Here is a 55,027-nt window from a genome sequence, read left to right on the forward strand (position 1 = left end):
CTTGGAACTATTGCTAGAACAGCCAAGTCGGAAGCCTCATCCCACGCAATGTGAGCGACCAAGCATAGATCGGCCCTGTGGCCATTCGTCACGATCACTCGAAGATCGGAAGAAGCGGCCGAAACGACCTCCGGAGCCAAAAAATCTGAAGGGGTGGTGCTATGCGCTCTAATGCGACGCCGAGAGTTCTGAAACGCTCTCACCCCTTCAGTTATTACATGCGCAGCCGTTACTATGAGCGCGCGAGAACCTTCAGATCGTACAAAAAACCCAGAACCGATCTGGGTCGGTTCACCCTGCTGATTCAGGCAAATAATCGCGACGACTACGTCGCGGGCCTCGTCAGGGAACTCCTCAAACTGGTTCCACTCGAAGCCAAACAGCGGCGGCTCGGCATCGCTCATATCCCCCCTCCATTCAGCGAAACTAAAAGTATATCACCCCCGCCCGCGATAGGTCGGCACGCCCTGGTCCGGCAGCCACAGCCCCTCGGGCGGCGCGCCGGTCTGCCAGAAGACGTCGATCGGGATGCCGCCGCGCGGATACCAGTACCCGCCGATCCTCAGCCATTTGGGCTCAAGCAGGTCGGCCAGCTTGCGGCCGATGGCGACGGTGCAGTCCTCGTGGAAAGCGCCGTGATTGCGGAAACTGGTCAGATACAGTTTCAGGCTCTTGGACTCGACCAGCCAGTCGCCCGGCGCGTAGTCGATGACGATGTGGGCGAAATCAGGCTGGCCCGTCACCGGGCACAGGCTGGTGAACTCCGGCGCCGTGAACCGGGCCAGATACAGCGTGTCCGCATGCGGGTTCGGCACCCGCTCCAGCACCGCCGTCTCTGGACTGGTCGGAGCGGCGGTCTGGGCGCCAAGCTGGCTGAGGTTGTCAGTGTAGTGGGTCATGCCGGGCATTTAGGCGCTTGCCGCTCAGATGAAAATCCTCCCCCATCGGGGGAGGGGGACCGCGGAGCGGTGGAGGGGGCCGGCCGCGTATGCGGTCCGTGACGCAAATGACCTACGCACCTAAGAAAACCGTGGCTCGCGCCCGCGACCTGCGCCGCACGATGACCCTGCCGGAAGTCCTCCTGTGGCAACAGATCAGAGGGTGCCGGCTCGACGGCATTCGCTTTCGTCGCCAGCACCCCATCGGTCCGTACATTCTGGATTTCTTTTGCGAGGACGCCCGACTTGCGGTCGAGGTGGACGGCGAAAGCCATTCCCAGGCGGAGGCGGTGGAGCACGACAACCGGCGGACAGAATGGCTCAACGCACGCGGCATTTCCGTCGTCCGTATTCCGGCGCGGGATGTGCTGAGCGAACTGGCTGCTGTGGTGGACCATATTCAGCGGCAGGTGCGCGATCAGCCCCCTCCACCGCTACGCGGTCCCCCTCCCCCGGCGGGGGAGGATTGAGGCCACCCAACCATCCTAGTTCCGCACGGCTTCTCCCGCCCTTTCAACGTTTTCGCAGCGACCAGCGTCAATCGACCGACCCTACGTCCGAACCATCGTATAATGGCCGGTTTTCACCCGCCGTCGCCGCCTTCCCGCTTTCACCCCGCCTCCGACCCGAGATTAGACGAATTAGACTCATTTTTTCGCGTCACCGTCTGAAATCCCCGCGATTGCCTTCCCCGGCGACAGCCCGCTAAGCGTAGCGAAAGAAAACCAAAGGAGACGCCCGTGGCCATTCCCGCTTCGCTGCAAAAAGGTCTGATCCTGCCGATCATTTCGGCGCCGATGTTTCTGGTGTCCGGACCGGATCTGGTGGTCGAGGCCTGCAATGCGGGCGTGATCGGCACCTTCCCGTCGCTGAACCAGCGCACGACCGAGGGCTATCGCGACTGGATTCACGAGATCAAGGGCCGGCTGAAGCCCGAGGCCGCCGCCTTCGGCGTCAATCACATCGTTCATCCGACCAACCCCCGGCTGATGGCCGACATGATGGTGTCGGTCGAGGAGAAGGTGCCGCTGATCATCACCTCCCTGGGGGCCGTGCGCGACGTGGTCGATGCGGTCCACGGCTATGGCGGTCAGGTCTTCCACGATATCGCCAATATTCGCCATGCGCGAAAGGCGGCCGAGGCGGGCGTCGATGGTCTGATCCTGGTGGCCAACGGCGCGGGCGGCCATGCGGGCATCATCAACCCCTTCGCCCTGGTCAATGAGGTCCGCAGCTTCTTCAAGGGCACCATCATCCTGTCGGGCGCGCTCTCGACGGGTCAGGACGTGGCGGCGGCGATGATGCTGGGCGCCGACTTCGCCTATATGGGCACCCGCTTCATCAACACGACCGAGGCCATGGCCGCCGACGCCTACAAGCAGATGGTCATCGACAGCGGCGCCACCGACATCGTCCACACCCCGGCCGTTTCCGGCATCCCCGCCAACTTCATGACCAAGTCGCTGATCGAAAACGGCATCGACCCCAAGACCTTGCCCGAGCACAAGCTGGACATGGGCAACGAGGCCAAAGCCTGGAAAACCGTCTGGTCCGCCGGCCAGGGCGCGGGCGCCATCCACGACGTCCCGCCGACCGCCGAACTGGTCGCGCGCCTGCGACAAGAGTTCGCTCAGGCCACGGAGGAATTCGCCATCAAGGTCGGAGCACGCTAAAGGCGGCGCCAATCCGCAGCTCGCGCGTTGGAGCCCCCATGATCCGCACGACCATCCTCGCCGCCCTGTCCGTTTCCGCGCTCGCCGTCGCCCTGCCGGCCGCCGCCCAGTCCGGCTCGCCGGCCGCGCGCGACGCCTGGTCGTTCGAACTGGGCGCAGGCACGGACAACCGCTCCAAGGATGCGTCCAAGTCCGGCAACGACGGCTACGCGTTCGGCTCGGCGACCTGGGAAAGCGCGGACGGCCTGTTCTACGCCGGCCCCGGCTTTGAGACGATCCAGGCGGGCGGATCGAACGTCGAGGCCGAGTTCGTGGTCGGCTATCAGCCCGAAGCCTTCGGCTATCGCTTCGATTTCCACGTCGTCTACAAGAACCGCCTCGACGCCGAAGCCGGCTATGATCAGGACGCCTGGGAGATCACCGGCAACGCCAGTCGCTCGATCGGCCCGGCCAGCGCACGACTGCAGGTCCAGTATTCGCCCGACGCCGCCGGCTCGACCGACAGCTTCACCTGGGTCGAGGGCCGCCTGGGCTGGGACTTCACGCCCCAGCTGAACGGCACGGTCGCCGTCGGTCGCCGCGAACAGAACGGCGCGCCCGACTACACCGGCTGGAACGCCGGCGTGACCTACGCCCTCACCAATGCCCTGGACCTGGACTTGCGCTACTACGACACCGACGCCCACACCTTCGGCGAACAATATGAGGACGCCCTGGTCGCCAAGGTCGCCTACGCCTTCTGACCGGGGGTCAGCCCAAGGCCTGATCCAGATCCGCGATCAAGTCCTCGACGTTCTCCACCCCGACCGACAGCCGGATCAGGTTGTCGGTCACGCCGCCCGCCTCGCGGACCTCCTTGGGCACGCTGGCGTGGGTCATGATCGCCGGGTGGTTCACCAAGCTTTCCACCCCGCCTAGCGACTCGGCCAGGGTGAAGACTTGAACCCGCTCAAGGACGCGCTTGGTGCGCTCCAGATCGCCCTCCAGGATCACCGTCACCATCCCGCCGAACCCGCCGCTCATCTGGCGCGCCGCCAAGTCGTGCTGGGGGTGGGCGATCAGGCCGGGATAGATCACCTTGGCGATCCCCGCGCGCGTCTCAAGCCAGCGCGCGATGGTCAGCGCGTTCTCGCAATGCGCCTTCATCCGCAGCGCCAAGGTCTTCAGTCCCCGGTTGGCCAGGAAGGCGTCGAACGGCCCCATGATCCCGCCGACCGAGTTCTGCAGGAACTTGATCCGGGTCGCAAGATCGGGATCGGCCGTCACCAGCACCCCGCCGATGATGTCCGAATGGCCGTTCAGGTATTTGGTCGCCGAGTGCATGACCACGTCCGCCCCCAGGCTCAGCGGCTGCTGGCAGAACGGGGTGGCGAAGGTGTTGTCCACGACCAGCAGCAACCCATGCGCCTTGGCCACCTTCGACAAGGCGGCGATGTCAGCCAGCTTCATCAGGGGATTGGTGGGCGTCTCGACCCACAGCATCTTGGTCTTCGGGGTGATGGCCGCCTCGACCGCCGCGATGTCGCTCAGGTCCACATAGGCGAAGTCCAGCCCCATCGTCCGCCGACGCACCCGCTCGAACAGCCGCCACGAGCCGCCGTACAGGTCGTCGCCCGTGACGATGTGATCGCCCGCATCCAGCAACTCCAGCGCCGTCGAAGTCGCCGCCATGCCCGAGCCGAAGCCGAACCCGTGCGTGCCGCCCTCCAGGTCCGCGATACAGGCCTCGAACGCTTCGCGCGTCGGGTTCTTGCCGCGTGCGTATTCGTATCCCTTGTTCACGCCAGGGCTTTCCTGGGCGTAGGTCGAGGTGGCGTAGATCGGCGTCATCACCGCACCCGTCGTCGGATCAGGATGTTGGCCGGAATGGATGGCGCGGGTCGAGAAGCCCTGGCTGTTCTTCTTGTCGCTCATGGACTTACCGGTTCAGGCTGAGGTGGTTGATCAGGTCGGTGCGGGTGATCAGGCCGACGAACCGCTCGCCGTCCAGCACGATGGCCACCCGGTCGCGGTCGAACACTGGGATCAGGGCGTCGAGCGGCTCAATGACCTGAAGCGTGTCCAGATCGCGCGTCATGGCCGAGGCCACCGGCTTGGCGAACCGTTCCTTTCGCGTGATCTCGTCGGTGTTCATGATGCGGATCAGGTCGCTTTCATCCAGGATCCCGACCAGCCGGCCATCTTCGATGATCGGCAATTGCGAGACGTCGGCGCCCTTCATCCGCTTGAAGGCGGTGTCCAGGGTGTCGCCCGGCCCGGCGACCACGACGTCGCCCTTCTCGTATTTGCGGTTGATCAAGTCCGACAGGTCGCCGTGCAGCTCGCGCTCGCCCAGGCCCTGATCGGCCAGCCAGGCGTCGTTATAGACCTTGGACAGATATTTGGCCCCGGTGTCGCAGACGAAGGTGACGCAGGTCTTCGCTTCCGTCTGCTCGCGGCACCAGCGCAGGGCCGTAGCGATCAGCGTGCCCGAGGACGATCCGGCCAGAATGCCTTCCTTCAGCAGCAGCTCGCGCGCCGTGGCGATCGCCTCGGCGTCGGGGATCGAATAGGCCTTGTCGATCAGGCTCATGTCCGCCGTGTCGGGCACGAAGTTCTGACCGATTCCCTCGACGGTGTAGCTGCCTTCCGGTCCCGGCACGCCGTCGTTGACGATGCCGGCCAGGGTCGAGCCGACCGGATCGGCCAGGATGATCTGGGCCTTCGAGCCGACGCTCTTCAGAAACTGCGCCGTGCCGGTGATCGTGCCGCCCGAGCCGATGCCGGCGACGAATGCGTCGATGTCGCCGCCCGTCTGCTGCCAGATTTCGGGGCCTGTCGTTTTCACATGAGCCTCGGCGTTGGCGGCGTTGGCGAACTGATTGACGTAGAAGCCGCCGGGAATGCCCTGGGCCAGTCTCTCGGCCATGTCGGTGTAGTATTCCGGGTGACCATGCGGCACGTCCGAACGCGTCAGACGAACATCGGCGCCCATCGCCCTGAGATGCTGGATCTTTTCCTTGGACATCTTGTCCGGGATGACCAGAAGCACCTTATATCCCCTGGCCCGACCGACCAGCGTCAGCGCCAGGCCGGTATTGCCCGCCGTCGCCTCCACAATGGTTCCGCCCTCCTTCAGGAAGCCTTCGCGCTCGGCGGCGTCCAGCATCGAGATGGCGATCCGGTCCTTGATCGAACCGCCGGGGTTCTGGGACTCCAGCTTCAGCAGCAGGCGGCACGGGCCGGTGTCGATCTTCGTCACCTCCACCATCGGCGTCTTGCCGATCAGATCCAGCGGCGACGAGACGGTCGCGCTCAGGGCGGGGGCGGTCAGGGACATCGAAAACTCCATTCGGGGCCGGCGGAAGCTGAAGCCCCGCCTTCACGCGGTCAACTCACGCAAGATTTGACCCCTCAAGATTTACTCAAGGGCGCGGTTCCGCGCTACGAAAGACATAATGACCAAATCATCCAAGAGGCCGCCCGCCGGTCTCCCCGACAAAGACACCCTCGTCGCCTATTTGCGCGAGGCCGGATCGGCCGAGAAGACCGACATCGCGCGCCATTTCGGCCTGAAGGGCGGCGACCGCCGGGCCCTGCGCGAAATGATCCGCGAACTGGAAGCCGAAGGGCGACTGGGCAAACGCGGTCGCAAGGGCTTTTCCGAAGCCGGCGCCCTGCCCCCCGTCGGCGTCGCCGATGTGATCGAACGCGACGGCGACGGCGAACTGTATGTGCGCCTGGTCGAGGCCAGTCCCGACGCCCCGCGCGCCCTGCTGATGCCCGACAAGTCCAAGGCCGCCCCTGGCCTGGGCGATCGCGTGCTGGTGAAGTTCCAGCGCGGCGCCGAGGGTTGGGAAGCCCGGCTGATCAAGAAGCTGGACGTGGGGACCAACCGCGTCCTGGGCGTCATCCGCAAGTCGGCGCGCGAAACCCGCGTCGAGCCGGTCGATCGCCGCTCCAAGGACGTGCTGCTGGTGCCCCAGGCCCAGTCCGGCGACCTGCGTGACGGCGACCTGGTTCTGGCCGCCGTTGAGAAAGGCGACCAACGCTATGGTCCCAAGCGCGGCAAGATCCTGGAGCACATCGGCAAGGAGGATGATCCCCGCGCCGCCTCCCTGATCGCCATCCATGCCCACGGCGTCCCGACCGGCTTTTCCGAAGCGGTCGAACGCGAGGCCGAGGATCAGGCCCTGCCGACGCTGAAGGGGCGCGAGGACCTGCGCGAGGTGCCCTTCATCACCATCGACCCCGCCGATGCGCGCGACCACGACGACGCCGTCTATGCGGCGCGCGATGAGGATCCGAAGAATGAGGGCGGCTGGATAGTCTGGGTCGCCATCGCCGACGTCGCCGCCTATGTCCGCCCCGGCAGCCAGTTGGACCGCGAGGCGCGCGACAAGGGCAATTCGACCTATTTCCCCGATCGGGTCGAGCCGATGCTGCCGGAAGTGCTTTCGAACGGCCTGTGCAGCCTGAAGGAGGGTGAGAACCGCGCCTGTCTGGCCGTGCGGATGGTCTTCGACAAGGACGGCCGCAAGACCGGCCACAGGTTCGTGCGCGGTTTGATGCGGTCGCACGCCAAGCTCAGCTACGAACAGGCGCAGGTCGCCATTGACGGACAACCGGACGACACCACGGGCCCGATTATGGAGGCCATCCTCTATCCGCTGTGGAACGCCTATCACGCCATGCTGAAGGGCCGGCTGAAGCGCAGCCCGCTGCAGATCGAATCGGCCGAACGCCGCATCCGCATGGCTCCGGATGGGGGCATCGCCTCCATCGAAAAGCGCGCCTCGCTGGAGGCGCATCGGCTGATCGAAGAGATGATGATCCAGGCCAACGTCTGCGCCGCCGAAACGCTGGAGCAGAAGAGGACGCCGCTGATCTACCGCGTCCACGACGCGCCCAGCCAGGAGAAGATCTTCAACCTGGCCGACTTCCTGTCGACCATCGGCAAGCCCTGGAACAAGGGCGAGCCCGGCACGACCAAGCGGTTCAACAAGCTGCTGGACGAGACGCGCGACACCGAACACGCCGATGTCGTCAACGAGGTGGTCCTGCGCAGCCAGATGCAGGCGATCTACTCTCCGGAGAACATCGGCCACTTCGGCCTGAACCTGGATCGCTACGCCCACTTCACCTCGCCGATCCGGCGCTATTCCGACCTGATCGTCCACCGCGGACTGATCCGGGCGCTGAATCTGGGCAAGAATGGGCTGATGGATCGCGAAATCGCCGAACTGCCCGCCATCGCCGAGGGCGTGACCATGACCGAGCGCCGGTCGATGGCCGCAGAGCGTGATGCGATGGACCGCTACATCGCCGCCTATCTGGAGGAGCACGTCGGTGCGACCTTCGCCGGACGGATCACCGGCGTGACGCGGTTCGGCCTATTCATTCGTCTGGAGGACACGGGCGCGGACGGCTTGGTGCCTGTCTCGACGCTCGGCAGCGAATATTTCACCCATGACGACCGCGCCCACGCCTTGGTCGGCGAACGCACCGGCAAACGGTTCACCCTGGGCCGCATGGTCGAGGTCAAGCTGCGCGAAGCCACGCCCGTCACCGGCGGTCTGGTGTTCGAAATGCTCAGCGAACCCGAACCCCGCGATCCCAGCGCCCCGGCCCCACGCTACGGAATGCGCGGACGCGGCGGCGACAGCCCGCCCATGCGTGGCAAAAACCGTCCCGGCGGCCCCAAGCCCCGCAACGGCTCCAAACCCTCCGGCGGCCTGAAGGGCGTGAGGAAGGGCAAGCGCAAGTGACCCCATTCGACGCTGCTCAGGATCTGGCCGACGCACCGCGTGTCGGCGGGGCGCAGCGGCCGAAGGATGCGGCGACGCTGATCCTGACGCGCGGCGGCGATCGGCCCCAGGTGCTGATGGGGCGGCGCGCGCCGGGGCATGTGTTCATGGCGTCGAAATGGGTGTTTCCAGGCGGGCGGATCGATCGCAGCGACTTCACCGCCGCCGCCATGGGTGAGTTGTCGGGCGAGGTTGCGCGGCGGCTGGAGGGCGAACTGCCCGCTCGCCGTGCGCGGGCCCTGGCCCTGACGGCGGTGCGCGAGACGTTCGAGGAGACGGGGCTGATCCTGGGCCGGCCGGCGCCCCGCGCCTTCGTCGCCGGTCCGTGGCGTGAGTACCGGCAAGCGGGCGCCCTGCCCAATCTGTCGGTCCTGTCCTATATGGCGCGCGCGATTACGCCGCCGGGCCGGACCCGGCGGTTCGACGCCCGGTTCTTCATGGCCCCGGCCGAGGCGCTGCTGAGCCCTGAACCGACCGCAGGATCGGGCGAACTGGACGAGATCGCGTGGCTGCCGTTGGACGAGGCGCGCGCATTGGACCTGCCGGCCATCACACGGTTCGTGCTGGGTGAACTGGCCGAGCGGTTGGAGCACCCGAACCGCCCCCTGCCCTTCGTGCGGATGGTGCGGGGCCAGCATACGGTCGAGCACAGGGACTGACATGGCCGGAACGACGATCAACCTGCGCCTCACCATCGCAGATCCCGTAGCCGGCGTCGCCTACAGCCTGCAGGACAAGGCGAACAGGCCGGTCGAGCCGCGCATCGCCGCCAAAGGCCCGATCAGCTTCGACGCGTCCGTCACCCTGTCCGAGGATAACCGCCTGACAGGCCCGTTCGTGCGGCGCGAAGGCGCGACGCGGCGGTTCGTCTATATCGCGATCGGCACGTCGGCAGGCCAGCACGCCAGCGAATGGAGCCGACGCGCCAAGATCGACGTCCACGATATTCCCGCCGATCTGCTGGCCCAGGCGCGCCAAGGCGAGGTGCTGGAAGTCGTCTTGCCCGGCCGCGCCAAGGACGGCGGCCCCGCCTGCGCGACCGTGCGGCCGATCCAGACCTGGCGCGTCGTTTGATCCTTCAGTCGGCGATCGGCTTGGTCAGGTCGAACTCGACGCGGAAATGCCGGTTGGGACGACGCAGTTCGTAGGCGAACACCCGATCTGGATGAACCTCCATCGCCCAGACGTTGGTGATCGAGACCGCCGCGTCATTGGCTTTAAATAAGGCGATCGATTCGGCATCGACCGGGAATTCTTGCCTCTCGGCCGTGCCGGCGTTGGCCGTGTCTCCGCCATACCAGTGCAGTACGTCGGTCGTCCCATCCGCGTGTCGGTGATCGTGCTTCAGCCGAAAACCCGTGTCGGTCTTGGTCACCACCCAGGTGCGCGAGCGATCCGACCCCACGGCGAAGGGAATACGCACCTCGTCCGACGAACAGTCGCGGACATGCATGACCAGCCGCTCGCTGGCGAACTTGGCGTCGGCGGCGTCGGTGGTGACGACCCGACCTTCGAATCGTTGCCCGCACAGGGCGGTCAACCGCGCCAGGAAATCGTCCTGGGACTGAGCCGGATCGGCCGTTGCGACGCCCACGCATGACACGGACATCAGGGCCGCGGTGGCGAGCAGGGATGCGATTTTCATGCGGTCAGACTATATGTGCGTTGCGCCTCATCAACGTGGCATCGCGCCCGTTGACTTTAGGGCGATCCTGAGTATGTTCCGCGCCTCTTATTTTAAGCGGCTTTCGCCGTCGCAGAGGTAATTCCGATGGCCAAACCGGCTTCCATCAAGATCCGCCTGAACTCCACGGCCGACACCGGCTTCTTCTATGTCACCAAGAAGAACGCCCGCACCATGACCGAGAAAATGGTCGTCAAGAAGTACGACCCCGTCGTGCGCAAGCACGTCGAGTTCAAGGAAGGCAAGATCAAGTAAGTCCTTGATCGGCTGAGAATTGAAAACGCCCGGCTGGTCTCCAGCCGGGCGTTTTTCGTTGTGTCGGAGGGGGTTTACGCCGCCTTGGCGATGACCCGGTTGCGGCCGGCGGCCTTGGCCTCATAGACTCCTTCGTCGGCGCGCTTCAGCAGGCCTTCAGGCGTATCGCCGTCACCGGTCGTGGCGGCCACGCCGATCGAGATGGTGATGGTGATCTGCTCCTTGCCGCCCATGACGCGGAACGGCGCGGAGGCGACGTCTCGGCGAATCCGTTCGGCGACGCGGCCGGCGTCTTCCAGACTGGCGCCCGGCATGACGACAACGAACTCCTCGCCGCCCATGCGGCACGGCAGGTCCACCGCCCGGACATTGGTGGCCAGGCGCACGGCGAACTCCACCAGCACCTCGTCGCCAGCGTCGTGGCCGAAACTGTCGTTGACCGACTTGAAGTGGTCGATGTCCAGAACCAGCACGGCCACTTGCGCCCCGCCCTGGGCCGCACGACCCACGAGCGCCTGCAACTGGCCGGTCATGTAGCGCCGATTATGCAGGCCGGTCAGGGCGTCGGTGACGGCCATTTCCATGCTGCTGTCGAGCTTCTGGCGCAGGAAGTCGGTGTAGCGTTTGCGCCGGATCTGGGTGCGAACCCGCGCCGACAGTTCTTCGGTATCGACGGGGCGCGGCAGGATGTCGGCGGCGCCCAGTTCCAGCGCCTTGATCATGCGCGGCCGTTCGGTCGGCTCCACGATCGCCAGGATCGGCGCGCGGCGCGCATCGCCCGACTTGGCCTGGGCGACGATCCGCAGACCGTCGAATCTGGCGGCGGCGACGTTGACGATAATCAAGTCCAGCGCGCCCTTGGCCGCGACCAGCGCCGCCTCGGGATCGGTTTCGATGGTGATGCGATGTTCGCCGCCCAGTTCCTGGGCGATCTTCTCGGCCTGACGCTGGTCGTCATCGACGATCAGGACCCGCCCGCCCTCGCTGCGCAGCCGCGCGGCATTGTCCGAATCGACGCCCAGGCGACGGCCGCTTTCCTCGCGCTCGCGCAGCTCGTCCATGACGTGCTTCAGCCGCGTCAGCGACTTGACGCGTGCGAACAGGATGACGTCGTCGATGGGCTTGGTCAGGAAGTCGTCGGCGCCGGCCTCAAGTCCTTTGATCCGATCCTCGCGCCCGTCGAGCGCCGTGACCAGCACGACGGGGATATGGCGCGTTTCGGCCTGGGCCTTCAGCCGTCGACACGTCTCGAACCCGTCCATGCCGGGCATCATGACGTCCAGCAGGATCAGGTCCGGCTGATGCTCGGCGGCGATGGCCAGGGCCGACAGGCCGTCGTTGCAGGTCAGCACATCGTAATATTCGATGGTCAGCTTGGCTTCGAGCAGGCGGACGTTCACGTCCACATCGTCGACGACGAGGATACGGGCGCTCATCCGAGGTGCTGCCGGATGGTTTCCAGGAAATGCATGACCGAGATCGGCTTAGAGATATAGGCCTCGCAGCCGCCCTGACGGATCCTCTCCTCATCGCCCTTCATCGCGAAGGCGGTGACGGCGATGACGGGGATGTGGTTCAGTTCCTCGTCGTCCTTCAGCCATTTGGTGACTTCCAGGCCCGAGATTTCGGGCAACTGGATATCCATCAGGATCAGGTCGGGATGATGGGCGCGCGCCAGGGCGAGCGCCTGCAAACCCTCGCGGGTCTGCAGGGTCTCATAGCCCTGGGAATCGAGCAGATCATGAAAAAGCTTCATGTTCAGCTCGTTATCCTCGACGATGAGGACTTTCTTGGACATCATCACCTGACCTGCGCGCCCCTCGAACGCGGGACGCCTCGTTGGTCGCATTCGTAGGCGCCCAGTCTTAAGTTGGGGTGAAGCCAACCTTACGGAGACCTTAAGCGTGGCCATCAAGGCCATCTGTCGCGACTGCCTTTGGACCAGCGGAGATCCCGCCGGGCCTCGCGAGAACCGCTGTCCGGCGTGCGGATCGCGGCGCGTGGTCGCAGACGCCGAACTGGACCAGTTGTCGATCGCCCACATGGACTGCGACGCCTTCTACGCCTCGGTGGAGAAGCGCGACCGGCCCGAACTGCGCGACAAGCCGGTGATCGTCGGCGGCGGAAAGCGCGGCGTGGTCTCCACCGCCTGCTATGTCGCGCGTCAATATGGCGTCGGCTCAGCCATGCCGATGTTCAAGGCGTTGAAGGCCTGTCCCGAGGCCGTGGTGATCCGGCCGGACTTCACCAAATACGTCTTCGAATCGCAGCGCATTCTGGGGGCGTTGGGGTGCCTGACGCCCTTGATCCAGCCGTTGTCGCTGGATGAAGCCTGGGTCGATCTGTCGGGCACAGAGCGGCTGAACGGCGGTCCGCCGGCGTTGCAGCTGATCCGCTTTCAGAAACAGATCGAGGACGAGACCGGCCTGACCGTTTCCATCGGCCTGGCGCCCAACCGCTTTCTGGCGAAGATGGCGTCGGAGATGGACAAGCCGCGCGGCTTCTCCGTGGTCGGGGCCGCCAATGCCCAGGCCCTGTTGGCGCCGCGCCCCGTCACCGCCCTGCCCGGCGTCGGGCCGGTGTTCGGCAAGGCGTTGCGCAGCGACGGCTATTCGACCATTGGCGATCTGGCGCAGGCGGACGTGCGCGAGCTGGTCAAACGCTACGGCGAATCCGGTCTGCGCCTCCACGATCTGGCCCACGCCCGCGACGCGCGCGCCGTGAACCCCGAGCGCGATCGCAAAGGGATGAGCGCCGAAACCACCTTCAACGAAGACCTGACGTCGGCCGAAGCGCTGGAGGCCGAGCTGTGGCCCCTGTGCGAGAAGCTGGCGTCCAAAGCCCGGCGCGACGGCGTCGCCAGCCGGGTGCTGGTGCTCAAGCTGCGCCGCACCGACTTCAAGATCGTGACCCGCCGCGTCACCCTGCCCGACCCGGTGCAGACCGCGCGCGCCCTGTTCGCCGCGGGGCGCGATCTGCTGAAACCTGAGCTGGGCCGCCCCTATCGCCTGATCGGCATCGGCATGGCGGACGTGCAGGACGCCGAGGACGCGCCCGCCGGCCTGTTTCAGACCACCGAGACGCGCGCCTTGAAGACCGAACGCGCCATCGACGTGCTGCGCGAAAAGTTCGGCAAGGACGCGGTGGTGGCGGGTCGCGCGTTGAAGCCGTAGGACAGGGCATGGATCTCGCCAAACGCGCCTATGACCATGGCTTTCGCCTGGACCCGATCGTCCGCAGCCTGCTGGACACGGACTTCTACAAGCTGCTGATGCTGCAGATGATCTGGCGCGAGCATCGCGACGTGCCGGTCGTCTTCCAGATCATCAACCGCACCAAGACTGTGCGTCTGGCCGACGAGATCGACATCGACGCCCTGCGCGAGCAGCTGGATCACGCTCGCACCTTACGTTTCACCAATAAGGAACTGGTCTGGCTGGCGGGCAACAGCTTTTATGGCTTGAAGCAGATCTTCTCGCCCGACTTCATCGCCTGGCTGACCGATTATCGCCTGCCGGACTACGACCTTTCGGTTCAGGACGGGCAGTATGTGCTGACCTTCTCGGGCGTCTGGGCCGAGGTGACGCTGTGGGAAATCCCGGCGCTGGCGATCCTGAACGAGCTGCGCTGCCGGGTCGGGATGCGGCGGCTGGGCCGGTTCGAACTGGACATACTGTATTCGCGCGCCAAGACGCGGCTGTGGTCCAAGGTCGAGCGACTTCGCGCTCTGCCCGACCTCGCCCTGTCCGACTTCGGCACCCGGCGGCGGCACGGCTTCCTGTGGCAAAGCTGGTGCATTCAGGCGTTGAAAGAGGGGTTGGGCAAATCCTTCATCGGCACGTCCAACGTCCTGCACGCCATGGAGAACGATCTGGAAGCCATCGGCACCAACGGCCACGAACTGCCGATGGTTCTGGCGGCCCTGGCGCCGGACGACGCGGCGCTGGCCCAGGTGCCCTATGCGGTGCTGGACGAATGGCGCAGGCACTATGCGGGCAATCTCCTCATCGTGTTGCCCGACGCCTTCGGCACCGAGGCGTTTCTGGACCAGGCGCCCGATTGGGTCGCGGACTGGACCGGGTTCCGGCCCGACTCGGCCCCGCCCATCCCGGCCGGCGACCGCCTGATCGACTGGTGGCGCGCGCATGGGCGAGACCCGAAAGAGAAGCTGCTGATCTTTTCCGACGGGATGGACATCGACGGGATCGAGGCGACCCACGCCCATTTCCACGGTCGCGCCCGTCTCAGCTTCGGCTGGGGCACCAATCTGACCAACGACTTCCGCGACTGCTCGCCCGCCTTCGCGCCCGAGTTGGAGCCGATCTCATTGGTCTGCAAGGTGGTCGAGGTCGACGGCCGCCCCGCCGTCAAACTGTCGGACAATCCGGCGAAAGCGGTCGGCGATCCCGGCGAGATCGAACGCTATCGCCGTGTCTTCGGCGTGCGCGGTCTGACCATCCAACCCGTCATGGTCTGAAACCCAGCCTTAAGCCCGTCGTGCGACAAGGCGGGCATGAGCGCCTTTTTCGACAAGATGCGCCGCCGCGCCGGCCGCTATCTCGATGTCCGTCCTGCCGACGTGCGGCCTGCGCGCGGCGTCCTCAGCCTGTCGTTCGATGACATCCCGGCATCGGCCTGGACCGAGGCCGGACCGATCCTGGCCCAGCACGGGGTCAAGGCGACCTACTATGTCTGTGGAGGCCTGTCGGGCGGTCGTAATCTGGACCTGCCCCAGTTTGAGGTGGAGCACCTGCAAGCCCTCCATGAGGCCGGGCACGAAGTCGGATGCCACACCTATGAGCATGTCTCGACCCTGACCCTGTCGCCGGCCGAACTGGATGCCAGCCTGGCGCGCAACGCCGCCTGGGTCGCCGAACGGCTGGACGGATACGAAATGCAGACCTTCGCCTATCCCTTCGGCGATTGCGCCCTCGGATCGAAAGCTGTGATCGACAAACGCTTCCTGTGCGGGCGCGGCGTCCGCGACGGGATCAACGCCGGGCGTTCGGATCGCAATCTGCTGCAAGCCATCGGCCTGGAGAGCCGTCGGCTGCCCGGCTACGACCTGGAGGCGCTGGTCGAGGAAACGGCTTCATCCAGAGGCTGGCTGATCGCCTACGGCCACGACGTCAGCGACGCGCCGACGCCGTATGGTTGCCGTCCGGAGGACATCGATCGGTTGATCCGACTGGCCAGAGCGGCCGACTTGGACATCCAGCCGATCGCGGCGGCGTGGCGGATGGCGACAGCCTGAGGAATCAGGCGGCCTTGCGCCGGTCTGCCCAGGCGATCAGCTCCTTGCGGGGCCAGATCATCAACCAAGACCGGGCGGTGTATTCGCCGCTGTCGATCAGAGCCTTCCTCGACGCCGACGCCGTGCCAGCCCGCTCGGTGTGGATATCGCCCGGTCCTTGGTGGACCATGAAGGCGCCGCCCTTCAATGGGTTCAGGCGCAGATGGGCTAGGCGGGGGCTGATCTCGGTCAGGGGCGGGTCGTAGAACCAGCTGGAGCCGATCATGCCGGCCAGTTCAGGCCGTGCGCGGCACAGCGCTGCCGCCGTCGCCCAGGCCTCGTTCCAGCCGTCCTCATTGAAGCCGCGCAGCCACCGGCTTTCGGTGTGGACTTCCAGCCACGGCTCGCGCTTTGCGCCGGCCGCCAAATAGCGGAACAGCGGTTTGACGCCCCAGCCGTCGCGGACGTGTTTGACGATCTGGCCCGGCCCGACCGGCGACGACAGATCTATGACCTGACTTTTCGCGCCCGGCACGCTGAGCGCCAGGGTGAAGCGCACGTCCTTGGACCAGTGGTCGAAAACATAGTCGCCCCCGGCCTTGTCCAGAAACGCCGCCAGTTGCTCGATCCAGTAGGGATAGAGGGCCATGACCTCGGCCGGCAGGTTCATCGCCGCCGCCCGGTCGGGCAGTTGCAGCGCCCAGGCGGCGACCAGGCCCCGACGCACATCGTCGGAAGCATCCGCGCCCAACAGCGCATCCACCGCCTTGGCCGGCATTTCGAAATCCCAATGCGGCGCGGCCTCGGCGGCCTTTTGCGCGGCTGGAACCCCGGCGGCGTCCACACGCGCGCGGTCGCCGGCAGACAACCGCGCCAGCACGGCATGGAAGGCGGCGACGTCGGGGGTCAGGTGCATATCCATGATCGCATCATGACACGGCGCGGTTGGCGAACCTTTAAAGCGCGCCGAACGGGTGACGCCGCCCTTGCCCCGCGCTAAACCGCGCCCAGATAAACAGGAGCCCCCATGAGCATCGAAGCCCGCATCGCCGAACTCGGCCTCACCCTGCCGGAACCCGCCAAGCCGGTGGCCAGCTATGTCTCCTACGTCCGCTCGGGCAATCAGGTCACCATCTCGGGCCAGCTGTCGAATGACGCGAACGGCGGCATCAAGGGCACGGTCGGCGTGGACGTGACGCCGGAGCAGGCGCTGGAAGCCGCGCGTCTGTGCGGTCTGAACCTGATCGCCCAGATCAAGGCCGCCTGCAATGGCGACCTGGACCGGGTGGTCCGCATCGTCAAACTGGGCGGTTTCGTTCAGGCCGGCCCCGACTTCACCGCCATTCCCGCCGTCATCAACGGCTGCTCGGACATGATGGTCGAGGTCTTCGGCGACGCAGGCAAGCACGCCCGCTCGGCCGTCGGCGTGTACAAGCTGCCGCTCGGCTTCGCCGTCGAGATCGATGCGATCGTGGAGATCCGCTGATCTTTCAGATCTCGGTTCACGAAGGGATCGCCGACATAGGCCAAGAGGCCTGGGACGCGTGCGCGCTGCCCACCGGCGATCCCTTCGTTTCCTACGACTTCCTGCACGCGTGCGAGGCCTCGGGCAGCGCCGCGCCGCGCCAGGGCTGGGCCCCACGCCACTTGGCCTTGAGGGGTGAAGACAACGCGGTGCTGGGCGTCATGCCCCTTTATCTGAAGGGCAACAGCCAAGGCGAATACGTCTTCGACCACAGCTGGGCCGACGCCTATGAGCGGGCCGGCGGTCGCTATTATCCCAAGCTGCTGGGCGCCGTGCCCTTCACCCCCGCGACCGGCCCGCGCTTCCTGAACCATCCCGAGACCGATGCCGCGACGGTGCGTCAGGCGCTGATCCAGGGGGCGGTGACCCTTGTCGAGCGGCTGGGCGTCTCCTCCCTGCACGTCAACTTCCCGACCGAAGCCGACTGGTCAGCCATGACAGAGGCGGATCTGCTGCCACGCCAGGACATCCAGTTCATCTGGCGCAATAACGGCTATCGGACATTCGACGACTTTCTGGCCGCCCTGTCGGCCAACCGCCGCAAGACCATCAAGCGCGAGCGTCGCGACGCCCAGGCCGATCTGGATATTCGTGTCCTCACCGGCGCCACCATCGCTGAGGCCCATTGGGACGCCTTCTTCGCTTTCTACATGGACACCGGCTCACGCAAGTGGGGCCGGCCGTATCTGACGCGCGACTTCTTCAGTCGCATCGGCGCGACCATGGCCGATCGGATCGCCCTGGTCATGGCGTTTCGGGACGAGACGCCCATCGCCGGTGCTCTGAACTTCATTGGCCGAGACGCGCTTTACGGCCGTCAGTGGGGCACGCTGGAAGACGTGCCGTTCCTGCATTTCGAGCTTTGCTACTATCAGGCTATCGAATTCGCCATTTCGCGTGGCCTATCCCGCGTCGAAGCCGGGGCCCAGGGCGACCACAAGATCGCGCGCGGCTACCTGCCCTCCCCCGTCTATTCCGCCCATTTTATCGCCGACCCCGCCCTGCGCGATCCCGTCGCCCGCTATCTGGACGGCGAACGCCCGGCCGTCGCGGCGGAGATGCGGGCGATGACCGAAGAACTGTCGCCCTACAAGCAGGCATAGAAAAAGGCCCGGCTGCCGCCAGCCGGGCCGTTCGCCATCACCTTTTCGAGGATCAGGCCGTCTCTTCTTCCTCGGCTTTCGCGGGCGCGCTGGCGCTCGTGATGTCGAAGTCGATCTTGCCGTCCTTCAGCTGGACCCTGACGTGTCCGCCGCGCGTCAGGCGGCCGAACAGGATGTCGTCGGCCAGCGGCTTCTTGATCGAGTCCTGGATGACCCGCGCCAGGGGACGCGCGCCATACAGTTCGTCGAAGCCGTTCTTGGCCAGCCAGTCTGCGGCTTCGTCGGTCAGTTCGATGGTGATGTTGCGGTCCGCCAGCTGGGCTTCCAGCTGAAGAATGAACTTGGTCACCACCGAGCGGATCGTGTCGGCCTGCAGCGGCTTGAAGGCCACGATGGCGTCCAGGCGATTGCGGAACTCCGGCGCGAACAGGCGCTGGATGGCCTTGTCATCCTCGCCCTCGACCTTGCCCCGGCCAAAGCCGATGGAGGCGCGGGCGTTGTCGGCGGCGCCGGCGTTTGTGGTCATGATAAGGATGACGTTCCTAAAATCGACCTTCTTGCCGACCGCATCGGTCAACATGCCGTTGTCCATCACCTGCAGCAGGATGTTGTAGACATCCGGGTGCGCCTTCTCGATCTCGTCCAGCAGCACGACAGCGTGCGGATGCTGATCGACGGCGTCGGTCAGAAGCCCGCCCTGGTCATGGCCGACATAGCCGGGAGGCGCGCCGATCAGACGGCTGACCGTGTGGCGCTCCATATATTCCGACATGTCGAAGCGTTGCATCTCGATGCCCAGGGTCGCGGCGAGTTGCTTGGCGACCTCGGTCTTGCCGACGCCGGTGGGGCCGCTGAACAGGAAGCTGCCAATCGGCTTGTTCGGATCGCGAAGACCCGCCCGCGCCAGCTTCATGGCCGCCGACACCTGTTCGATGGCTTGTTCCTGACCGAAGACCGCACGCTTCAGGTCGGTTTCCAGCTCGCGCAGGCTTTCCGTGTCGGACTTGGACACCGACTTGGCCGGGATGCGGGCCATCTTGGCGATAACGGCCTCGACCTCCTTCTGACCGATGACCTTCTTCCTCTTGGATTCGGTCAGCAGCATCTGCGACGCCCCGGCCTCGTCGATCACATCGATCGCCTTGTCCGGCAGTTTGCGGTCGGTCATGTAGCGCGCAGACAGCTCCACCGCCGTGCGCACGGCGCTGTCGGTGTAACGGACCTTGTGATGCTGCTCGTAGTAGGTCTTCAGACCCTTCAGGATCTTCACCGTATCCTCGACCGTCGGCTCGTTGACGTCGATCTTCTGGAAGCGACGCACCAGGGCGCGGTCCTTCTCGAAGTGCTGGCGATATTCCTTGTAGGTCGTCGATCCCATGCAGCGCAGCGTGCCGGACGCAAGGGCCGGTTTCAGCAGGTTCGAGGCATCCATCGCTCCGCCCGAGGTCGCGCCCGCGCCGATCACCGTGTGGATCTCATCGATGAAGAGCACGGCGTTGTCGTGGTTCTCAAGTTCCTTGACCACCTGCTTCAGGCGTTCCTCGAAGTCGCCGCGATAGCGGGTGCCGGCCAGCAGCGCGCCCATATCGAGCGAATAGATGGTGGCGTCCTTCAGGACGTCGGGCACCTCGCCTTTGACGATCTTGCGGGCCAGACCTTCGGCGATGGCGGTCTTGCCGACACCGGGATCGCCCACCAGAAGCGGGTTGTTCTTGGTCCGACGGCACAGGATCTGGATCGAGCGATCGACCTCGGCCTGACGACCGATCAGGGGATCGACCTTGCCCTGGCGCGACTTCTCGTTGAGGTCGACGCAATAGGCTTCCAGCGCCTCGCCGCCCTGTTTGACGGCGGATGCATCCTCGGCCTCTTCGGGCGAAGCGCCCTTGGCCGGACGGGCCTCGTTGGCGCCCGCCTTCTTGGCGATGCCGTGGGCGATGAAGTTGACCGCGTCATAGCGCGTCATGTCCTGCTCTTGCAGGAAGTAGGCGGCATGGCTCTCGCGCTCGGAGAAGATGGCGACCAGCACATTGGCGCCGGACACTTCCTCTCGGCCGGACGACTGGACGTGGATCACCGCGCGCTGGATCACGCGCTGGAAACCGGCGGTCGGCTTGGCGTCCTCGCCGTCGCTGGTCGCCAGGGCGGCCAGATCGTTGTCGACATAGAGGGTCAGCGCCGCTTTCAACGCCGACAGATCGACGTTGCAGGCCTGCATGACGCCGGTCGCGTCGGGATCGTCGATCAGCGCGAGCAGCAGGTGCTCAAGCGTCGCATACTCGTGCCTGCGCGCATTGGCGTATCCCACCGCGCGGTGCAGGGTTTCTTCGAGAGGACGGGAAAATGAAGGCATAGGGAGGCTCCTCTCAGTCCTTTTCCATCGTGCATTGCAGAGGGTGCTGGTGGCGGCGCGCCGTCTCGATGACCTGCGCGACCTTGGTCTCGGCGACTTCGTAGGTGAAGACGCCGCAGACGCCGACGCCATGCTGATGCACATGCAGCATGATGCGGGTGGCCTCTTCCCGGCTCTTCTGGAAGAACCGCTCCAGCACATAGACGACGAATTCCATCGGCGAATAATCGTCGTTCAGAATCAGCACTCGGTAGAGCGAGGGCTTTTGCAGCTTCGGCTTTGTTTCGGTGACGACGGCGGTTCCTTGACCGCCGCCGGTCTCACCGGGCCTTTGTATGGGCATTCGTGTTCCGTAATCGGGGAGTCGTCTTGGCTCTCAGATAGGGAATGATGGCCTGAATTGAAGCGGCGTCCAGTCACGGCTTTCGTGAAGGGCGTCTGACAAAGATTTCACGTGATCCAAGGCAGTCAACGGCTCAGGTTGAGAGCCTCAGTTGAACCGCTCCCGATCGCCATGCCCGCCGCCCTCGTCGCCGCCCTTTCGCTCGCCGCCTTCGCCCAGCCCACGCCGCTGGAAACCGCCGTCTTGGCGGCCGACGCAAAACTGTTCGCTGTCTTCTTCGAAGGCTGCGATCCGGCCGGACTTCGGGCCATGCTGACCGATGATTTCGAGTTCTTCGACGACCGCGGCGGACGGGTGGCCACTGACGCCGACAGCTTCGTGTCGCAATACGCCGCGCGTTGTCAGGGCCGCAGCGCGCCCGACGCCTGGCGGACCCGGCGCGAGGCTCTGCCGGACGGTCTGGCCGTCTATCCCATCAACAACTACGGCGCCGTCGAAACGGGCGAGCACGTCTTTTACGAGCGACAGGGCGATGGCCCCGAACGGCGCGTCGGTCGCGCCCGCTTCACGCAGATGTGGAAACAGGAGGGGACCGACTGGAAGCTGGCGCGGGTCTTCAGCTACGACCATTCCGCCCTGCCCTGACAGCAAAAAGGCCCCGGAGCGAACTCCGGGGCCTTCTCGATTCTTCGGGCGGTTCGCGGGTTTAGCGAGCGGCCTGGAAGGTTTCGACCGAGGCGGTGACGCGCTCGTTGATCGGCTTGATGCTATCCTTGACCGTGGCGGTGACGATCTCGTTCGTCTTGGTCAGCTCGGCGACATAGCGTTCCATCGACTTCTTGGCCCAGGCGGTCTGAAGCTCGAAGAACTCCTGCACCGAACGGGCGGTCGACAGTTCCTTGGACGCGGCGACGCCGTCTTCCCACGAGGACTTGGCGAAGCCAAGCGCCTGTTGCGACAGGGCCTCGGCGCCCTTCTGGGCGACGGTGACCGACTCGACCATGGCTTCCAAGGTCTTCTTGCTGTGCGCGTTCAGCTCGGCCATCGAGGCCGTCGACTTGTCGATGCCTTCACGGAAGGCCTGCGTGCCGGCAGCCTGCATGGTTTCGGCTTGCGCCTTGACCTTGGCGGCGGCCGAAGTTGCGGCGGCGGTGGCTTGGTCGGCGGTTTTCTTCACGGTTTCAGCGGCGTCGGCCATGATCGTCTCTCCGGTAGACGGCCCTTGGGGACGGGCCTGAGGGCGGAAATAATGACGCGAGAGGATCTCGCAGACCCACAATATGCTGCAAGTGCGAAGGCTTTTCAAGCGTTTTGTGCAATGCACAATATGATCGGCGATAACCTTGATCGGCCGGTCAAATTTGCGTTGACGCGCGGTTAACCACCACGAAACCCGTGCTTCCTATGCTAGCTGTTTGTTCGTGACGGCCGGGGGGCCTGTCGCACCCTGCTCACCGAGGGGTTGTCCCGCCCATGATCGCTTTTCTCCGCCGTGGCCTGTTCGCCGTCCTCGCGCTTTCGCTGGTTCTGGGCGCGAACGTCAGGCCGATCGAGGCCCAGACCGCCTACTCGGCCCAGGAGAACAGCCGCTACGCCGCCATCGTGATCGACGCCGCCACGGGCGAGGTTCTGTTCGCGCGGAACGCCGACAGCCGCCGCTATCCAGCGTCGCTGACCAAGATGATGACGCTGTATCTGACGTTCGAGGCGCTGTCTCAAGGCAAGGCCAATGTGAACGACGTGCTGACGATCTCGCCGCGCGCCGCGTCCCAGCCGCCGTCAAAACTGGGCCTGGCCGCCGGTCAGACCATCACCCTGGACAACGCCATGCGCGCCACCGCCGTGCGATCCGCAAACGACATGGCCCTGGCTATCGGCGAGCACATCGGCGGATCGGAAGCCCGCTTCACCAACATGATGACGCAAAAGGCCGCGCAGTTGGGCATGACCCAGACCCGCTACTACACCGCAAACGGCCTGCCGGACGCACGTCAGGTGACCTCCGCGCGCGACCAGGCCATTCTGGCGCGCGCGATCATGCGTGATTTTCCGCAGTACTACAGCTACTTCGGCCTTCACGACTGGGCCTACAACGGTCGCAACTATCGCAACACCAACGGCCTTCTGCCGACCGGGCGCGGCTATGACGGGATGAAGACCGGCTACACCAACGCCTCGGGCTACAACCTCGCCGCCTCGGCCGTGCGCGACGGGCGACGCCTGATCACCATCGTCCTGGGCGGCCGTTCGACCGCCAGCCGCAACGCCCACGTCGCCGAACTGATGGACACCGGGTTCGAGGTCGAGCGCCGCCGCGCCCAGGGCGAGCGGATCCAGGTAGCGCAGACCTTCTTCGAGCAACGTGGTTTCGGCGTGGGATCGGCGATCGCCGACGCCCCGATCGCCTATGCTTCGGTCAATGACGACGAGGACGGCGTCGGCGCCGAGTCCACCGCTGTCGCCTATACGGCTGCACCGGCACCCGCCGCCCTGCCGACGCGTGTCGCCCCTGCGCCGTCGGAGCGCGCAGCCAGCCAGCGGGCCGCTGCAACGCTGCCGCCTATTGGGTCGGCGCCGGCCGCCTCCGCCACTCCCCGTGCGCCCCGCAATGTCACTGCTTCGCTGAACGGCGCGCCGGCCAATGCCGCTGTCGCGCCGTCCACCACGCCCCGTCGCTCGACATCGTCCGCGACGCGTGAACCCGCCCGCGCCACGCCCCGCACGCCGGCCGGTCGCTGGGCGGTGCAGGTCGGGGCTTTTCGCGAAGAGAAGGTGGCGAGCGACTGGCTGATTGAGGTCAACCGCCGCTTCCGCGATCAGTTCGCCACCGCTGAACGCAACGTTCAAACCGCCGGCGACTGGTATCGCTCCCGCTTCGTCGGCCTGACCGAAACCGGCGCAAAATCCGCCTGTGAGACGCTGGCTGCGCGTCGCGTGACCTGCATGGTCATCGGCCCCGACTGAGGCCAAATTGGCGAGAACAAATGTTCTTGCTTTGTTCTATCTAATGTCGCATCGTCCTTCCCATGGAAACCGCCAAGGGAAGAGGCGCGCGTTCGAATGCCAGCGGCCGATACGAGCCTGAGCAGCATCAGTCGTTCGATGACGGCTGGACGCAGGATGACGCCGAGGCTGCGCCGCTGCGCACCACCCTCACCCCTGAACACGCCCGCACCATCATCGCCCGGAACGACAGTCCGGACATCGGCTTCGACCGCTCCATCAACCCGTACAAAGGTTGCGAACATGGCTGCATCTACTGTTACGCCCGTCCGTCCCATGCCTGGATGGGCCTATCCCCGGGCCTGGATTTCGAGAGCCGGATCTTCTTCAAGCCCCAGGCCGCAAGTCTGCTGGAACAGGCGTTCCTCGCACCCCGATACCGATGCAAGCGCATCCACATAGGCGGCAACACCGACCCCTATCAGCCGGTCGAACGTGATCTGAAGTCGACGCGCTCCATTCTGGAGGTCATGCAGCGGTTCAATCACCCATTTAGCATCATCACCAAGTCGGTGTTGATCGCGCGCGACGCCGACATTTTGGGCCCAATGGGCAAGGCGGGGCTGGCTTCGGCCTTCGTCTCCATCACCACACTGGATCGTGGGCTGGCGCGGGCGATGGAGCCGCGCGCCTCTACCCCCGCCAAACGGCTGGAGGCGATCAGCCGCCTGGCGGACGCCGGTTGTCCGGTAGGGGTCGGTTTCGCCCCCGTCATCCCCGGTCTGAACGATCACGAACTGGAAGCCATACTGGAAGCCGCCGCCAAGGCCGGGGCCACGCGGGCTATGTATGTCACCCTCCGTCTGCCGCTTGAGATCAAGGACCTGTTTCGGGAATGGCTGGCCGACGCCCGCCCGGATCGCGCCGCGCGGGTCATGTCCCTGATCCGGCAGACGCGCGGCGGCAAGGATTATGACGCCGACTGGTCCCAGCGGATGAAGGGGAGCGGCCCCGTCGCCGAACTGATCGGAACGCGGTTTAAGGCCGCCGTCAAACGCTACGGCCTCGACACGCCGCATCGCCTGCTGGACGAAACACAGTTCCGCGTGCCCGCAGACGCCCGGCCTCAGATGGACCTGTTCGATCCGCCGCTCGACAAGATTGCCTGATCAACCGCCTTCGGTTTAGCGTCGCAAATCTTGGGGGGTGTCATGATCAAACGTTTGTCGGCGACCGCTGCCGCCATTGGCCTGTCCACCATCCTGGCCGGCTGCCTAACCGTCAATGTGCCTGAAGGGCAGTTCTTCTATCCCGACACGCGGGTTCAGGCGGAGAAGCTGATCTTGGCTCCCAACCCTGCCATTCCTGGGGCTGAAATCCTGTCATTGCCTTTTGCGGGAGGCGCTGTCGCTGCAACCCGCGTGCGGACGGGACGCGCCGACGCGCCGCTGATCTTGTATTGCGGGGGCAATCTGTTTCGGCGTGGTGTTTCGGGCGCGCAGGTTGCGAACGAACTCGCGCCGTTCGGCGATGTGCTGATGTTCGACTATCCGGGGTCCGGCGACACGCCGGGGCAGGCCAGCTTCGCGACCTACAGGGATGCAGGCGAGGTCATCGCGGCGACCGCCCGCGCCCAGGCCGACGCCGAGGGCCGCCGGCTGATCGCCTGGGGGCATTCCCTGGGCGGTCCGATCTGCGCCGAGGCCGCGCGTGTCATCCGCGCCGACGCCCTGGTGCTAGAGGCGACCACGCCGACCGCCCGCGCCGCCGTTGATTCAATGGTGGGACTGTGGCGGCCGATCGTCCGCGTCCAGTTGGCCGAGGCCTTGACCACTGTGGATGTGCCCGCGACGCTGGACGGCTATTCAGGCAAGGTCGTCGTGCTGGAAGCCTCTCGCGACACGACCCTGCCGCCCGTACTCAGCCGCAAACTTGCTCATGATCTTCGGGCGAGAGGCGTGAACGTCGAGCGTCTTGTGTTCGCGAGAGCAGACCACGGCGACATCCCTTCGCAGCTGGATTTCGTCACTCGCGTCGGCGCAGCTCTGAATTAGTCGTCCGCCGCCGAAGGATCGATGGCGCGCGTGACCAGATCGCGCCAGGTCGGATCGGTGTCATCGACCAGATCGACGTCCTCCATCAGGGCCACCGCGCCCTCGCCGTCCGGCAGGATCAGACCCAGGATTTCCATCTCCTCGCCATCGGCGCCGAGATGGCTTTCGGCCTGGACGGCCACCGCCGCCTGTTCACCCTCCTCTTCCCACCAGATGACCGGTTGGGGCAGGTCCATGGCGATGGGACGCGGATCGTCGGTCTCGCCCAAGGCGAATACTGCCCGTCGCGCCTGAACGTCGTCCAGCGTCGCCACGGCGCCCGTGAACGGTTTCAGCCGCGTCCAGTCGTCGGCGTCGAAACCGCCGCCGTCCTCTTCGCTCGTGTCGTTTAAGGTCATCGTTTGAAAACCCCCACCAGTTCGACGTGCGAAGACCACAGGAACTGATCCACCGGCGTCACCGTCTCCAGCCGGAAACCGGCGTCGATCAGCACCCGCGCATCACGCGCAAAGGTCTGAGGGTTGCACGATACGCCCACGACGACGCCGGCCTTGGTGTCCGCGATCTGAGCCGTCTGGTCGATCGCGCCGGCCCGCGGCGGATCGAACACGATGGCGTCGCATCCCTTCAGGTCATAAGGATTCATCGGCCGACGAAACAGATCGCGCGCCTCGGCCGTTATGGCCTTCATCCCTTTGGCCGAACCGACGGCGGCCTTCAGCGCATCGATGCCGGGCTTGGACGCGTCCGCTGCGATCACCGGCGCGACCGTGGCCAAGGGGAAGGTGAAGGTCCCGGCGCCGCAGAACAAATCGGCGATCTTCTTGGCGCCCTTCACCGCCGTCAGCGCGCGAGACACCATCGCCGCCTCGGCCTGAGGTACCGCCTGCAGAAATCCACCCGCCGGCAGGGCCACGGTGGCAGGGCCGAACCCCACCTTGGGTTGGCGCGCCATCACCAGGGTGTCGCCCGCCAGGCTCAGGCGCGCCAGATCGGCCCGGTGCGCCGCCTCGATGGCCTTCATCTGCGCGTCGGCCGACAGGCCTCCGCCCGAGCGCCGTTCGACCCCGGTCACATCCACATCCAGCCCCGACAGCGTCCAGGTGACGTGCAGGGTCGGCGCGGACTTCGGATGTTCGAAAAAGGCGGCCGCGACCTGGGTCAGCGCCGGAATGGCCGCCACGATCCGGGGATCGGCGACCGGACAGGCCTTCACCTCGACCAGCCGCCAGGAGCGGCGCGCCTTGAAGCCCAGCACGACCCGTCCATCCTGGGTGCGACGGGCATGAAGCGCAAGGCGGCGACGACTGGCCGGCGGAGTCGCCACCGTCGCCTCGATCTCGGTCTCGATCCGCTCGCGCGCCAGGGCCAGTCGCACCTGTTCTCGCTTCCAGTTCAGATACGGCCCCTCGGACCAATGCTGAAGCGAGCAGCCGCCACAATCGCCATACTGGGGCGAGACCGGTACGATCCGGTCGGGGCTGGGCGTGATGATTTCGACCTCTTCCAGCCGCCCGTCCACGACCACGCCGCGCACCGTTTCGCCGGGCAAGGTCAGGCCGGCGAACACCGCGCCGGACGGCGTCTGGGCGACGCCGTCGCCCTGGCCGCCGACGCGGTCGATGGTGAAGATGTCCATCGGCCGGCTTCTAGCCGGGCGTCCCCGTTCGCTCAAGCCACCGGGCAGTAGGGGCGACCGGATGGACATGAACGAAGATGAACGAACCGATCAATCGCCGTTCAGCTTCGCCGTCGTAAATCCTAGTGCAACGAGACACGAGGCTTTGCCGTTAACGTTTGACGGAAATCGTTCGGTCCTCAGAGGGTTGGAAATGGGTCTCACAAAAACATCGATCGCCGCCGTCGCCGCCCTGGCGTTCGGCGTCACGGCCGCCCCGCTCACGGCGTCGGCCCAGAACTATTACGGCAGCGGCTACAGCCAGAACTACGGCACCGGCGCCTACAGCCGCTCGTATGATTACAACAGCGGCCGCTACTACGATCCTTGCGCGCGTGAGCGCCAAGGTCGCACCGGCGCCGGCGCAGTGATCGGCGGCGGCGCGGGCGCCGTCATCGGCTCGCAACTGGCCGCACGCGGCCGTCGCACCGAAGGCAGCATCCTGGGCGGCGTGCTCGGCGCTGTCGTCGGGTCTCAGGTGGGTCGGTCCAGCTCGGACGCCTGCCGCAGCTATCAGAACAGCTATGGCTCGAACGGCTATTACGCTCAGGGCTACAGCCAACCGAGCTACGGCTACTACGATGATCGTTACACCGGCGACCAGGGCTATCGCTACGACGACTACGATCGTCGCAACGACTATGCCTACAGCCGCGGCGGCTACTACGACGATCGTTCGCGCCCGGTCGACTCCTATCAGAATTCAGACGGATGCCGTCTGGCCGAAAGCCAGATCCGTCTGCCCGATGGTCGTACGGATACCCGCTATGTCCGCACCTGCCCCGACCAGTACGGCCGCTATCGCGTCGTCGATTGATTTTCAGCCCCCCTGTCGATCGACGACGTGACGGAGCCGCCGGAGGAGCAATCCTCCGGCGGTTTCTCTTTGTTTGTGGGGGCTATCGGCCTTTGGCCTACTTGAGCCCGTTTGGGGCTATCGGCCGTTGAGCTGTTTGAGCCCGTTTTGGGGTTACGGCCTTAGCCCGGCTTCTTCGCCCACAGCAGGAACTCGACATTGCCGTCGCCGCCGGTGATCGGGCTTTCGGTCGTCGCCTGAACCGCCCAACCCAGCGCTTCCAGCCAGTCGCGCACGCGCTCCACGGCGGCCGCATGCGCCGTCACATCCTTGATCACGCCCTTCTTGCCGCCGCCCGGACCATCGGCCTCGAACTGCGGCTTGACCAGGGTGACCAGATCCGCGCCAGGCGTCGCCAGGTCGAGCGCGACCGGGAGAACCTTGATCAGGCTGATGAAACTGGCGTCGCAGACGACCAGCGACGGCGGCTGCGGGATCAGATCAGGCGTCAGGTCGCGCGCATCGGTGCGCTCCAGATTGACCACGCGGGGATCAGACGACACCCGTGCGTGCATCTGGCCGAAGCCGACATCGACGGCGAACACCTTGGCTGCGCCGCGGTTCAGCAAAACCTCGGTAAAGCCGCCGGTCGATGCGCCGACGTCCAGCGCCACCCTGCCCTCCACGAGGACGGGCCACAGGTTCAGGGCGTGGTCCAGCTTCAGCGCGCCGCGCCCGACCCAAGGGAGGGCGGGTTGGGCCTCCAGCGCGATGTCGTCCGCAAGCTGTTCGGACGCCTTCCGAACGATCACGCCGTCGGCCAGAACCAGCCCCGCCTCGATCGCGGCGCGCGCTTGCGAGCGGCTGTCGAACAGGCCGCGTGCGACCAGAAGCTGATCAATCCGCGTCTTCACAGCCTTGCTTTCATCAGGGCGTCAAAGCGACGCCAGACGCGCCAGCGCCGCCTGTAGCTTGACCTTGCCTGCCTCGGCCTCGGCCAGCTTGGCGCGCTGTTCGTCGACGACTTCCGGCGCGGCGCGAGACACGAAATTGGGGTTGCCCAGCTTCTTGTTCACATGGCCGATGTCGCTGTCGAAGGCGGCGATTTCCTTCTCCAGACGGGCCCGTTCGGCGGTCAGATCGATGATGCCCGTCAAGGACAAGGCGATGGTCGAACCGCCGGACACGAAGGTCACGGCCCCTGTCGGCGCCGCGTCCGCCGAGCCGACCTCGGATACACGGCCTAGTGTCAAGATCAGATCGCGATGGCGTGTGATCCGCTCGGCCGTCACGGCGTCGGGCGCAACGAAGGCCAGCGGCGGCTTGGCCGACGGCGGCACGTTCATCTCGGCGCGCAGGCCGCGGATCTCGCCGACCAGATCGACCAACCAACCGATCTCGGCCTCGGCTGAGGCGTCGATGAAGGCGTCCGGCAGCACGGGCCATTCGGCGCCGATCAGCAGACCGTCGCGCGCCGGCCCTTCTTTGCCGAGTTCGGCCCACAGTTCCTCGGTGATGAAGGGCATGACCGGATGCAGAAGCTTGAGCGTCTGGTCCAGCGTCCAGGCGGTCATCGCCCGCGTCTCAGCCTTGGCGGCTTCATCGGCGCCTTGGAAGACAGGCTTGGCCAGTTCCAGATACCAGTCGCAAAAGACGTTCCAGACGAAGCGATACAGGGCGCCGGCCGCATCGTCGAACCGTCCGCCTTCGATGGCTTGCGACACCGCGCGTTCGGCCTTGGTCAGCTCGCCTCGGATCCAGCGATTGATCGTTTGGTCGACGGTGGCGGGGTCGAAGCCCTCGACGCGGCGCGCCTCGTTCATCTGGCTGAAGCGCGCGGCGTTCCACAGCTTGGTGCCGAAGTTGCGATAGCCCTCGATCCGCTGTTTCGACAGTTTGATGTCGCGCGTGCCCGACAGGATGGCCATGGTGAAGCGCAAGGGATCAGCGCCCAGCTCGTCGATGATGCCCAGCGGATCGATGACGTTCCCCTTGGACTTGCTCATCTTCTGGCCCTTCTCGTCTCGGACGAGGCCATTGATGATGACGCGCTTGAACGGGACTTCGCCCATGAAGTGCTGGCCCATCATCATCATCCGGGCGACCCAGAAGAAGATGATGTCCGCCGCCGTGACCAGGTCGCTGGTCGGATAGAAGCGCTCCAGATCCTCGGTCTTTCCAGGCCAGCCCATGGTCGAGAACGGCCACAGGGCCGAGGAAAACCAGGTGTCGAGAACGTCCTCGTCCTGCTTCAAACGCACGGCCGTATATGGATAGTCGGAGCTATCTATAGGTTCGCCGGCTTCCCATCCAACGGCGTCGCTTTCGGTCGCTTTACAGCCGTAGAATGCTTCGGCCTCCGCTAGCGCGTCAGCCGCGTTTTCGGCGACAAATATCTTGAATGGCCCGCTTTCCCATTTGCCATCTTCGCCTGCGGGTGGCCCAAACCAAGCGGGAATACGATGCCCCCACCAAAGTTGACGCGAGATGCACCACGGCTCGATATTGCGCAGCCATTCGAAGTAGATCTTCTCGTACGACTTGGGCTCGAACACCGCATCGCCCTGCTCCACCGCCTTCAGCGCGGGTTGGGCCAAGACCTTAGCGTCGACGTACCACTGGTCCGTCAGCCACGGCTCGATGACCACGCCGGACCGGTCGCCGTGCGGCACGACGTGTTTGGTCTTCTCAATCTCGCGCAGCCAGCCTTCTTCTTCCGCACGAATGACGATGGCCTTGCGCGCCTTCTCACGTTCCATTCCCACGAGTTCGGCAGGAACTTCCGGGGAGTCTTCATCAGTGATCCGCGCTTCGGCGTCCATAATGTTTAGCGCTTCGAGTCCCGCGCGCTTGCCCACGCCGAAGTCGTTGAAATCATGCGCCGGCGTGATCTTCACCGCGCCCGAGCCCTTGGTCGGATCGGCATAGTCGTCGGCGACGATGGGGATGCGACGGCCGGTGATCGGCAGGGTCACGAACCTGCCGACCAGGCCGGCATAGCGTTCGTCATCCGGATGCACCGCCACGCCGGTGTCGCCCAGCATGGTCTCGGGTCGAGTCGTGGCGACGACGATGAAGTCGCGCGTCTCCCATTCCGTGGCCTTGCCGTCGTCATCGAAGGCAATGGGGTGTTCGTAGGTCACGCCGTCCGCCAGCGGATAGGCGAAATGCCAATAGGCTCCGTCGACCTCGCGCTGCTCGACCTCCAGGTCCGAGATGGCGGTCTGGAAATGCGGATCCCAGTTCACCAGCCGCTTGTCGCGATAGATCAGGCCTTCCTTGTGCAGTTGCACGAAGACCTTGCGGACGGCGGCGTTCATCTCCGGGTCAAGCGTGAACCGCTCACGTGACCAGTCGCAGGAGGCGCCCAGGCGGCGCAGCTGGCGCACGATGGTCCCGCCGCTCTCGGCCTTCCACTCCCAGACCTTATCGATGAAGGCGTCACGGCCCATGTCGCGACGACCGATATTGCCCTCGGTCGCCATCTTGCGCTCGACCACCATCTGGGTGGCGATGCCGGCGTGGTCCGTGCCCGGCAGCCACAGCACCGCCTTGCCCTTCATCCGGTGATAGCGGGCCAGGATGTCCTGCAAGGTGTTGTTCAGCGCATGGCCGATATGCAGGCTGCCCGTCACGTTCGGCGGCGGAATGACAATCGAATAGGCGTCAGCGGCGCCGTCTGTCGCCTTGGCCGGACGCGGGGCGAACAGGCCGCTCTCTTCCCACTGGGCGTACAGGCGGGGCTCGGCGGCCTGGGGTTCGAAAGTCTTCTCAAGCATGGGAATAGGGTCTTTTGCAAAATGCGAAAGGGCGGCCCCCTTCAGGAGCCGCCCCTCGGATTAGTCTGGGCTGAAGCGAAGGGCTAGGCGCTGCGCGCGATGCGTTCGACTTCCTTTTGTACCGCCGCCTGGACGATGCCGGGCAGGTTGTTGTCCAGCCAGTCCTTCAGCAGCGGACGCAGCATCTCGGCGACCATGGCCTCGACGGTGTTGCCGCTGACGAAGGGCAGGTCGCCCGAGGCCGACGGAGCCGGCTCAGGCTTCTTGAAGCTGGCGGCCAGGCCTGCAAAGGCCGAGGCCGCGCTGGCGGCGGCGCTGTCGCCGACCAGGGTGTCATAGGCCCGGGCCGGCTCGGGAGCCGATTCGTAAGCGGGTTCAGGCTCGGGCTGATAGGGCGCGGGCGAATGTTCGACCACGTCCAGATCGCCGATGGTCTCGGCCGGCGCCTCATAGCGATCGGTCAGTTCCAGCACGTCGTCTTCGACGGCGGCGGGTTCCGGCGTCGGCTCGACTGGGGCGGCGAAGATAGTTTCGGCGGCCAGCGGCTCGGGAACCGGCTCAGGCGTGGCTTCCGGCATGGCGGCGGCCGGCGTTTCGGCCGGGGCCTCGTCTTCAGAGATGATCCGGCGAATCGACGCCAGAATCTCTTCCATGGTCGGTTCCTGGGCGGACTGATCGGTCATGGCGCAACCTTGGGCGAGGCCTGGGTAGAAGGGGTGGGCGCCGAGCGATGGATCGCTCGAAACCTGTGCCTTGTCGTCGCATCTTCGCCCGTCGGAATCAACGGGCGGTTTCCGTCCGTATTCGACGCGGTCAGTTCTGCGGCGCCGTGCGGACGACCTCGCCCTTGAGCTGAGCGTCGATCGGCGCGTCGGCGGTGTCCGGCGTGGTCACGATCGGCGGCGAGGCCACGCGGTCTAGCGTCTCGATCACGCCGTCCCACGGCAGGCCGCCGCGTCCCTTGACCTGGTCGTAGTTCGTCGCGGGATCATAGGCCTCGATCGTCGGGTTCAGCGCCGGGCCTTCCAGCTGCCCCATGGCGGCCAGCAGCGAGGCGCGGGCGACGTACTCCGCGGCGCGGGCGCTGGCGACCGCCGTTTGGGCGTTGCGCAGAGCCAGCTCCTGGTTCAGCACGTCCAGCGTGGTGCGCAGGCCGACTTGGGCTTCCTGGCGCACGCCTTCGGCCGCGACCGATGCGGCGCGAACGGCTTCCGTGCCGGCCGCGACCGTAGCGCGGGTCGACAGCACCTGGGCGTAGGCCGAGCTGACGTTCTGAAGCACCGTGCGGCGCTCGCCCTCGATGCCGATCTGGGCCGCGTTGGCGCGCTCCAGAGCCTGGGCGACGCGCGAGCGGTTCAGACCGCCGGTGAACAGCGGCACGGACAGGGTGGCGCCGGCCGTGAAGCTGCGACGGTCAGCCAGCTGCCCTAAGTCGCCGAGATCATTGGACGATCCGCCATAAGAGGCGGTGGCGCGCACCGACGGCAGATATTCCGAACGGGCGGCGGCGACGGCCGCCTCGGCGCTCTGCAACTGATAGGTCGCGGCCAGGACAGCGGGATTGCGCTGCAACGCCGTCTCGATGGCGACGTCGAAGTCGCTGGGAACCTCCGGCAAAATCGGCGCGGCTTCCAGATCGGTCGGCGATTGGCCGACGACGGCGGCATAGGCGGCGCGCGACGTGGACAACTGGGCCTGGGCGTTCGCCAAATCGGCTTCGGATTGCGCCTGCGAAGCTTCGGCCTGAGCCACGTCGGTGCGGGTGATCTCACCGACCTCGAAACGGGCGCTTGTTTCCTCCAGTTGGCGTTGCAGCACCGTCAGGTTCTCCTGGCGGATACGCAGGATTTCCATGTCACGGGTGACGTTCACATAGGCCTGGATCACCGACAGCATGACCGACTGCTCGATCTCACGCAGGTTCTCACGGCCGGCCAGGACGCTGGCGCGGGCCTGGTCGATGGCGCGCGAGGTGCGGCCGGCGGTCCAGACGTTCTGGCTGACGCTGACGCCGACATTGGCGCCTTCGGTTTCAGACGACGAGGTCGTGACCTGGGTGTCGGGTATGCCGTCGCCGTTCGTATCGACGAACTGGGTCATGGCGGGGAAGTCGCTGCGGGTGTAGTCCACGCCGGCAGAGGCGCCGATGGTCGGGCGCAGGCCCGACCGCGCCTGGACCACCGTCTCGTCCAGCGCACGCTGGTTGGCGCGCTGGGCCAGCAGGTTGGGATTGGTCCGATAGGCCAGGGCGATGGCGTCCTGCAGCGTCTCGGCCCAGGCCGGTGCGCCCAGACCGGTCATCACGGCGACCACAGCGGCCGAAGCCAGCACACGCGAGCGTTTCAACATTGTCCGTCCTTGCGTGACGCTCCGAAGAACGCCCGAATGTTTTCTCAAGCGTAACTGCGGCCTGACCGAACCACACGCCAGTTAAGTTTTCTTCACGGTTGCGAACGGGATTTCCGTCGCAACCGCGCGTCTCTTTGATCTTACAGCGCGAAAGTGGGGGCCGGCTTCAGCTCGGCAAGGACCGCAGGCGACGAATCGAACAGTTCGCGGCGCGACAAGCCTTCGCGCGTCTGAACATACAGGGCAGCCTTGCCGATGGCGCCGCGACGTTCGACCACGACGATCCGGCCGCCAGGACGCAGGGCCGCGCCCCACGATTCGGGCAGGCTCTCGACGCCGCCTTCGGAAATGATCAGATCCCATCCTTCGCCGGTCGGCTGAGCCAGCGGCGCGACGACGGTCGCCACGCCCGCGTCCGATAAGGCCTCGCCGACCACGGCGAACACGGCGTCGTCCGATTCCTGAGCCGTGACGCTGACGCCCATACGGGCCAGCAGGGCGGCGGCGTAGGGCGCGGCGATGGCCAGGGCCTTCTCGCCCTCGCGCGCATCGGCCGCTTGCAGCAGCTTGGCGACGTCGCGCGCCGGCATCAGGCGGCGCTCGCCCGCGATCATCACCGCTTCCTCGGAATAGGCGGCGAAGGCGCGGTCGGGCGCGCAGTAGTTTTCACGGGGCACAGCCATCATGGCCAGGTGAATCGCGCGATCGGTCACGTCGTTCACCCGCACCTGCGAGTCGACCATGGCCTTGCGCTCTGCGGTGAAATCCATCTGTAGGCAGCCTTCAACGATAATCCGGGAGGAAATCTCGCGCGCTTATAGGTCCGTGCGTTGCAGCGGACAATCCGATCTGATAGCGAACGCCCCTCGCGATGACCGCCCCCGAGAAATCGGGGACAAAAAGCGGCCTGATGGCGGAGTGGTGACGCAGAGGACTGCAAATCCTTGCACCCGGGTTCGATTCCCGGTCAGGCCTCCATCGCGACGATACGGACGAAGGCCGCCCCTCGGGGCGGCCTTCGCGTTTTCAGCTACCAGCAAGCGCCGTCGTCGTCAGATGATGAAGGGCAACAGCACTCGTCGCCGCGACATTCAGCGAATCGAACCCGCCCGCCATAGCGATGCCGATCGGCCGGCACCGATCGATCAAATCCCTGGGCAGCCCCGGCCCTTCCGACCCCAGCATCAGAGCGACCGTTCCGACACGCCCGTAGTCCGAAAGCCGCTCGGTCGCCGAAGGCGTCAGCGCCAAGACCTCGACTCCAGCCCGCTGCAGGGCTTCGATAATGTCCGTCGCGCCGGCGACGACGAACGGCGTGCGCAGCACCGCGCCGACCGAAACGCGAATCGCCTTGCGGTAGAAGGGGTCGCAGCAGGTCGGATCAAGCAGCACCGCCCTGGCGCCAAACGCGGCGGCGTTCCTGAACAGGCCGCCGACATTGTCGTGGTTGCCGATCCCGCTGGCCACGACGAACACGTCCTGCGGCCCGATATCCGCCAGCACATCGTCCAACGACAGCGGCTCGGGCTTTTTGCCCAAGGCCAGAATTCCCCGGTGCAGTTCGAAACCCGCAATCCGGTCCAGCACGGCCTGGCCTGCGACATAGACGGGCGTCGCTGGCGGCAGAGACGTAATGACATCGCACAAAGCCGCAAAGCGCTTTTCCGCCAGCAGCAGCGACAGGGGCCGGCAGCGCGACGCCGTCGACGCCAGTCCACGCACCACCACCTCCCCTTCCGCGATGAACAACCCCTGACGCCCCGTTAGATCGCGTTCGCGGATATCGCGATAGGCCGCAACACGCGGGTCGTCAGGGTCGTCGATAAATATCGTTTCGATTGGCTCGTTTTCCCATTGCAAGATCGGAACGGCCGCTGCTATACGCCCGCCTCCCGAGCAGATGTTCCGCAGTAGCTCAGTGGTAGAGCAGCCGACTGTTAATCGGCTGGTCGTAGGTTCGAATCCTACCTGCGGAGCCACTCGGGGTAAAGACTGAGGCCAGACAAGGCGTTAGGTCGAAAACTTTCCTCACAATCTGATCTGTTTCGTACGGCGATCGGGCCATTGGGCGCCGGCGTTCCGCGCTCTGGTGTCGCTTTGACGCACCCGGCTCCTGTCCGTAGATCAAAGCGAACCTTGGCCAACCTTGAGCGTTGGCAAAGTGATCACTCGCGATCCAGGAGAGACGCCCCGCCTCGATGTCCATCAGCTTCCTTCTTGTCGTCATCCTGGTCTTGCCGTTTCTTGGCGCCATCGTCGCGTCCGGCTTGCCGCGTCACGCACGCACCTCGGCCGCCATTCTGTCGTGGGTCGTGTCCTTGGTCAGCCTTGGATGTCTGGCCGCGCTATGGCCGATGTTCCAGGACGGTGAGACGCTGCGCTACGAAATCCCGTGGCTGCCGTCGCTGGGCGTCAATCTGGTGCTGCGACTGGATGGACTGTCGTGGCTGTTCAGCGCCCTGATCTTGGGGATCGGCGCCTTGGTGGTGCTGTATGCCCGCTATTACATGTCGCCGAAGGATCCGGTGCCGCGGTTCTTCTCCTTCCTGCTGGCCTTCATGGGCGCGATGCAGGGCGTGGTGCTGTCGGGCAATCTGATTCAGCTGGTGGTCTTCTGGGAGCTAACTAGCCTCTTTTCCTTCCTGTTGATCGGCTACTGGCACCAGAACCCCGCCGCGCGCGAAGGGTCGCGCATGGCGCTGACGGTGACGGCCACGGGCGGCATCGCCCTGCTGGTCGGCATGATCTTGATCGGGCGAATCGCCGGCAGCTACGACCTCGACGTCGTCCTGGCGTCACGAGAGGCGACCCAGACCAGCCCGCTTTATCTGCCGGCGCTGATCCTGCTGCTGCTCGGCGCGATGACCAAGAGCGCGCAGTTTCCGTTCCACTTCTGGCTGCCCCGCGCCATGGCCGCCCCGACCCCGGTCAGCGCCTATCTACACTCCGCCACAATGGTGAAGGCGGGCATATTCCTGCTGATCCGCTTCTGGCCCGTCCTGGCGGGGTCCGAGAGCTGGTATCTGATCGTCGGCGGCATGGGCCTGGCGACGCTGCTGCTCGGCGCGTGGTGCGCCATCTTCCAGCATGATCTCAAAGGCCTGCTGGCCTATTCGACGATCAGCCATCTGGGCCTGATCGTGCTGCTGTTGGGATTGGGCAGTCCGCTGGCCTGTATCGCGGCCATTTTCCACACGGTGAACCACGCCACCTTCAAGGCGTCGCTCTTTATGGCCGCCGGCATCATCGACCATGAGGCCGGCACGCGGGACATGCGCAAACTCAGCGGTCTGTTCCGCTTCATGCCCTTTACGGCGACCCTGGCCATGGTGGCCGCAGCCGCAATGGCGGGCGTGCCGCTGCTGAACGGTTTCCTATCCAAGGAAATGTTCCTGGCCGAGGCGGTGGCCAGCGCCCATACGCACGGCCTGAACATGCTGCTGCCCGCCTTGGCCACCTTGGCCAGCGCCTTCAGCGTTCTGTATTCCCTGCGTTTTATCCACGCGACCTTCTTCGGCCCGGCTCCGACCGAGCTGGATCGCATCCCGCACGAGCCGCCCGCCTGGATGCGTCGCCCCGTCGAGGTGCTGGTCGCCCTGTGCCTGGTCGTCGGCATCTTCCCGGCTGTGACGGTGGGGCCGTTCCTGAAGAGCGCCGCCGTTTCGGTGCTGGGCTTTGACCTGCCCTACTACAGTCTGGCCCTGTGGCACGGGTTCAACCTGCCGCTGGTGCTCAGCCTCGTCGCGCTGGCGGGCGGCGTGGGTCTCTATGTCGTCTTCGGCAAACGCATCAACGCCAACCCGCGCGGCGGACCGTGGGGCTGGAAGCGCCTGAACGGCGGCTGGTTGTTCGAGCGAACCATGACCGGCCTGTTCAAGGGATCGGAGGCGATGGTTCGCCTGTTCGGGGCGACACGACAACAGCCACAGCTGCGGGCCATCGTCCTGGTCGCCCTGCTGGCGGGCGGGCTGGCGGCGATCGGCGCGGGATTTGTGATCCGCCCGATCATGCCGACATTCACCCTGTCCAACTGGGCCTTCGCAGGTCTTTGGCTGGTCGGCGCCAGTTGTGCCGTCGCAGCGGCATGGCAGGCGAAATATCACCGGCTGGCGGCCGTGGTTCTGATGGGCGGCGCTGGTCTGGCGAGCTGCCTGTCCTTCGTCTGGCTGTCGGCGCCGGATCTGGCCGTGACTCAGTTGCTGGTCGAGGTCGTGACCACCGTCCTGCTGCTGCTGGGCCTGCGCTGGCTGCCCAAACGGCTGGAGACCATTCGCCTGCCACAGGCCATGGAGAAGCGGTCTCGCCGCCGTCGCCGTATCGACCTGATCATCGCCGCCGCCGCTGGCGCATCCTTGGCGGCCATTTCCTACGCCATCATGACGCGCCCATCGATCGAGGGGATTTCGCGCTTCTTCGTCGAGCACGCCTATAAGGACGCAGGCGGGCGCAACATCGTCAACGTTATCCTGGTCGACTTCCGCGCATTCGACACCTTCGGCGAGATCACGGTTCTGGGCATTGTCGGCCTGACGATCTTCGCCCTGCTGCGCCGCTTCCGCCCCGCCGACGACACCCTGTCCAATCCCAGTCAGCAGAGCGTGCAGGACGCTTCCGACCGCGATCATGAGACGCGATCGGAGGGCGATACGCTGAAGGAGACCATGCTGATCCCCCGCGTGGTGATGCGCTGGATTTTCCCCTTCATCATCCTGCTCGCCGTTCACCTGTTCCTGCGCGGGCATGACCTGCCGGGCGGCGGTTTCGCGGCGGGCGTGGCCCTGTCGATCGCCTTCATCCTTCAGTATATGGCCTCGGGCGCGCGGTGGGTCGAAGAGCGGCTGGCGATCCGGCCCATCGTCTGGATCGGGGCCGGCTTGGTGATCGCCGCCCTCAGCGGGATCGGCTCATGGCTCTTCGGCTATCCCTTCCTGACCTCCTGGTTCCAGTATGCCGACCTGCCGATCCTGGGCCGCGTGCCGCTGGCCAGCGCCGTGCTGTTCGATTTGGGCGTCGTTGTTCTGGTCGTGGGCGCCACGGTCCTGACCCTGGTCGCCCTGGCGCACCAGTCGCTGCGCAAGCCCAAGCAAAGAGACGCCGAAGAAGGAGAGCCGTCATGATGGAGCTGGTTCTCGCCCTCGCCATCGGCGTGCTGTCGGCCTCCGGCGTCTGGTTGCTGCTGCGCCCGCGCACCTTCCAGGTGATCATGGGGCTGTCGCTGCTGTCCTATGCGGTCAATATCTTCATCTTCGCCATGGGACGGCTGAGGTCGGGCGCGCCGCCCGTGCTGGCGGGCGAGGTCTCCGATCCCGCGCACTACACCGACCCGACGCCGCAGGCGCTGGTCCTCACCGCGATCGTCATCAGCTTCGCCCTGACGGCGCTGTTCCTGGTCGTCATCTTGGCGGCACGTGGCATCACCGGCAGCGATCATGTCGATGGCAAGGAGCCGGACGCATGATCAACTGGGACGCCCATCTGATCATCGGCCCCATCGTCCTGCCGATGGTTATCGCCTCCGCCATGCTGTTGCTGGACGAGCGTCGTCGAACGCTGAAGGCGGTGCTCAGCTTGAGCGCAATGGCCGCCATTCTGGTCATGGCCCTGGTTCTGCTGCACGAGAGCGCAAACGGCGCCGTGGGCGGCGGCGATACTGCGCGCGTCTATCGCCTGGGATCCTGGGCTGCACCTTACGGCATCGTCCTGGTGGCCGACCGTCTGTCGACGATGATGGTCGCGCTGACCAGCGTTCTGGGTGGATGCGCCCTGATCTTCGCCCTGGCGCGATGGGACAGAGCGGGACCGCGCTTCCACGCTCTGTTCCTGCTTCTGATCATGGGCGTGAACGGCGCCCTGCTGACCGGCGACCTGTTCAACCTGTTCGTCTTTTTCGAAATCATGCTGGCCGCCTCATACGGACTGGCGCTGCATGGGTCGGGCGAGGCGCGGGTGCGGGCGGGCGTGATCTATATCGCCGTCAATCTGACCGCTTCTCTGCTGTTCCTGATCGGCGTCAGCCTGATCTACGGGGTGACCGGAACGCTGAACATGGCTGATGTTGCGACGCGGGTTGCGACCGTCGCAACGGATGACCTGGGGCTGTTCCATATCGGAGCGGCGGTGCTGGGCACGGCCTTCCTGATCAAGTGCGCCATGTGGCCCTTGGGCTTCTGGCTAACGCCGACCTATTCGGCGGCCACCGCGCCGGCGGCGGCGGTCTTCGCCATCCTGTCCAAGGTCGGGGTCTATGTCGTCATCCGCCTCAGTCTGCTGCTGTTCGGCGCCGACGCGGGCGCCTCCGCCGGATTTGGCCTGACCTGGCTGTTCGTCGGCGGACTGGCGACCATAGGGTTCGGCACATTCGGCCTGATCGCCTCTCGCGATCTGTCGCGCGCCGCCGGATTCGGTGTGATGATTTCGTCTGGCACTGTCTTGGCGATCCTGGGCGTCGGCGACGCGGCGGCGCTCAGCGGCGCACTCTTCTACTTGATTGGCTCCACACTGGCCTGCGCAGCCCTGTTCCTGCTGGCCGAGATCCTCCAGCGCGGACGTGAAGCTGACGTCGGCGAGGCGCGCGCTGTGTTCGATGACGAATATCGTGATCCGTTCGACGACGATGAGCGCAACGAGCCAGGCCTGGTCATCCCGGCGGCCGTCGCGGCCCTGGGCGGGGCCTTTTTGATCTGCACCCTGATGGTCGCCGGCCTGCCGCCCTTGGCCGGCTTCGTGGGAAAACTGTCGATGATCAGCGCCCTCGTCGGCGTTGGCGATGCGGCGGCCTGGACGCTGGTCGCTGTGCTTTCCGTGTCCAGCCTCGGCGCGTTGATCGGGCTGACCCGCCTTGGCGTCGGCGCTATCTGGACGCGCGAAGAGGATGCGCCGGCGTTCGTGGTGGGTGCGGCCGAGCTGACGGCGGTCGCAGCCCTGCTTGGCGCGTGCGTGTTCTTGGCCATCTTCGCTGGCTCCGCCCTGATCTACACCGATCACACCGCGGCCTGGCTGGCTGAACCGCAAGGCTATATCCACGCGGTCTTGGGCGGGGGCGGTCGATGAGACGTGTCCTTCCCTACCCCGTCCTGTCTCTAGGCCTGTTCGTCGCCTCGATCCTGCTCAGCGCCTCGGTCGCGCCGCCGTCCCTGGCGCTGGCGGTGCTGCTGGCCCTACTGGCGCCGATCATCATGCTGGCGCTGGGCGTGGATCGGGTGCGGCTGAAGGCGCCGATGGCCATAATACGCCTCGCTATAGAAGTCGTCGGCGACGTCGTGCGTTCCAACTGGGCGGTGTCGCACATCATTCTGGGGCGGCGACGGCATGAGCGCACATCCGGCTTCATCCACATCCCGCTGGACCTGCGCGACCGATATGGTCTGGCGGTCCTGGCCATCATCATCACCTCGACGCCCGGCACCTTGTGGGTCGAGTACGAAGCCGCGACCGGCCGTCTGCTGCTGCACGTGCTGGATCTGGTGGATGAAGAGACCTGGGTGCGGCTGATCAAGGATCGCTACGAACGTCGGCTGATGGAGATTTTCGAATGACGGCGGCGGTGTTGACCTGGGGCCTGGGTCTGGCCCAACTGATGCTGATCTGCGCCATGGGCCTGGCGGCATGGCGGATCATTCACGGTCCGCGCGCCCAGGATCGCGTCCTAGGCATGGACACCCTCTATCTAAACGGCATGCTGCTGGTGGTGGTGTTCGGCATCCGGACGAACAGTCAGCTCTATTTCGAGGCCGCCCTGGTGATCGGCATGTTGGGCTTCGCCGCAACCGTGGCTCTGGCAAAATTCCTGATGCGCGGCGAGGTGATCGAATGACCGAGGCTGATATTCCCGCATGGGCCGCCATCGTCGTCGTCGCCCTGGCGGTCATCGGGTCGGCCCTATCGCTACTGGGCGCGGTTGGGCTGGTTCGGCTGAAGACCTTCTATGAGCGCGTCCATGCTCCGACGCTCGGGGCCACGCTCGGCATGGCGCTGGTCCTGCTGGCGTCGATCGTCTGGTTCACGACCGTTGAGCGGCGTTTCATGCCCCGCGAAATCCTGATCGGCCTTTTCCTGACGGTCACAACGCCGGTCACCCTGATCCTGCTTGCCCGCGCCGCCCTGTTCCGCGATCGCACCGAGGGCGCCGAAGGCACGCCGAGAAAGGGCTGATCGGCCGGCGAAAAAAGAAGCCCGGCGGGGGCGCCGGGCTGCAAGCAGGTTCGGTGATGGTGTCCCTGAGGACAACCCATTCCTTAATGGAAATGGTTTCCAGATCGTTAAGCGCCCTTCAGTCCGGCAGCCATGTCGTCTGACGCCCTGCTGGCTCGACAGGCCAGGTGACCCGCCAGCCTGCCCCCGCCCGCTCGACGACGAATTTCTCGGCCGCGCCCGCGCCCGGATAGTCGAAGCGCTTGCCATTCTCCGTGATCGTCGCCGGCCCCGACTGTCCGATGACGGCCCGCCAGCGGCCGCGCCCGATCGCCGTCGGCGACATATCTGCGCCGTTGATATTGACCGAGGGAGCCGCCCCGCTTGTTCGGCCCGACGCCATCAAAGTCGCGCCGTCCGAATCCACCGCATCCAGCCCTTCGCCGCCATCGAGGCGAACCGTCGGCTGACCTGCGGCAATCAGGGCGACCGGACCGGACCCGCCCTGGATCACCACCAGGGTCTCGGGCGAGACAGCGGCGTCCTCGCCCACCTGCACCTCGGGCGTGAAGCGCACATCGCCGCTCAGAGGCGGCAGCCGCAGTTCGAAACGCCCCGCGCCGTCCGCCGTCGTCGCCACGGCCGCAGCGTCCGGCGCACGCAGCACGACACGCGCATTGGGCCCCGCCCCGCCGCGCAGCACAAGGACGCCGCCGTCGCGCGTCACGCCATCGATCTGGGGCGGGCGAACCCAGGGCGAGGCCTCGTCGGCCCCCGTCGGCCCCGCCACGCCCCCCTGCTGATTGGAACAGGCTGCGACAGCCAGGACCGCGACACACGCGACCATCATCCGACGTTTCATCCTGCGCCTCTACGATATAGGACTGGCGACCCAGCAGCTTGAGCCTGTGTTAGCTTGAGCGCCGTCGGTTTGGCCATGGCCAGGCCGCCTATTCGTTTTCTTCGAGGCTCCATGTCCCTGCCCCCCGTTTCGTTCCTGCCGTTCGACGGCTCTTCCGTCTGCCTGTTCTGCGGCGCCTCCGAGACCGCCGATCCTTCCTACACCGAGGCGGCCTACGCCTTCGGCAAGGCGGCGGCTGAGGCCGGCTGGCGGCTGGTCTATGGCGGCGGAGGCGTGGGTCTGATGGGAGCCTCCGCGCGTGGCGCGCATGAGGCGGGCGGCCGGGTCGTCGGCATCATGCCGGCCTTCCTGCGCAGCCGCGAACGCCTGTTCGACGAGGTCGAAACCGTCGTCGTCACCTCGATGCACGAGCGCAAACAGCTGATGTACGACCAATCCGACGCCTTCGTGGTCGCGCCCGGCGGCATCGGCACTCTAGAAGAGGTTGTGGAACTGCTGTCCTGGAAGCGTCTGGACCTGCACCACAAGCCGGTCGTCTTCCTGAACCTGAACGGCTTCTGGAACGGCTTCTTCGATCTGATGAAGCACAGCGTCGCAGAAGGAATGACGCCTCCGTCGTTCCTGGACGCGTGGACCGTCGCCGAAACCGTCGAAGAGGCGATGGCGCAGGTTCAGGCCGGCGGCGATGCGCCGCAATTGAAACATGATCATCGATAAGTGATCATCGCTCATAATCCGCTGCGCGCGTCTTGACAGTTTTTATCGAAAACTGACATGGGAACGCAGCGGCATTACGGCGTTCTTCATTTCGGAGAGTTTTCAATGCGCGCTCTGCTGATCGCCGCCGCCCTGTTCGCCGCCGCCCCTGCGGTCGCTCAAGCCCCCGCCGCCACCAGCCTGACGCTGGCCGACGCCGCCAAGGCGCCTGCACGCGCCACCATTATCGACGGTGCTCGGTGGTCCTGCGAAGGCGCGACCTGCACCGCTGCAGGCGGCACGGAACAGCCCGCGACGCGCGCCTGCCGCCGCGTGGTTCAGAAGTTCGGTCCCGTGACCGCCTTCTCGTACAAGGGCGTCGCCCTGAGCGCTGACGAACTGGCTGTCTGCAACGCCTAAAATGCGTGAGGCGGCTTAGGCCGCCTCGCCTCTTAGCCGCCGCTGAATGGTTTCACGACCGATCAGCGGCGCCATGGCCGCCATGTCTGGCCCGTGCTGCTGCCCCGTCAGCGCCAGACGCAGCGGCATGAACAGCGCCTTGCCCTTCGCGCCCGTCTCGGCCTTGACGGCCGAAGTCCACGCCGACCAAGCGTTCTCGTCGATCACTTCCGGCAGCAGACGCAGCGCCGTTTCGATGAAGACCGTATCTTCGATCACAGGTTGGATCGGACCACGGACGATCTGCGCCATGTCCGCGACGTCGGCGAACTTCGTCAGATTGCCCCGCACCGTATTCCAGAAGGCTTCGCCCAGATCGGCGCCGAGGGCCTGAAGACGCGGCTGCGCCGTCGCATAGTCCATGACGTGCAGCGCCTGGGCGTTCAGCCGGTCCAGATCCGCCGTGTCATAGCGCGCCGGCGAACGGCCCATCTTGGAGAAGGCGAAGCTCTGACCCAGAGCCTCGACCGAGGCGCCGACTTCCAGCGGATCGGAGGTGCCGATCCGGCCGAGGTGGCTGGTGATGGCGATCGGCTCATAGCCTTGGTCGCGCATGTCGCTGATCGACAGCGATCCGAGACGCTTGGACAGGGCCGCGCCGTCGGCGCCGACCAGCAATGGCATGTGCGCAAAGCCCGGAACCGTCGCGCCCAGCGCTTCGAAGATTTCGATCTGCGCCCCGGTGTTGGTGACGTGATCCTCGCCCCGGATGATGTGGGTGATCGCCATGTCGATGTCATCGACCACCGACGGCAGGGTGTAGAGGAACAGGCCGTCCTCGCGGATCAGCACCGGGTCCGACATCGAGGCGGTGTCCACCTCCGCATGACCGCGCGCCAGGTCTTCCCAGGCGACGCGCTTGCCGTCCAGCTTGAAGCGCCAATGGGGGCGGCGCCCTTCGGCTTCGTAGGCGGCCTTCTGCTCTTCGGTCAGTTCCAACGCCGCGCGGTCATAGATCGGCGGCAGGCCTCGCGACAGTTGCACCTTGCGGCGACGGTCCAGTTCGTCGGCGGTCTCATAGGCGGGATATAGCCGCCCCGACGCCTTCAGCCTTGCGGCCGCTTCTTCGTAACGATCGAACCGTTTCGACTGATTATAACGCTCGTCCCACGGCATCCCCAGCCAAGTCAGGTCGTCTTCGATTCCCTGTTCGAACTCGGGCGTGGAACGCGCCAGGTCGGTATCGTCGATGCGCAGGACGAACGATCCGCCCTGCCCCTTGGCGAACATCCAGTTCACCAAGGCGGTACGGACATTGCCGACGTGCAGCTTACCCGTGGGCGACGGGGCGAAACGAACCTTGACGGACATGGATAGACGACCTCGAAAGCGAGGCGGCTAGGTCGCCCCGCAACCCGGCGAAGTCAAGGCGCGGAAGGCTTAAACCTCAGTCGTCGCGGTGAACGCGTTCGCGGCGTTCGTGGCGCTCCTGGGCTTCGACCGACAGTGTCGCCGTCGGACGGGCTTCCAGACGACCCAGGCTGATGGGTTCGCCCGTGTCCTCGCAGTAGCCGTAGGAGCCGTCCTCGATCCGGCGCAGCGCGTCGTCGATCTTGGAGATCAATTTGCGTTGGCGGTCGCGGGTGCGCAACTCCAGCGCGCGATCGGATTCCGAAGACGCCCGGTCCACCAGATCGGGGTGGTTTTCGGTCTCGGCTTTAAGATTGACGACCGTGCCCTTGGACTCGCGAAGGATCTCATCCTTCCAAGCCAGCAGCTTCTTCTTGAAATAGGCTTGCTGCCGTTCGTTCATGAACGGCTCGCTGTCAGACGGCCGATACGGGCCGGTTTCGTCGGACACAACGGACGCCAAGGCGCTCATCGATCTCACGCTCTCTAACACGCCCCCCTGTGGCGTAGATGGCCGTATAGTCAGCCCGTCGAGTCGCGGCAACGCGGTTCTCGATTCCGTGATGAAAATAGGGCGACTAACCGCCTGACAGTGGCAAAAGTCACTCACTGCCGAAGCTTAGCCGCCTGATGTCAGACGATTATTTCGGATCAGGGGCGGTTGCGGCGCATTTCCGCCTTCGCCAGTTCGACTGAAGCGCGCAGGTCGATCTGATCCAGCAGGGCGCCCAAATCCTTGTCGTCATAGTCGGCGCGCTCCTCGCGCAGGCTCCGCGCCAGTCGGTCCAGAGCCCCCTCGTCGGCGTCGCCGTTCAGCAGGGCCAGCTTGATTTCGTCGAGGCGATCCAGAAGACCGCTGCCGCGCCGGATCGCGCGACGACGCTTTTCCAGAGGTCCCTCGACCCCTTGAAGGGCCATCAGGGCCGAGACGTCAGAGACCCCGGCCGTTGCCGCGCTGGCAGTCGCTGCAGCGGGCGCGGACGCAGCGGCAGTCTGCCCCAGCGAAAAGCCGCTGGCGGATCGCGTCGGACGTGTGCTGGCAGGCGTGCTGACGCCGTTGGGGCCGACAACCTTCATGTGCAGGTGCTCCGCGTCATGAAACCATGGATGACGGGCGGCGATGACTGTTTGGTTAACGCCCCGGCAAATCCTGCCGCTGCTCTGCGCGTCAAAGTCCGAACGACATTGAATTCACGTCGTTAATTCGGCGGCATGATCTTCGCACAGACGGCGTCGTAACGTTGCGTGGACGCCTGACCGATGCAAAATCTGCTTGCCCGCCTGATCGCCTCCGTCGCCGCGACGCTCGTCGTCGCCGACGGCGCGACCTCGGCGCTGGCCCAGTCGCAATCACGCATCAAGGACATCGCCGCCGTTGAGGGCGTGCGCGGCAACCAGTTGGTCGGCTACGGCATGGTCATGGGGCTGAACGGGACGGGCGATTCCTTACGCAACTGCCCCTTCACCCGCCAGTCGCTGGAAGGCATGACCGAGCGGCTGGGCGTCAATATTCGCGGGGCCAACGCCAACACCAAGAATATGGCCGCCGTCATGGTCACGGCCGACCTGCCGGCCTTCGCCACGCCCGGCTCGCGCATCGACGTGTCGGTGGCCTCAATGTGCGACGCCAAGAGCTTGCTGGGCGGTTCGCTGGTCGTCACCAGCCTGCAAGGCGCGGACGGTCAGGTCTATGCGGTGGCGCAAGGCTCGGTCCAGACCGGCGCCGTCTCGGCGTCGGGCGGTTCGGGGTCGTCGGTGACGCGCGGCGTGCCGACCGCCGGCCGCATCGCCTCGGGCGCCCTGGTCGAGCGCGAGACCGGCTTCCAGATGGCCAATATGAACGAGGTGCGCCTGAACCTGCGCAACCCCGACTTCACCACCGCCCAGCGCGTCGCCGCCGTCGTCAACGCCACCTATCCAGGTTCGGCCCTGGCCGAGAACGGCACCGTCGTATCCCTGCGCGCGCCCGGCGAACTGGGCATGGCGGGCTTCATAAGCCGGATCGAGAATCTGGCCGTCAGCGTTGATACGCCCGCCAAGGTCATCATCGACGAGGTCAACGGCGTCATCGTCATGGGCGACGCCGTGCGCATCTCTCGCGTCGCCATCGCCCAGGGCAACCTGACCATATCGGTGGACGAGCAGCCGCAGGTCAGTCAGCCGGCGCCCTTCAGCCGGGGCCAGACCGCCGTCGTCCCCTCGACCCAGGTCAACGTCGAAGAGGATCTGGGCACCCAGATGCGACTGGTCGGCGGCGGCGCCAACCTGTCCACCCTGGTCAACGGCCTGAACGCCCTGGGCGTCAGCCCACGCGACATGATCAGCATCCTGCAGGCCATCAAGGCCGCCGGCGCCCTGCAGGCCGACATCGAGGTGATGTGAGTATGCCCGACCTGACCGTCTCCGCCGATCTGCTGCGCCCCGCCGCGGCCGCGCCCACGGCGGCTAACCGAGACAAGATCGCGGAAACCGCCAAGGCCTTCGAGGCCACCTTCATCTCGCAAATGCTGAAGCCGATGTTCGAAGGCCTATCGACCGACGGCCTGTTCGGCGGCGGCCAAGGCGAGGCGACATGGCGCAGCTTCATGCTGGACGAAATGGCCAAGTCCACCGTGAAGGCCGGCGGCATCGGCCTGAGCAACACCGTCATGGCCGAAATGCTGAAGATGCAGGAGGGCCGGCCATGAGCGACACCGAACTGGCCCAGGCGCGCGTTCGTCAGCTGACGACCCTGACCTTGCGTCTCACCGAGCGACTGAAGGCCGAAACAGCCGCTTTCGCCGATGGCCGTCCTCAGGATGTGGCGGCCGGTCTATCGGAAACCCAGGAGATGGCCAATCTCTACCGTCGCGATTCCGCCCATGTGAAGGCCAATCCGGCGCTGCTGAGCGGCGCTCCGCTCGAAGATCGAAAGACCTTGATCGACGCCACGCGTGAGTTCGACGCGGCCCTGACGCGACACAGCCGCGCCGTCGATGCCGCGCGCCAGATCTCCGAGGGTCTGGTCCGCGCCATCGCAGCGGAGGTCACCGCCGCCCGCACCCCCGCCTCCGCCTATGCCTCCGACGGCCGCGCCTCGCTGGGCGACGGACGCGCTGTGGCCCTCAATCGGACGGCCTGAACCGGACACCCCTTCATCGTTCGCCGATCACGGTTCGCGTCCTAAGGATCATTGCCTATTTTTTAAGCGACTGTGTGCCAGCATGGCCTCATGACGCTGACCACCCGCCTCCTAGGCCTGGCCTTCGCTTCTGCCGACACGCTGGTGGAGGTGGATCCGAAGGGCGTGGTCTCGTTTGCGATCGGCGCGGGCGCCGTGGCCGGCGAGGACGCAGGCGCGACCTGGACGGGCCGTCCTCTGCTCGACTTGCTGCACGACGGCGCCTCCACCCTGACAGCCCTGCAAGGCATGAAGGCCGGCGTGCGCATTCCGGCGACGTCGATCCTTGTGGCGGCAGGTCCCGACCGCGTGCGCCGCGCCTCGTTCCGCGCCTTCGTCCTGCCGCAGATGGCGCCGGCCGTCTCCTGCGCCATCTCCTACGAAGGCCCGGCCTTTGCGCTGGAGCATCTGGAAACACGCCCGCTTCTGGAACCGGAGGATTTCCTGGCCGACGCCGGGCGTGTGCTGGAGTCCAATCCCGACTTGGCCCTGTCCTTCCTCGATATCACGGGGTTGGAGAATGTCACCGGCGAAGCCGCCGATCGTCTGAACCGCCGCATCGAGGCCACGCTTCAGTCCGCCGCCGTCGAGGGATCGAGCGCGTCGCAGGTCACCGGCGTCCGCTATGCCCTTCTCCGCCCCGCCAACGACCGTCGCGACATCGCCGCCGAAATCGTGGAAGCCGGTCGCGCCGAAGGCCTGTCGCTGGGTGCGGAGGCGTTCAGCTCGCCCGTGCCGCCGGGATCGGATTCCCTGTGCGTGCTGCGCGCCATGCGGTTCGCCATCGAAGGCTGCCTGAAGGGCGACGGCCTCGCCAATCCGCAGATCGCCTTCGCAGACTCCCTGAAGCGCACCTTCCGCGACGCCGAGACCTTCCGCAGTCTGGTCAAATCACGCGAGTTCCAGGTCCACTATCAGCCCATCGTCCATCTGGATTCCCGAGCCGTCCATCACTTCGAGGCCCTGACCCGATTCAGCGGCAACAGCGGTCCTGCCGAAGCCATTCGCATGGCCGAGGAGCTGGACATGATCGAGTCATTCGATCTCGCCGTGGCGGAGAAGGTGCTGAAGCGGATGCGCCAGCCCGGCGCCGGCCTGCTGAAGATGGCGATCAATGTCTCGGGCGCCTCGCTGGGCGACGACACCTATGTCGAGCAGTTGCTGCGCATGACCGCTGGCGCGCCCGAAGAACGTCGTCGCCTGATGGTCGAGGTGACCGAAACCTCCGCCGTCGCAGACATCGAAGCCGCCGACCGTCGCCTGGCTGCGCTGCGCGAAGCCGGCATCAAGGTCTGCATCGACGATTTCGGCGCGGGAGCCGCCGCCTTCGACTATCTGCGCAAACTGTCGGTGGACTCGGTCAAGATCGACGGGGCCATCGTTCGCGATATCCAGACCGACCAACGCTCCAAGGCTATGCTGCACAGCATCGTCGAAATGTGCCGTTCGATGAGGCTGGAAACCATCGCCGAGATGATCGAAACCGACGGCGTCGCCGCAGAACTCAAGGCGGCGGGCGTCGAATACGGCCAAGGCTGGCTGTTCGGCCGCGCCGAAGCCGAGCCGCGCACCCAACTGTCCAGCCCGTCGATGGTCCGTCGCAAGGGCGCCGTCGAGGCCTGGGGCTGACCGACCTCAGAGCTGGACCGTGCGCGTGATCTTCAGCGCCGCCAGGAAATCCACGTCGTGGCTCACCACGATCAAGGCGCCGTCATAGGCGTTCAGCGCCTCTTCGACCGCCGCGATGGCGTCCAGGTCGAGGTGGTTCGTCGGCTCGTCCAGAACCAGCAACTGCGGCGGCGTCGCGCCTGTCATGACGCAGGCCAGGCCCGCCCTCAGCCGCTCTCCGCCCGAAAGTTCGCCGACCCGGCGCTGCGCCGCCGTATTGCGAAACAGGAACCGCGCCAGCGCCGCCTGTGCGTCATTGACCGAGCCTTTCGGGTTCAACCGTCGCCACGCCTCCACCAGCGTTTCGTCCGGGCTCAGGATCTTGACCTCCTGATCCAGCAGCACCGCCCGCACAGGCCGCTCGACGCGCCCTGTCGTCGGTTGCAGATCGCCGGTGATCAGCCGCAACAGGGTCGTCTTGCCCGCGCCGTTCGGCCCCGTGATCGCGACCCGTTCCGGCCCGACCAGCCTCAAATCAATCGGCCCGACGATCGCCCGCCCCACAGCTGTCGCCCAGCCTGCCTGGTCCAATGTGAGCACCGCCCGTCCCGCTGGCAGGCCGGTCGTCGGCATCGGGATCGCCAGCGTCCGCGTCCGCTCCACGCGCGCCTGGGCTGAGGCCAAGGCATCCTTCGCGGCTTCGGCCTGTCGTTCGGCCAACAACCGGCCGCGCCCGCCCGTGTTTTCAGCGCGCTCGGCCCGTGCGCCCAGCAGGATTTTCGGCATGTCCCCCTTGGCGGCCTTGCGGCGGCCGGCGGCGTCGCGGCGTGACTGGGCCTCCGCGCGCTGCTGAGCCTCGCCGCCGACACGGGCGAGGTCTCGCTGGGCTTCGGCCAGATACCGCGTCGCCGCCTCGCGCTCCACCGCCTTTTGCTCGACATAGGCGTCATAGCCGCCGCCGTAGCTGGCGACGCCCAGGCTCGACACCTCAAGGATTCGGTCCATCCGGCGCAACAGGTCGCGATCATGGCTGACCACCACGACCCCGCCGTCCCAACGCGCGATGATATCGGCGACCAGCGCCCGCGCTTGGGCATCCAGATGATTGGTCGGCTCATCAAGCGGGATCATATCTGGCCGGCACAGCCTCAATCCCGCAAAGCGCAACCGCGTCTGCTCGCCCCCGCTGAGACTGGACGTCAGGCGTTCGAGATCCACATCCGGCAGCCCGACGTCGCGCAAGGCCTCCTCAAGACGAGTCGCCAACGTCCAGTCGGCCTCGGCCAGATCGTCAGCCGTCCCCTGCCCCGCCAAAACCCGCGCCACAACAGCCAGCGCAGATTCCACACCGAGGGTTCGCGCGACGGTTTCGTCTGGCGCCGGCTCATGACGCTGATCCAGCACGCCGATCGTTCCGGCTCGCGCGACAGCCCCTTCGGCCGGCGCGGCTTCGCCCGAGATCAGGCGCAGCAGCGTACTCTTGCCCGCGCCATTGCGACCGACGACGCCCGTGCGCTCAGGCCCGAACGTCAGGCTCAAATTGTCGAAAAGAGTGGCGCCGTCCGGCGTCCTAGCGGCGACCTTGTCGAGTGTCGCGAGTGCGGACGGGGACGCGTTTCGGCTTGGGCTGAGTGGCATTGAGGATCACGAGCAGCATGGCGGACAGGACGGAACCGGTGGCCAATGCGATGATCATGATCGTCATACCTTCTGCAAAACGCGTCAGAACAAGGAGGATGGGTCGTAATCCCGCAATGCGCAAGTCTGGCGTCGAACACGGCCGCGTGAGAAGCTTGGCGTTAAGGAGACACCCATGAAGCCAGTCATCACGCTCGCCGTCTTCTCCGCCCTCGCTTGCGCCGCCTGCGCCACCGCGCCGAGCGCGCCGCCATCACCCCCAAACTACAGCGCCGTGCCGACCCAGGTGCCGCCGCCGAACGCGCGGCTCTATGCCGCCTGCCTGCAGCAGGCCGCCGCGGCCGACGCCTATCGCCGCGCGGACAACGGGGACGGCGCCGAATATATTCTGTTCACCTGCACGGGTGCGCCGGCCGCCGCCTTTGCTACGGCCTTGATCCCCTGGAGCGAGAAGATCGGATCGATGTTCCAGCGTGACGGCCGCATATTCCGCTCGACCGCAAAGGTCGAGGCCGACCTTTACGGCGTTGATTCCTGTTCGACCGATGCGACGGGCGGCGACGCCATCTGCATCCTGTCGTTCAACGCCGGTGACTTTCTCGACCAATAGGCTGACGGCCGCTAGAGCAGCTGCCATGCAAACCCGTTTCCGCATCGACGATCCCGCCGGCGCCGCCGCGCGGCGTGAGGCCGCCGTCCAGCGCCTGCGTGACGAGACAGGCATAGACGAGGCCATGATCGACGCCTTGGTCGAAGGCTTCTACGCCCGTGTCCGCGACGACGTGCTGATCGGCCCGATCTTCGCAGACCGGATCACCGACTGGGCGCCGCATCTGGCGCAGATGAAACTGTTCTGGTCGTCGGTCGCCCTGTCGACCGGCGTCTATCAGGGTCGGCCGATGCCGAAACACCTGCCTCTCCCCATCGATGCGCGGCATTTCGATCGCTGGCTGGAGTTGTTCGCCGATACCGCGCGCACCCTGTGCCCGCCCATCGCCGCCGACCACTTCATTGAACGCGCCCGCCGCATCGCCGAAAGCCTTGAACTGGGTGTCGCAAACGCCAACGGCGTGCTTCTGGCCAAGGGCGAGCGTTTCGTGCGGCCCACACAGGCGTGGACGCCGGAATGATGCGCCGGCCGCAATGTTCCTATATTGTTCTTGCTTCAATCCCGCAATTCGTCCCCATATAGCGATGTCGCGCCGGACCCGCCGGCCCTCCTCCGCGTTCTCCGGACAGCATGACCGAAAAGCATAACTTCATCCGCGTTCGCGGCGCCCGCGAGCATAACCTCAAGGGCGTGGATCTCGACATTCCGCGTGAGCAGTTGGTGGTGATGACCGGCCTGTCGGGGTCGGGTAAATCGTCGCTGGCGTTCGACACCATCTATGCCGAGGGGCAGCGCCGCTATGTCGAGAGCCTGTCGGCCTACGCCCGCCAGTTTCTGGAGCTGATGGGCAAGCCGGACGTGGACCTGATTGAGGGCCTGTCCCCGGCCATTTCCATCGAACAGAAGACAACGTCCAAGAACCCGCGCTCGACCGTCGGCACGGTGACGGAAATCCACGACTATATGCGCCTGCTGTGGGCGCGGGTCGGCGTGCCCTATTCGCCGGCGACCGGCCTGCCCATCGAGAGCCAGACGGTCAGCCAGATGGTCGACAAGCTGGTCGCCCTGCCCGATGGCGAGCGTATCCTGCTGCTCGCCCCCGTCGTTCGCGGCCGCAAGGGCGAGTACAAGAAGGAAATCGCCGAGTGGCAGCGTCAGGGCTTCCAGCGGCTGAAGATCGACGGCCAATTCTATCCGATCGACGAAGCGCCCGCCCTGGACAAGAAGTTCAAGCACGACATCGACATCGTCGTGGACCGGATCGTCACCAAACCGGATCAGGAAGCGCGCTACGCCGACAGCTTGCAGACGGCGCTGGGTCTGGCCGATGGCATCGCCAACGCCGAATGGGCCTCCACGGCCGAAGGCGAGACAGCGCCGCGCTCCATCCTGTTTTCCGAACGGTTCGCCTGCCCGGTGTCGGGGTTCACGATCAGCGAGATCGAACCGCGCCTGTTCTCGTTCAACAACCCCTTCGGCGCCTGCCCGGTCTGCGACGGCCTGGGGGTCAAGCTGGCGTTCGACGCCGATCTGGTGATCCCCGACCGCGACAAGACCCTGCACAAGGGCGCCGTGGCGCCGTGGGCGCGCGGGCCGTCGCCGCTTTACACCCAGACGCTGCAATCGCTGAGCCTCCACTACGGCTTCTCGATGGACAAGCCGTGGCGTGACCTGCCCGCCCAGGCGCACAAGGCCATCCTGCACGGCACGGGGTCCGAAAAGATCAAGTTCGTCTATGACGACAACGCCCGAAAGTACGAGGTCTCCAAGCCGTTCGAGGGCGTCCTGCCGAACCTGGAGCGCCGCTGGCGCGAGACCGACAGCGCCTGGGTGCGTGAGGAACTGGCGCGCTATCAGTCCGAGACGCCCTGCGACGCCTGCCACGGCAAGCGGCTGAAGCCCGAGGCCCTGGCGGTCATGGTCGGCGGCGAGGACATCGCCGACATCTCCACCCTGTCGATCTCCAAGGCCTATCTGTGGTTCTCGACCCTGGAAGAGAATCTGACCGAAAAGCAGATGGAG

56 protein-coding genes and 2 tRNA genes (2 of these 58 running past the window's edge) are annotated in these 55,027 nt (G+C 65.7%); 34 read left to right on the forward strand and 24 right to left on the reverse strand.

Features of this window, described 5'->3' with window-relative positions:
- Positions 1–404, reverse strand: partial view of a S1 family peptidase gene (locus tag ABIB58_RS08150; protein ID WP_354040202.1) — the start only. 547 nt of this gene lie to the left of the window's left edge; the window shows 404 of its 951 coding nt (coding positions 1–404); it begins with the start codon at positions 402–404; the stop codon falls past the left edge of the window.
- Between the two features lie 33 nt (positions 405–437).
- A complete protein-coding gene (gene queF / locus ABIB58_RS08155) occupies positions 438–899 on the reverse strand; it encodes a preQ(1) synthase (protein ID WP_055805377.1) in 462 nt (153 codons plus the stop codon).
- Positions 900–1,006: 107 nt separating this feature from the next.
- Between queF and ABIB58_RS08160 the strand changes: the two genes are divergently transcribed.
- From ABIB58_RS08160 to ABIB58_RS08170, 3 genes are all read left to right on the forward strand, one after another.
- Positions 1,007–1,408 (forward strand): endonuclease domain-containing protein, encoded by a 402-nt coding sequence (locus tag ABIB58_RS08160; protein WP_354040204.1) that lies wholly within the window; start codon positions 1,007–1,009, stop codon positions 1,406–1,408.
- Between the two features lie 270 nt (positions 1,409–1,678).
- Positions 1,679–2,611: an NAD(P)H-dependent flavin oxidoreductase gene (locus tag ABIB58_RS08165; RefSeq protein ID WP_354040206.1), complete on the forward strand. Its 933-nt coding sequence runs from the start codon at positions 1,679–1,681 to the stop codon at positions 2,609–2,611.
- 38 nt (positions 2,612–2,649) lie between these two features.
- Entirely contained in the window at positions 2,650–3,354 is a 705-nt protein-coding gene (locus tag ABIB58_RS08170; RefSeq protein ID WP_354040208.1) for a TorF family putative porin, read from the forward strand.
- 7 nt (positions 3,355–3,361) lie between these two features.
- Here the strand turns inward: ABIB58_RS08170 and ABIB58_RS08175 are convergent, their stop codons facing one another.
- Together ABIB58_RS08175 and ABIB58_RS08180 are read right to left on the reverse strand one after the other, a co-directional pair.
- Positions 3,362–4,525, reverse strand: a complete 1,164-nt coding sequence (locus ABIB58_RS08175) for a cystathionine gamma-synthase (RefSeq protein ID WP_354040211.1) — start codon at positions 4,523–4,525, stop codon at positions 3,362–3,364.
- Between the two features lie 4 nt (positions 4,526–4,529).
- The gene (locus ABIB58_RS08180; RefSeq protein ID WP_354040213.1) at positions 4,530–5,930 is read right to left on the reverse strand and encodes a pyridoxal-phosphate dependent enzyme; all 1,401 of its coding nucleotides are present in this window, start codon (positions 5,928–5,930) and stop codon (positions 4,530–4,532) included.
- Positions 5,931–6,048: 118 nt separating this feature from the next.
- On the opposite strand from ABIB58_RS08180, the gene rnr reads away from it, so the two are divergent.
- Genes rnr through ABIB58_RS08195 form a run of 3 tightly spaced genes read left to right on the forward strand, consistent with a single transcriptional unit; the run spans position 6,049 to position 9,471 of the window.
- Positions 6,049–8,358 (forward strand): ribonuclease R, encoded by a 2,310-nt coding sequence (gene rnr / locus ABIB58_RS08185; RefSeq protein ID WP_354040215.1) that lies wholly within the window; start codon positions 6,049–6,051, stop codon positions 8,356–8,358.
- A complete protein-coding gene (locus tag ABIB58_RS08190; RefSeq protein ID WP_354040217.1) occupies positions 8,355–9,056 on the forward strand; it encodes an NUDIX hydrolase in 702 nt (233 codons plus the stop codon). Before rnr ends, ABIB58_RS08190 begins: the two co-directional genes overlap by 4 nt.
- Before the next feature lies 1 nt (position 9,057).
- Positions 9,058–9,471, forward strand: a complete 414-nt coding sequence (locus ABIB58_RS08195) for a DUF5990 family protein (RefSeq protein WP_354040219.1) — start codon at positions 9,058–9,060, stop codon at positions 9,469–9,471.
- Between the two features lie 4 nt (positions 9,472–9,475).
- Here the strand turns inward: ABIB58_RS08195 and ABIB58_RS08200 are convergent, their stop codons facing one another.
- Positions 9,476–10,042, reverse strand: a complete 567-nt coding sequence (locus tag ABIB58_RS08200) for a hypothetical protein (RefSeq protein ID WP_354040221.1) — start codon at positions 10,040–10,042, stop codon at positions 9,476–9,478.
- Between the two features lie 126 nt (positions 10,043–10,168).
- On the opposite strand from ABIB58_RS08200, the gene rpmG reads away from it, so the two are divergent.
- On the forward strand, positions 10,169–10,336 hold the full coding sequence (gene rpmG / locus ABIB58_RS08205; protein WP_003164451.1) for a 50S ribosomal protein L33: 168 nt from the start codon (positions 10,169–10,171) through the stop codon (positions 10,334–10,336).
- 74 nt (positions 10,337–10,410) lie between these two features.
- On the opposite strand, the gene ABIB58_RS08210 is transcribed toward rpmG, so the two are convergent.
- Together ABIB58_RS08210 and ABIB58_RS08215 are read right to left on the reverse strand one after the other, a co-directional pair.
- Entirely contained in the window at positions 10,411–11,772 is a 1,362-nt protein-coding gene (locus tag ABIB58_RS08210; RefSeq protein ID WP_039247536.1) for a PleD family two-component system response regulator, read from the reverse strand.
- Positions 11,769–12,134: a response regulator gene (locus tag ABIB58_RS08215; protein WP_164952723.1), complete on the reverse strand. Its 366-nt coding sequence runs from the start codon at positions 12,132–12,134 to the stop codon at positions 11,769–11,771. Before ABIB58_RS08215 ends, ABIB58_RS08210 begins: the two co-directional genes overlap by 4 nt.
- A gap of 106 nt (positions 12,135–12,240) precedes the next feature.
- Between ABIB58_RS08215 and ABIB58_RS08220 the strand changes: the two genes are divergently transcribed.
- From ABIB58_RS08220 to ABIB58_RS08230, 3 genes are read left to right on the forward strand one after another with little or no spacing between them, the layout of a single operon-like run.
- Positions 12,241–13,509: a DNA polymerase IV gene (locus ABIB58_RS08220; protein ID WP_082064363.1), complete on the forward strand. Its 1,269-nt coding sequence runs from the start codon at positions 12,241–12,243 to the stop codon at positions 13,507–13,509.
- An 8-nt stretch (positions 13,510–13,517) separates the two neighbouring features.
- Positions 13,518–14,813 carry a nicotinate phosphoribosyltransferase gene (gene pncB / locus ABIB58_RS08225; RefSeq protein WP_354040225.1) on the forward strand — a complete coding sequence of 432 codons (1,296 nt, stop codon included), beginning with the start codon at positions 13,518–13,520 and terminating at the stop codon, positions 14,811–14,813.
- A 36-nt stretch (positions 14,814–14,849) separates the two neighbouring features.
- Complete coding sequence (locus ABIB58_RS08230) at positions 14,850–15,590, forward strand: polysaccharide deacetylase family protein (RefSeq protein WP_354040227.1); 741 nt, start codon at positions 14,850–14,852, stop codon at positions 15,588–15,590.
- Positions 15,591–15,594: 4 nt separating this feature from the next.
- On the opposite strand, the gene ABIB58_RS08235 is transcribed toward ABIB58_RS08230, so the two are convergent.
- Entirely contained in the window at positions 15,595–16,491 is an 897-nt protein-coding gene (locus ABIB58_RS08235) for a hypothetical protein (RefSeq protein ID WP_354040229.1), read from the reverse strand.
- Positions 16,492–16,596: 105 nt separating this feature from the next.
- Here ABIB58_RS08235 and ABIB58_RS08240 point away from each other — a divergent pair, with 105 nt between their 5' ends.
- Positions 16,597–17,055 carry a RidA family protein gene (locus ABIB58_RS08240; RefSeq protein ID WP_354040231.1) on the forward strand — a complete coding sequence of 153 codons (459 nt, stop codon included), beginning with the start codon at positions 16,597–16,599 and terminating at the stop codon, positions 17,053–17,055.
- Entirely contained in the window at positions 17,052–18,197 is a 1,146-nt protein-coding gene (locus ABIB58_RS08245; RefSeq protein ID WP_045810146.1) for a GNAT family N-acetyltransferase, read from the forward strand. Before ABIB58_RS08240 ends, ABIB58_RS08245 begins: the two co-directional genes overlap by 4 nt.
- 52 nt (positions 18,198–18,249) lie before the next feature.
- On the opposite strand, the gene clpA is transcribed toward ABIB58_RS08245, so the two are convergent.
- Positions 18,250–20,550: an ATP-dependent Clp protease ATP-binding subunit ClpA gene (clpA, locus tag ABIB58_RS08250; RefSeq protein WP_354040233.1), complete on the reverse strand. Its 2,301-nt coding sequence runs from the start codon at positions 20,548–20,550 to the stop codon at positions 18,250–18,252.
- A gap of 13 nt (positions 20,551–20,563) precedes the next feature.
- Complete coding sequence (clpS, locus tag ABIB58_RS08255) at positions 20,564–20,893, reverse strand: ATP-dependent Clp protease adapter ClpS (protein WP_017504641.1); 330 nt, start codon at positions 20,891–20,893, stop codon at positions 20,564–20,566.
- 171 nt (positions 20,894–21,064) lie between these two features.
- Here clpS and ABIB58_RS08260 point away from each other — a divergent pair, with 171 nt between their 5' ends.
- Positions 21,065–21,538: a nuclear transport factor 2 family protein gene (locus ABIB58_RS08260; protein ID WP_354040235.1), complete on the forward strand. Its 474-nt coding sequence runs from the start codon at positions 21,065–21,067 to the stop codon at positions 21,536–21,538.
- A gap of 61 nt (positions 21,539–21,599) precedes the next feature.
- Here the strand turns inward: ABIB58_RS08260 and ABIB58_RS08265 are convergent, their stop codons facing one another.
- Positions 21,600–22,091 (reverse strand): phasin family protein, encoded by a 492-nt coding sequence (locus ABIB58_RS08265; protein WP_082465129.1) that lies wholly within the window; start codon positions 22,089–22,091, stop codon positions 21,600–21,602.
- A gap of 275 nt (positions 22,092–22,366) precedes the next feature.
- Between ABIB58_RS08265 and ABIB58_RS08270 the strand changes: the two genes are divergently transcribed.
- The 3 genes from ABIB58_RS08270 to ABIB58_RS08280 all read left to right on the forward strand — a co-directional run bounded on the left by ABIB58_RS08270 (position 22,367) and on the right by ABIB58_RS08280 (position 25,890).
- Positions 22,367–23,857 (forward strand): serine hydrolase, encoded by a 1,491-nt coding sequence (locus ABIB58_RS08270; protein ID WP_354040238.1) that lies wholly within the window; start codon positions 22,367–22,369, stop codon positions 23,855–23,857.
- Between the two features lie 62 nt (positions 23,858–23,919).
- Positions 23,920–25,005, forward strand: coding sequence for a PA0069 family radical SAM protein (locus tag ABIB58_RS08275; protein WP_045810085.1), 1,086 nt, complete (start codon positions 23,920–23,922; stop codon positions 25,003–25,005).
- Positions 25,006–25,047: 42 nt separating this feature from the next.
- Positions 25,048–25,890 (forward strand): alpha/beta hydrolase family protein, encoded by an 843-nt coding sequence (locus tag ABIB58_RS08280; RefSeq protein ID WP_354040240.1) that lies wholly within the window; start codon positions 25,048–25,050, stop codon positions 25,888–25,890.
- Here ABIB58_RS08280 and ABIB58_RS08285 read toward each other — a convergent pair.
- Positions 25,887–26,288 carry a hypothetical protein gene (locus ABIB58_RS08285; RefSeq protein WP_045810087.1) on the reverse strand — a complete coding sequence of 134 codons (402 nt, stop codon included), beginning with the start codon at positions 26,286–26,288 and terminating at the stop codon, positions 25,887–25,889. The two genes, ABIB58_RS08280 and ABIB58_RS08285, sit on opposite strands and share 4 nt — an antisense overlap.
- Positions 26,285–27,529, reverse strand: a complete 1,245-nt coding sequence (locus tag ABIB58_RS08290; RefSeq protein WP_354040243.1) for a class I SAM-dependent RNA methyltransferase — start codon at positions 27,527–27,529, stop codon at positions 26,285–26,287. Before ABIB58_RS08290 ends, ABIB58_RS08285 begins: the two co-directional genes overlap by 4 nt.
- Before the next feature lie 193 nt (positions 27,530–27,722).
- Between ABIB58_RS08290 and ABIB58_RS08295 the strand changes: the two genes are divergently transcribed.
- On the forward strand, positions 27,723–28,385 hold the full coding sequence (locus tag ABIB58_RS08295; RefSeq protein WP_185223924.1) for a YMGG-like glycine zipper-containing protein: 663 nt from the start codon (positions 27,723–27,725) through the stop codon (positions 28,383–28,385).
- Between the two features lie 161 nt (positions 28,386–28,546).
- Here ABIB58_RS08295 and ABIB58_RS08300 read toward each other — a convergent pair whose 3' ends face one another.
- The 5 genes from ABIB58_RS08300 to ABIB58_RS08320 form a co-directional block, all read right to left on the reverse strand.
- Positions 28,547–29,278 (reverse strand): TlyA family RNA methyltransferase, encoded by a 732-nt coding sequence (locus ABIB58_RS08300; RefSeq protein ID WP_045810089.1) that lies wholly within the window; start codon positions 29,276–29,278, stop codon positions 28,547–28,549.
- Positions 29,279–29,299: 21 nt separating this feature from the next.
- Complete coding sequence (locus ABIB58_RS08305; protein WP_354040245.1) at positions 29,300–32,143, reverse strand: valine--tRNA ligase; 2,844 nt, start codon at positions 32,141–32,143, stop codon at positions 29,300–29,302.
- A gap of 83 nt (positions 32,144–32,226) precedes the next feature.
- Entirely contained in the window at positions 32,227–32,826 is a 600-nt protein-coding gene (locus ABIB58_RS08310) for a DUF2497 domain-containing protein (protein WP_045810091.1), read from the reverse strand.
- Positions 32,827–32,956: 130 nt separating this feature from the next.
- On the reverse strand, positions 32,957–34,492 hold the full coding sequence (locus ABIB58_RS08315) for a TolC family outer membrane protein (protein WP_045810092.1): 1,536 nt from the start codon (positions 34,490–34,492) through the stop codon (positions 32,957–32,959).
- Between the two features lie 140 nt (positions 34,493–34,632).
- Positions 34,633–35,262: a protein-L-isoaspartate O-methyltransferase family protein gene (locus ABIB58_RS08320; RefSeq protein WP_045810093.1), complete on the reverse strand. Its 630-nt coding sequence runs from the start codon at positions 35,260–35,262 to the stop codon at positions 34,633–34,635.
- A gap of 134 nt (positions 35,263–35,396) precedes the next feature.
- Between ABIB58_RS08320 and ABIB58_RS08325 the strand changes: the two genes are divergently transcribed.
- Positions 35,397–35,470, forward strand: a tRNA-Cys gene (locus ABIB58_RS08325).
- Positions 35,471–35,518: 48 nt separating this feature from the next.
- On the opposite strand, the gene ABIB58_RS08330 is transcribed toward ABIB58_RS08325, so the two are convergent.
- Positions 35,519–36,352 carry a TrmH family RNA methyltransferase gene (locus ABIB58_RS08330; protein WP_082064379.1) on the reverse strand — a complete coding sequence of 278 codons (834 nt, stop codon included), beginning with the start codon at positions 36,350–36,352 and terminating at the stop codon, positions 35,519–35,521.
- Between the two features lie 44 nt (positions 36,353–36,396).
- Here ABIB58_RS08330 and ABIB58_RS08335 point away from each other — a divergent pair.
- From ABIB58_RS08335 to mnhG, 7 genes are all read left to right on the forward strand, one after another.
- Positions 36,397–36,471: transfer RNA gene (locus tag ABIB58_RS08335), tRNA-Asn, on the forward strand.
- A gap of 219 nt (positions 36,472–36,690) precedes the next feature.
- Positions 36,691–39,609, forward strand: coding sequence for a monovalent cation/H+ antiporter subunit A (locus ABIB58_RS08340; protein WP_354040249.1), 2,919 nt, complete (start codon positions 36,691–36,693; stop codon positions 39,607–39,609).
- Positions 39,606–39,950 (forward strand): Na+/H+ antiporter subunit C, encoded by a 345-nt coding sequence (locus ABIB58_RS08345; RefSeq protein WP_502909737.1) that lies wholly within the window; start codon positions 39,606–39,608, stop codon positions 39,948–39,950. Before ABIB58_RS08340 ends, ABIB58_RS08345 begins: the two co-directional genes overlap by 4 nt.
- Complete coding sequence (locus ABIB58_RS08350; RefSeq protein WP_354040251.1) at positions 39,947–41,542, forward strand: monovalent cation/H+ antiporter subunit D; 1,596 nt, start codon at positions 39,947–39,949, stop codon at positions 41,540–41,542. The genes ABIB58_RS08345 and ABIB58_RS08350 overlap by 4 nt, the downstream gene beginning before the upstream one ends.
- A complete protein-coding gene (locus ABIB58_RS08355; RefSeq protein WP_354040253.1) occupies positions 41,539–42,027 on the forward strand; it encodes a Na+/H+ antiporter subunit E in 489 nt (162 codons plus the stop codon). The genes ABIB58_RS08350 and ABIB58_RS08355 overlap by 4 nt, the downstream gene beginning before the upstream one ends.
- Positions 42,024–42,305, forward strand: coding sequence for a K+/H+ antiporter subunit F (locus ABIB58_RS08360; protein WP_045810222.1), 282 nt, complete (start codon positions 42,024–42,026; stop codon positions 42,303–42,305). The genes ABIB58_RS08355 and ABIB58_RS08360 overlap by 4 nt, the downstream gene beginning before the upstream one ends.
- Positions 42,302–42,643, forward strand: coding sequence for a monovalent cation/H(+) antiporter subunit G (gene mnhG, locus ABIB58_RS08365; protein WP_354040255.1), 342 nt, complete (start codon positions 42,302–42,304; stop codon positions 42,641–42,643). Before ABIB58_RS08360 ends, mnhG begins: the two co-directional genes overlap by 4 nt.
- A gap of 118 nt (positions 42,644–42,761) precedes the next feature.
- Here mnhG and ABIB58_RS08370 read toward each other — a convergent pair whose 3' ends face one another.
- Positions 42,762–43,484, reverse strand: coding sequence for a hypothetical protein (locus tag ABIB58_RS08370; RefSeq protein WP_354040257.1), 723 nt, complete (start codon positions 43,482–43,484; stop codon positions 42,762–42,764).
- Between the two features lie 111 nt (positions 43,485–43,595).
- Between ABIB58_RS08370 and ABIB58_RS08375 the strand changes: the two genes are divergently transcribed.
- Together ABIB58_RS08375 and ABIB58_RS08380 are read left to right on the forward strand one after the other, a co-directional pair.
- Positions 43,596–44,201: an LOG family protein gene (locus tag ABIB58_RS08375; RefSeq protein WP_039246470.1), complete on the forward strand. Its 606-nt coding sequence runs from the start codon at positions 43,596–43,598 to the stop codon at positions 44,199–44,201.
- Between the two features lie 105 nt (positions 44,202–44,306).
- Positions 44,307–44,600 carry a DUF8200 family protein gene (locus ABIB58_RS08380; RefSeq protein ID WP_017504618.1) on the forward strand — a complete coding sequence of 98 codons (294 nt, stop codon included), beginning with the start codon at positions 44,307–44,309 and terminating at the stop codon, positions 44,598–44,600.
- Between the two features lie 15 nt (positions 44,601–44,615).
- On the opposite strand, the gene gltX is transcribed toward ABIB58_RS08380, so the two are convergent.
- The 3 genes from gltX to ABIB58_RS08395 all read right to left on the reverse strand — a co-directional run bounded on the left by gltX (position 44,616) and on the right by ABIB58_RS08395 (position 47,066).
- Complete coding sequence (gene gltX / locus ABIB58_RS08385; protein ID WP_185223922.1) at positions 44,616–45,950, reverse strand: glutamate--tRNA ligase; 1,335 nt, start codon at positions 45,948–45,950, stop codon at positions 44,616–44,618.
- A 76-nt stretch (positions 45,951–46,026) separates the two neighbouring features.
- Positions 46,027–46,461 (reverse strand): RNA polymerase-binding protein DksA, encoded by a 435-nt coding sequence (gene dksA / locus ABIB58_RS08390; RefSeq protein ID WP_017504616.1) that lies wholly within the window; start codon positions 46,459–46,461, stop codon positions 46,027–46,029.
- Between the two features lie 179 nt (positions 46,462–46,640).
- A complete protein-coding gene (locus ABIB58_RS08395; protein WP_045810226.1) occupies positions 46,641–47,066 on the reverse strand; it encodes a flagellar assembly protein FliX in 426 nt (141 codons plus the stop codon).
- A 183-nt stretch (positions 47,067–47,249) separates the two neighbouring features.
- Here ABIB58_RS08395 and ABIB58_RS08400 point away from each other — a divergent pair, with 183 nt between their 5' ends.
- From ABIB58_RS08400 to ABIB58_RS08415, 4 genes are all read left to right on the forward strand, one after another.
- The gene (locus ABIB58_RS08400) at positions 47,250–48,371 is read left to right on the forward strand and encodes a flagellar basal body P-ring protein FlgI (protein WP_156146754.1); all 1,122 of its coding nucleotides are present in this window, start codon (positions 47,250–47,252) and stop codon (positions 48,369–48,371) included.
- A gap of 2 nt (positions 48,372–48,373) precedes the next feature.
- Complete coding sequence (locus tag ABIB58_RS08405) at positions 48,374–48,676, forward strand: rod-binding protein (RefSeq protein ID WP_045810227.1); 303 nt, start codon at positions 48,374–48,376, stop codon at positions 48,674–48,676.
- Positions 48,673–49,110, forward strand: a complete 438-nt coding sequence (locus ABIB58_RS08410) for a hypothetical protein (protein ID WP_045810228.1) — start codon at positions 48,673–48,675, stop codon at positions 49,108–49,110. The genes ABIB58_RS08405 and ABIB58_RS08410 overlap by 4 nt, the downstream gene beginning before the upstream one ends.
- Before the next feature lie 90 nt (positions 49,111–49,200).
- Positions 49,201–50,778, forward strand: a complete 1,578-nt coding sequence (locus ABIB58_RS08415; RefSeq protein WP_045810229.1) for an EAL domain-containing protein — start codon at positions 49,201–49,203, stop codon at positions 50,776–50,778.
- Positions 50,779–50,784: 6 nt separating this feature from the next.
- Here ABIB58_RS08415 and ABIB58_RS08420 read toward each other — a convergent pair whose 3' ends face one another.
- Positions 50,785–52,296 carry an ABC-F family ATP-binding cassette domain-containing protein gene (locus tag ABIB58_RS08420; RefSeq protein ID WP_354040263.1) on the reverse strand — a complete coding sequence of 504 codons (1,512 nt, stop codon included), beginning with the start codon at positions 52,294–52,296 and terminating at the stop codon, positions 50,785–50,787.
- A gap of 274 nt (positions 52,297–52,570) precedes the next feature.
- On the opposite strand from ABIB58_RS08420, the gene ABIB58_RS08425 reads away from it, so the two are divergent.
- From ABIB58_RS08425 to uvrA, 3 genes are all read left to right on the forward strand, one after another.
- The gene (locus tag ABIB58_RS08425) at positions 52,571–53,005 is read left to right on the forward strand and encodes a hypothetical protein (protein ID WP_354040264.1); all 435 of its coding nucleotides are present in this window, start codon (positions 52,571–52,573) and stop codon (positions 53,003–53,005) included.
- A 25-nt stretch (positions 53,006–53,030) separates the two neighbouring features.
- Complete coding sequence (locus ABIB58_RS08430; RefSeq protein WP_354040266.1) at positions 53,031–53,525, forward strand: group III truncated hemoglobin; 495 nt, start codon at positions 53,031–53,033, stop codon at positions 53,523–53,525.
- Between the two features lie 110 nt (positions 53,526–53,635).
- Positions 53,636–55,027, forward strand: the 5' end (the start) of a protein-coding gene (uvrA, locus tag ABIB58_RS08435) for an excinuclease ABC subunit UvrA (protein ID WP_354040268.1). Its footprint extends 1,554 nt past the window's final position; the window shows 1,392 of its 2,946 coding nt (coding positions 1–1,392); its start codon is at positions 53,636–53,638; its stop codon lies beyond the right edge, outside the window.

It is taken from the genome of Brevundimonas sp. UYEF29, assembly GCF_040546195.1.
Classification (GTDB): Bacteria; Pseudomonadota; Alphaproteobacteria; order Caulobacterales; family Caulobacteraceae; genus Brevundimonas; species Brevundimonas huaxiensis.

Excerpts from the sequence above, each read along its gene's own strand:
- ABIB58_RS08400 (WP_156146754.1), top strand. The coding sequence starts at position 47,250 with ATGCAAAATCTGCTTGCCCGCCTGATCGCCTCCGTCGCCGCGACGCTC.
- ABIB58_RS08215 (WP_164952723.1), bottom strand. The coding sequence starts at position 12,134 with ATGTCCAAGAAAGTCCTCATCGTCGAGGATAACGAGCTGAACATGAAG.
- gltX (WP_185223922.1), bottom strand. The coding sequence starts at position 45,950 with ATGTCCGTCAAGGTTCGTTTCGCCCCGTCGCCCACGGGTAAGCTGCAC.
- ABIB58_RS08275 (WP_045810085.1), top strand. The coding sequence starts at position 23,920 with ATGGAAACCGCCAAGGGAAGAGGCGCGCGTTCGAATGCCAGCGGCCGA.
- clpA (WP_354040233.1), bottom strand. The coding sequence starts at position 20,550 with ATGCCTTCATTTTCCCGTCCTCTCGAAGAAACCCTGCACCGCGCGGTG.
- ABIB58_RS08425 (WP_354040264.1), top strand. The coding sequence starts at position 52,571 with ATGAAGCCAGTCATCACGCTCGCCGTCTTCTCCGCCCTCGCTTGCGCC.
- ABIB58_RS08395 (WP_045810226.1), bottom strand. The coding sequence starts at position 47,066 with ATGAAGGTTGTCGGCCCCAACGGCGTCAGCACGCCTGCCAGCACACGT.
- ABIB58_RS08305 (WP_354040245.1), bottom strand. The coding sequence starts at position 32,143 with ATGCTTGAGAAGACTTTCGAACCCCAGGCCGCCGAGCCCCGCCTGTAC.
- dksA (WP_017504616.1), bottom strand. The coding sequence starts at position 46,461 with ATGAGCGCCTTGGCGTCCGTTGTGTCCGACGAAACCGGCCCGTATCGG.
- ABIB58_RS08280 (WP_354040240.1), top strand. The coding sequence starts at position 25,048 with ATGATCAAACGTTTGTCGGCGACCGCTGCCGCCATTGGCCTGTCCACC.
- ABIB58_RS08345 (WP_502909737.1), top strand. The coding sequence starts at position 39,606 with ATGATGGAGCTGGTTCTCGCCCTCGCCATCGGCGTGCTGTCGGCCTCC.
- queF (WP_055805377.1), bottom strand. The coding sequence starts at position 899 with ATGACCCACTACACTGACAACCTCAGCCAGCTTGGCGCCCAGACCGCC.
- ABIB58_RS08370 (WP_354040257.1), bottom strand. The coding sequence starts at position 43,484 with ATGAAACGTCGGATGATGGTCGCGTGTGTCGCGGTCCTGGCTGTCGCA.
- ABIB58_RS08240 (WP_354040231.1), top strand. The coding sequence starts at position 16,597 with ATGAGCATCGAAGCCCGCATCGCCGAACTCGGCCTCACCCTGCCGGAA.
- ABIB58_RS08210 (WP_039247536.1), bottom strand. The coding sequence starts at position 11,772 with ATGAGCGCCCGTATCCTCGTCGTCGACGATGTGGACGTGAACGTCCGC.
- ABIB58_RS08410 (WP_045810228.1), top strand. The coding sequence starts at position 48,673 with ATGAGCGACACCGAACTGGCCCAGGCGCGCGTTCGTCAGCTGACGACC.
- ABIB58_RS08170 (WP_354040208.1), top strand. The coding sequence starts at position 2,650 with ATGATCCGCACGACCATCCTCGCCGCCCTGTCCGTTTCCGCGCTCGCC.
- ABIB58_RS08160 (WP_354040204.1), top strand. The coding sequence starts at position 1,007 with ATGACCTACGCACCTAAGAAAACCGTGGCTCGCGCCCGCGACCTGCGC.
- ABIB58_RS08270 (WP_354040238.1), top strand. The coding sequence starts at position 22,367 with ATGATCGCTTTTCTCCGCCGTGGCCTGTTCGCCGTCCTCGCGCTTTCG.
- ABIB58_RS08405 (WP_045810227.1), top strand. The coding sequence starts at position 48,374 with ATGCCCGACCTGACCGTCTCCGCCGATCTGCTGCGCCCCGCCGCGGCC.
- ABIB58_RS08360 (WP_045810222.1), top strand. The coding sequence starts at position 42,024 with ATGACGGCGGCGGTGTTGACCTGGGGCCTGGGTCTGGCCCAACTGATG.
- ABIB58_RS08310 (WP_045810091.1), bottom strand. The coding sequence starts at position 32,826 with ATGACCGATCAGTCCGCCCAGGAACCGACCATGGAAGAGATTCTGGCG.
- ABIB58_RS08285 (WP_045810087.1), bottom strand. The coding sequence starts at position 26,288 with ATGACCTTAAACGACACGAGCGAAGAGGACGGCGGCGGTTTCGACGCC.
- ABIB58_RS08350 (WP_354040251.1), top strand. The coding sequence starts at position 39,947 with ATGATCAACTGGGACGCCCATCTGATCATCGGCCCCATCGTCCTGCCG.
- ABIB58_RS08230 (WP_354040227.1), top strand. The coding sequence starts at position 14,850 with ATGAGCGCCTTTTTCGACAAGATGCGCCGCCGCGCCGGCCGCTATCTC.
- ABIB58_RS08375 (WP_039246470.1), top strand. The coding sequence starts at position 43,596 with ATGTCCCTGCCCCCCGTTTCGTTCCTGCCGTTCGACGGCTCTTCCGTC.
- ABIB58_RS08175 (WP_354040211.1), bottom strand. The coding sequence starts at position 4,525 with ATGAGCGACAAGAAGAACAGCCAGGGCTTCTCGACCCGCGCCATCCAT.
- ABIB58_RS08180 (WP_354040213.1), bottom strand. The coding sequence starts at position 5,930 with ATGTCCCTGACCGCCCCCGCCCTGAGCGCGACCGTCTCGTCGCCGCTG.
- ABIB58_RS08260 (WP_354040235.1), top strand. The coding sequence starts at position 21,065 with ATGCCCGCCGCCCTCGTCGCCGCCCTTTCGCTCGCCGCCTTCGCCCAG.
- rnr (WP_354040215.1), top strand. The coding sequence starts at position 6,049 with ATGACCAAATCATCCAAGAGGCCGCCCGCCGGTCTCCCCGACAAAGAC.
- ABIB58_RS08235 (WP_354040229.1), bottom strand. The coding sequence starts at position 16,491 with ATGGATATGCACCTGACCCCCGACGTCGCCGCCTTCCATGCCGTGCTG.
- clpS (WP_017504641.1), bottom strand. The coding sequence starts at position 20,893 with ATGCCCATACAAAGGCCCGGTGAGACCGGCGGCGGTCAAGGAACCGCC.
- ABIB58_RS08265 (WP_082465129.1), bottom strand. The coding sequence starts at position 22,091 with ATGGCCGACGCCGCTGAAACCGTGAAGAAAACCGCCGACCAAGCCACC.
- ABIB58_RS08315 (WP_045810092.1), bottom strand. The coding sequence starts at position 34,492 with ATGTTGAAACGCTCGCGTGTGCTGGCTTCGGCCGCTGTGGTCGCCGTG.
- pncB (WP_354040225.1), top strand. The coding sequence starts at position 13,518 with ATGGATCTCGCCAAACGCGCCTATGACCATGGCTTTCGCCTGGACCCG.
- ABIB58_RS08380 (WP_017504618.1), top strand. The coding sequence starts at position 44,307 with ATGCGCGCTCTGCTGATCGCCGCCGCCCTGTTCGCCGCCGCCCCTGCG.
- ABIB58_RS08320 (WP_045810093.1), bottom strand. The coding sequence starts at position 35,262 with ATGGATTTCACCGCAGAGCGCAAGGCCATGGTCGACTCGCAGGTGCGG.
- ABIB58_RS08290 (WP_354040243.1), bottom strand. The coding sequence starts at position 27,529 with ATGGACATCTTCACCATCGACCGCGTCGGCGGCCAGGGCGACGGCGTC.
- ABIB58_RS08340 (WP_354040249.1), top strand. The coding sequence starts at position 36,691 with ATGTCCATCAGCTTCCTTCTTGTCGTCATCCTGGTCTTGCCGTTTCTT.
- ABIB58_RS08415 (WP_045810229.1), top strand. The coding sequence starts at position 49,201 with ATGACGCTGACCACCCGCCTCCTAGGCCTGGCCTTCGCTTCTGCCGAC.
- ABIB58_RS08195 (WP_354040219.1), top strand. The coding sequence starts at position 9,058 with ATGGCCGGAACGACGATCAACCTGCGCCTCACCATCGCAGATCCCGTA.
- ABIB58_RS08430 (WP_354040266.1), top strand. The coding sequence starts at position 53,031 with ATGCAAACCCGTTTCCGCATCGACGATCCCGCCGGCGCCGCCGCGCGG.
- ABIB58_RS08355 (WP_354040253.1), top strand. The coding sequence starts at position 41,539 with ATGAGACGTGTCCTTCCCTACCCCGTCCTGTCTCTAGGCCTGTTCGTC.
- ABIB58_RS08200 (WP_354040221.1), bottom strand. The coding sequence starts at position 10,042 with ATGAAAATCGCATCCCTGCTCGCCACCGCGGCCCTGATGTCCGTGTCA.
- ABIB58_RS08295 (WP_185223924.1), top strand. The coding sequence starts at position 27,723 with ATGGGTCTCACAAAAACATCGATCGCCGCCGTCGCCGCCCTGGCGTTC.
- mnhG (WP_354040255.1), top strand. The coding sequence starts at position 42,302 with ATGACCGAGGCTGATATTCCCGCATGGGCCGCCATCGTCGTCGTCGCC.
- rpmG (WP_003164451.1), top strand. The coding sequence starts at position 10,169 with ATGGCCAAACCGGCTTCCATCAAGATCCGCCTGAACTCCACGGCCGAC.